The sequence below is a fragment of the Rhodococcus sp. BUPNP1 genome (assembly GCF_002215235.1).
Classification (GTDB): domain Bacteria; phylum Actinomycetota; class Actinomycetes; order Mycobacteriales; family Mycobacteriaceae; genus Rhodococcus.
Window position 1 is genome coordinate 1 of record NZ_NERM01000004.1, and the last position, 57,671, is coordinate 57,671.

At 69.0% G+C, this 57,671-nt stretch carries 51 protein-coding genes and 1 pseudogene (1 of these 52 running past the window's edge); 28 read left to right on the forward strand and 24 right to left on the reverse strand.

Annotated elements, in window-relative coordinates:
* Positions 1–227: 227 nt before the first annotated feature.
* Positions 228–428, forward strand: a pseudogene (locus B9C99_RS04955) (ISL3 family transposase); the annotation flags it as partial.
* A gap of 350 nt (positions 429–778) precedes the next feature.
* Here the strand turns inward: B9C99_RS04955 and B9C99_RS04960 are convergent.
* Positions 779–2,623: a siderophore-interacting protein gene (locus B9C99_RS04960; protein ID WP_088897133.1), complete on the reverse strand. Its 1,845-nt coding sequence runs from the start codon at positions 2,621–2,623 to the stop codon at positions 779–781.
* Positions 2,624–2,712: 89 nt separating this feature from the next.
* Positions 2,713–4,290 (reverse strand): long-chain fatty acid--CoA ligase, encoded by a 1,578-nt coding sequence (locus B9C99_RS04965; protein WP_088897284.1) that lies wholly within the window; start codon positions 4,288–4,290, stop codon positions 2,713–2,715.
* Positions 4,291–4,454: 164 nt separating this feature from the next.
* Between B9C99_RS04965 and B9C99_RS04970 the strand changes: the two genes are divergently transcribed.
* Positions 4,455–5,732: a LuxR C-terminal-related transcriptional regulator gene (locus B9C99_RS04970; protein ID WP_088897134.1), complete on the forward strand. Its 1,278-nt coding sequence runs from the start codon at positions 4,455–4,457 to the stop codon at positions 5,730–5,732.
* Between the two features lie 39 nt (positions 5,733–5,771).
* Here B9C99_RS04970 and B9C99_RS04975 read toward each other — a convergent pair whose 3' ends face one another.
* Positions 5,772–7,553: a cutinase family protein gene (locus B9C99_RS04975; protein WP_088897135.1), complete on the reverse strand. Its 1,782-nt coding sequence runs from the start codon at positions 7,551–7,553 to the stop codon at positions 5,772–5,774.
* A gap of 332 nt (positions 7,554–7,885) precedes the next feature.
* On the opposite strand from B9C99_RS04975, the gene B9C99_RS04980 reads away from it, so the two are divergent.
* The 3 genes from B9C99_RS04980 to B9C99_RS04990 all read left to right on the forward strand — a co-directional run bounded on the left by B9C99_RS04980 (position 7,886) and on the right by B9C99_RS04990 (position 10,698).
* On the forward strand, positions 7,886–8,971 hold the full coding sequence (locus B9C99_RS04980; RefSeq protein WP_088897136.1) for an S-(hydroxymethyl)mycothiol dehydrogenase: 1,086 nt from the start codon (positions 7,886–7,888) through the stop codon (positions 8,969–8,971).
* On the forward strand, positions 8,968–9,603 hold the full coding sequence (locus B9C99_RS04985) for an MBL fold metallo-hydrolase (protein WP_064060010.1): 636 nt from the start codon (positions 8,968–8,970) through the stop codon (positions 9,601–9,603). Before B9C99_RS04980 ends, B9C99_RS04985 begins: the two co-directional genes overlap by 4 nt.
* Before the next feature lie 72 nt (positions 9,604–9,675).
* Entirely contained in the window at positions 9,676–10,698 is a 1,023-nt protein-coding gene (locus B9C99_RS04990) for a GTP-binding protein (RefSeq protein WP_088897285.1), read from the forward strand.
* Positions 10,699–10,746: 48 nt separating this feature from the next.
* Here B9C99_RS04990 and B9C99_RS04995 read toward each other — a convergent pair whose 3' ends face one another.
* The 4 genes from B9C99_RS04995 to glp all read right to left on the reverse strand — a co-directional run bounded on the left by B9C99_RS04995 (position 10,747) and on the right by glp (position 14,994).
* Positions 10,747–12,162 (reverse strand): DEAD/DEAH box helicase, encoded by a 1,416-nt coding sequence (locus B9C99_RS04995; protein WP_088897137.1) that lies wholly within the window; start codon positions 12,160–12,162, stop codon positions 10,747–10,749.
* Between the two features lie 225 nt (positions 12,163–12,387).
* A complete protein-coding gene (locus tag B9C99_RS05000) occupies positions 12,388–12,801 on the reverse strand; it encodes a molybdenum cofactor biosynthesis protein MoaE (protein WP_006550376.1) in 414 nt (137 codons plus the stop codon).
* Positions 12,794–13,792 carry a bifunctional molybdenum cofactor biosynthesis protein MoaC/MoaB gene (moaCB, locus tag B9C99_RS05005; protein WP_088897138.1) on the reverse strand — a complete coding sequence of 333 codons (999 nt, stop codon included), beginning with the start codon at positions 13,790–13,792 and terminating at the stop codon, positions 12,794–12,796. The genes B9C99_RS05000 and moaCB overlap by 8 nt, the downstream gene beginning before the upstream one ends.
* Entirely contained in the window at positions 13,789–14,994 is a 1,206-nt protein-coding gene (gene glp / locus B9C99_RS05010) for a gephyrin-like molybdotransferase Glp (protein ID WP_088897139.1), read from the reverse strand. Before glp ends, moaCB begins: the two co-directional genes overlap by 4 nt.
* Before the next feature lie 129 nt (positions 14,995–15,123).
* Here glp and moaA point away from each other — a divergent pair, with 129 nt between their 5' ends.
* Together moaA and B9C99_RS05020 are read left to right on the forward strand one after the other, a co-directional pair.
* Positions 15,124–16,182, forward strand: coding sequence for a GTP 3',8-cyclase MoaA (gene moaA / locus B9C99_RS05015; protein ID WP_088897140.1), 1,059 nt, complete (start codon positions 15,124–15,126; stop codon positions 16,180–16,182).
* Positions 16,175–16,453, forward strand: coding sequence for a MoaD/ThiS family protein (locus B9C99_RS05020; protein ID WP_172414868.1), 279 nt, complete (start codon positions 16,175–16,177; stop codon positions 16,451–16,453). Before moaA ends, B9C99_RS05020 begins: the two co-directional genes overlap by 8 nt.
* Here B9C99_RS05020 and nadE read toward each other — a convergent pair.
* Positions 16,450–17,286 carry an ammonia-dependent NAD(+) synthetase gene (nadE, locus tag B9C99_RS05025; RefSeq protein ID WP_088897286.1) on the reverse strand — a complete coding sequence of 279 codons (837 nt, stop codon included), beginning with the start codon at positions 17,284–17,286 and terminating at the stop codon, positions 16,450–16,452. The genes B9C99_RS05020 and nadE overlap by 4 nt on opposite strands.
* Before the next feature lie 86 nt (positions 17,287–17,372).
* On the opposite strand from nadE, the gene B9C99_RS05030 reads away from it, so the two are divergent.
* Both B9C99_RS05030 and B9C99_RS05035 read left to right on the forward strand, forming a co-directional pair.
* The gene (locus tag B9C99_RS05030) at positions 17,373–18,149 is read left to right on the forward strand and encodes a fructosamine kinase family protein (RefSeq protein WP_172414869.1); all 777 of its coding nucleotides are present in this window, start codon (positions 17,373–17,375) and stop codon (positions 18,147–18,149) included.
* Complete coding sequence (locus tag B9C99_RS05035; RefSeq protein WP_016693165.1) at positions 18,146–18,694, forward strand: nucleosidase; 549 nt, start codon at positions 18,146–18,148, stop codon at positions 18,692–18,694. The genes B9C99_RS05030 and B9C99_RS05035 overlap by 4 nt, the downstream gene beginning before the upstream one ends.
* 21 nt (positions 18,695–18,715) lie before the next feature.
* On the opposite strand, the gene B9C99_RS05040 is transcribed toward B9C99_RS05035, so the two are convergent.
* The 3 genes from B9C99_RS05040 to B9C99_RS05050 are packed head-to-tail and all read right to left on the reverse strand — an operon-like array spanning position 18,716 to position 20,600.
* Positions 18,716–19,135, reverse strand: coding sequence for an META domain-containing protein (locus B9C99_RS05040; RefSeq protein WP_026061342.1), 420 nt, complete (start codon positions 19,133–19,135; stop codon positions 18,716–18,718).
* A 24-nt stretch (positions 19,136–19,159) separates the two neighbouring features.
* On the reverse strand, positions 19,160–19,951 hold the full coding sequence (locus tag B9C99_RS05045) for an META domain-containing protein (protein ID WP_088897143.1): 792 nt from the start codon (positions 19,949–19,951) through the stop codon (positions 19,160–19,162).
* A 4-nt stretch (positions 19,952–19,955) separates the two neighbouring features.
* A complete protein-coding gene (locus tag B9C99_RS05050) occupies positions 19,956–20,600 on the reverse strand; it encodes a TetR/AcrR family transcriptional regulator (protein ID WP_172414880.1) in 645 nt (214 codons plus the stop codon).
* A 128-nt stretch (positions 20,601–20,728) separates the two neighbouring features.
* Here B9C99_RS05050 and B9C99_RS05055 point away from each other — a divergent pair, with 128 nt between their 5' ends.
* The 4 genes from B9C99_RS05055 to B9C99_RS05070 all read left to right on the forward strand — a co-directional run bounded on the left by B9C99_RS05055 (position 20,729) and on the right by B9C99_RS05070 (position 25,214).
* Positions 20,729–21,286, forward strand: a complete 558-nt coding sequence (locus B9C99_RS05055; protein ID WP_016693161.1) for an NAD(P)H-dependent oxidoreductase — start codon at positions 20,729–20,731, stop codon at positions 21,284–21,286.
* Between the two features lie 216 nt (positions 21,287–21,502).
* The gene (locus B9C99_RS05060) at positions 21,503–22,096 is read left to right on the forward strand and encodes a 2Fe-2S iron-sulfur cluster-binding protein (protein WP_037190583.1); all 594 of its coding nucleotides are present in this window, start codon (positions 21,503–21,505) and stop codon (positions 22,094–22,096) included.
* Positions 22,093–23,094, forward strand: coding sequence for a xanthine dehydrogenase family protein subunit M (locus B9C99_RS05065; protein WP_088897145.1), 1,002 nt, complete (start codon positions 22,093–22,095; stop codon positions 23,092–23,094). Before B9C99_RS05060 ends, B9C99_RS05065 begins: the two co-directional genes overlap by 4 nt.
* A complete protein-coding gene (locus B9C99_RS05070; protein WP_088897146.1) occupies positions 23,091–25,214 on the forward strand; it encodes a xanthine dehydrogenase family protein molybdopterin-binding subunit in 2,124 nt (707 codons plus the stop codon). The genes B9C99_RS05065 and B9C99_RS05070 overlap by 4 nt, the downstream gene beginning before the upstream one ends.
* On the opposite strand, the gene B9C99_RS05075 is transcribed toward B9C99_RS05070, so the two are convergent.
* Genes B9C99_RS05075 through B9C99_RS05095 form a run of 5 tightly spaced genes read right to left on the reverse strand, consistent with a single transcriptional unit; the run spans position 25,194 to position 30,129 of the window.
* Positions 25,194–25,661 (reverse strand): ATP-binding protein, encoded by a 468-nt coding sequence (locus B9C99_RS05075; RefSeq protein WP_172414870.1) that lies wholly within the window; start codon positions 25,659–25,661, stop codon positions 25,194–25,196. The genes B9C99_RS05070 and B9C99_RS05075 overlap by 21 nt on opposite strands.
* Positions 25,651–25,986 carry an STAS domain-containing protein gene (locus B9C99_RS05080; protein WP_016693156.1) on the reverse strand — a complete coding sequence of 112 codons (336 nt, stop codon included), beginning with the start codon at positions 25,984–25,986 and terminating at the stop codon, positions 25,651–25,653. The genes B9C99_RS05075 and B9C99_RS05080 overlap by 11 nt, the downstream gene beginning before the upstream one ends.
* Entirely contained in the window at positions 25,983–27,938 is a 1,956-nt protein-coding gene (locus B9C99_RS05085) for a glycosyltransferase (protein ID WP_088897147.1), read from the reverse strand. The genes B9C99_RS05080 and B9C99_RS05085 overlap by 4 nt, the downstream gene beginning before the upstream one ends.
* The gene (locus tag B9C99_RS05090) at positions 27,935–29,173 is read right to left on the reverse strand and encodes a PP2C family protein-serine/threonine phosphatase (protein WP_088897148.1); all 1,239 of its coding nucleotides are present in this window, start codon (positions 29,171–29,173) and stop codon (positions 27,935–27,937) included. The genes B9C99_RS05085 and B9C99_RS05090 overlap by 4 nt, the downstream gene beginning before the upstream one ends.
* On the reverse strand, positions 29,170–30,129 hold the full coding sequence (locus B9C99_RS05095; RefSeq protein WP_088897149.1) for a glycoside hydrolase family 26 protein: 960 nt from the start codon (positions 30,127–30,129) through the stop codon (positions 29,170–29,172). Before B9C99_RS05095 ends, B9C99_RS05090 begins: the two co-directional genes overlap by 4 nt.
* A 394-nt stretch (positions 30,130–30,523) precedes the next feature.
* Here B9C99_RS05095 and B9C99_RS05100 point away from each other — a divergent pair, with 394 nt between their 5' ends.
* The 5 genes from B9C99_RS05100 to B9C99_RS05120 all read left to right on the forward strand — a co-directional run bounded on the left by B9C99_RS05100 (position 30,524) and on the right by B9C99_RS05120 (position 38,014).
* Positions 30,524–30,754, forward strand: coding sequence for a redoxin NrdH (locus tag B9C99_RS05100; protein WP_006550390.1), 231 nt, complete (start codon positions 30,524–30,526; stop codon positions 30,752–30,754).
* 109 nt (positions 30,755–30,863) lie between these two features.
* Positions 30,864–31,316, forward strand: coding sequence for a class Ib ribonucleoside-diphosphate reductase assembly flavoprotein NrdI (gene nrdI, locus B9C99_RS05105; protein ID WP_016693152.1), 453 nt, complete (start codon positions 30,864–30,866; stop codon positions 31,314–31,316).
* Positions 31,317–31,483: 167 nt separating this feature from the next.
* Positions 31,484–33,565, forward strand: a complete 2,082-nt coding sequence (gene nrdE, locus B9C99_RS05110; RefSeq protein WP_230824059.1) for a class 1b ribonucleoside-diphosphate reductase subunit alpha — start codon at positions 31,484–31,486, stop codon at positions 33,563–33,565.
* A gap of 51 nt (positions 33,566–33,616) precedes the next feature.
* A complete protein-coding gene (gene nrdF, locus B9C99_RS05115) occupies positions 33,617–34,618 on the forward strand; it encodes a class 1b ribonucleoside-diphosphate reductase subunit beta (protein ID WP_026061338.1) in 1,002 nt (333 codons plus the stop codon).
* Positions 34,619–34,777: 159 nt separating this feature from the next.
* The gene (locus tag B9C99_RS05120; protein WP_088897151.1) at positions 34,778–38,014 is read left to right on the forward strand and encodes an arabinosyltransferase domain-containing protein; all 3,237 of its coding nucleotides are present in this window, start codon (positions 34,778–34,780) and stop codon (positions 38,012–38,014) included.
* Here the strand turns inward: B9C99_RS05120 and B9C99_RS05125 are convergent.
* From B9C99_RS05125 to B9C99_RS05135, 3 genes are read right to left on the reverse strand one after another with little or no spacing between them, the layout of a single operon-like run.
* Entirely contained in the window at positions 38,008–38,481 is a 474-nt protein-coding gene (locus B9C99_RS05125) for an NUDIX domain-containing protein (protein WP_016693148.1), read from the reverse strand. The two genes, B9C99_RS05120 and B9C99_RS05125, sit on opposite strands and share 7 nt — an antisense overlap.
* Positions 38,482–38,530: 49 nt before the next feature.
* Entirely contained in the window at positions 38,531–39,580 is a 1,050-nt protein-coding gene (locus tag B9C99_RS05130; protein WP_088897152.1) for an iron-siderophore ABC transporter substrate-binding protein, read from the reverse strand.
* Positions 39,581–39,635: 55 nt separating this feature from the next.
* Complete coding sequence (locus tag B9C99_RS05135) at positions 39,636–40,643, reverse strand: ABC transporter substrate-binding protein (RefSeq protein WP_088897153.1); 1,008 nt, start codon at positions 40,641–40,643, stop codon at positions 39,636–39,638.
* Positions 40,644–40,913: 270 nt separating this feature from the next.
* Here B9C99_RS05135 and ctaD point away from each other — a divergent pair, with 270 nt between their 5' ends.
* From ctaD to B9C99_RS05150, 3 genes are all read left to right on the forward strand, one after another.
* Positions 40,914–42,674 (forward strand): cytochrome c oxidase subunit I, encoded by a 1,761-nt coding sequence (gene ctaD, locus B9C99_RS05140; RefSeq protein WP_088897154.1) that lies wholly within the window; start codon positions 40,914–40,916, stop codon positions 42,672–42,674.
* A gap of 172 nt (positions 42,675–42,846) precedes the next feature.
* Positions 42,847–44,076: a phosphoserine phosphatase SerB gene (gene serB / locus B9C99_RS05145; protein WP_016696268.1), complete on the forward strand. Its 1,230-nt coding sequence runs from the start codon at positions 42,847–42,849 to the stop codon at positions 44,074–44,076.
* Entirely contained in the window at positions 44,069–44,911 is an 843-nt protein-coding gene (locus tag B9C99_RS05150) for a peptidyl-tRNA hydrolase (RefSeq protein ID WP_088897155.1), read from the forward strand. The genes serB and B9C99_RS05150 overlap by 8 nt, the downstream gene beginning before the upstream one ends.
* On the opposite strand, the gene B9C99_RS05155 is transcribed toward B9C99_RS05150, so the two are convergent.
* Complete coding sequence (locus B9C99_RS05155) at positions 44,895–45,395, reverse strand: GNAT family N-acetyltransferase (RefSeq protein WP_016696270.1); 501 nt, start codon at positions 45,393–45,395, stop codon at positions 44,895–44,897. The two genes, B9C99_RS05150 and B9C99_RS05155, sit on opposite strands and share 17 nt — an antisense overlap.
* Complete coding sequence (glgX, locus tag B9C99_RS05160) at positions 45,392–47,554, reverse strand: glycogen debranching protein GlgX (RefSeq protein ID WP_253249996.1); 2,163 nt, start codon at positions 47,552–47,554, stop codon at positions 45,392–45,394. The genes B9C99_RS05155 and glgX overlap by 4 nt, the downstream gene beginning before the upstream one ends.
* 43 nt (positions 47,555–47,597) lie before the next feature.
* On the opposite strand from glgX, the gene B9C99_RS05165 reads away from it, so the two are divergent.
* The 5 genes from B9C99_RS05165 to B9C99_RS05185 are packed head-to-tail and all read left to right on the forward strand — an operon-like array spanning position 47,598 to position 52,285.
* Positions 47,598–48,428, forward strand: coding sequence for an ABC transporter ATP-binding protein (locus B9C99_RS05165; RefSeq protein WP_088897157.1), 831 nt, complete (start codon positions 47,598–47,600; stop codon positions 48,426–48,428).
* Between the two features lie 44 nt (positions 48,429–48,472).
* Entirely contained in the window at positions 48,473–49,306 is an 834-nt protein-coding gene (locus B9C99_RS05170) for an NUDIX domain-containing protein (RefSeq protein ID WP_088897158.1), read from the forward strand.
* Positions 49,307–49,316: 10 nt separating this feature from the next.
* Positions 49,317–50,096: an enoyl-CoA hydratase-related protein gene (locus B9C99_RS05175; protein WP_016696277.1), complete on the forward strand. Its 780-nt coding sequence runs from the start codon at positions 49,317–49,319 to the stop codon at positions 50,094–50,096.
* Between the two features lie 53 nt (positions 50,097–50,149).
* Entirely contained in the window at positions 50,150–51,127 is a 978-nt protein-coding gene (locus tag B9C99_RS05180) for a class I SAM-dependent methyltransferase (protein ID WP_088897159.1), read from the forward strand.
* Positions 51,128–52,285: an SAM-dependent methyltransferase gene (locus B9C99_RS05185; protein ID WP_088897160.1), complete on the forward strand. Its 1,158-nt coding sequence runs from the start codon at positions 51,128–51,130 to the stop codon at positions 52,283–52,285.
* A gap of 24 nt (positions 52,286–52,309) precedes the next feature.
* On the opposite strand, the gene B9C99_RS05190 is transcribed toward B9C99_RS05185, so the two are convergent.
* Positions 52,310–53,626 (reverse strand): PQQ-binding-like beta-propeller repeat protein, encoded by a 1,317-nt coding sequence (locus tag B9C99_RS05190; protein ID WP_088897161.1) that lies wholly within the window; start codon positions 53,624–53,626, stop codon positions 52,310–52,312.
* 93 nt (positions 53,627–53,719) lie between these two features.
* Here B9C99_RS05190 and B9C99_RS05195 point away from each other — a divergent pair, with 93 nt between their 5' ends.
* Both B9C99_RS05195 and B9C99_RS05200 read left to right on the forward strand, forming a co-directional pair.
* On the forward strand, positions 53,720–54,478 hold the full coding sequence (locus B9C99_RS05195) for an acyltransferase (RefSeq protein ID WP_059380749.1): 759 nt from the start codon (positions 53,720–53,722) through the stop codon (positions 54,476–54,478).
* A 34-nt stretch (positions 54,479–54,512) separates the two neighbouring features.
* Positions 54,513–56,015, forward strand: coding sequence for an amidase (locus tag B9C99_RS05200; RefSeq protein ID WP_088897162.1), 1,503 nt, complete (start codon positions 54,513–54,515; stop codon positions 56,013–56,015).
* 13 nt (positions 56,016–56,028) lie between these two features.
* On the opposite strand, the gene B9C99_RS05205 is transcribed toward B9C99_RS05200, so the two are convergent.
* Positions 56,029–56,571 (reverse strand): GNAT family N-acetyltransferase, encoded by a 543-nt coding sequence (locus B9C99_RS05205; RefSeq protein WP_088897163.1) that lies wholly within the window; start codon positions 56,569–56,571, stop codon positions 56,029–56,031.
* Positions 56,568–57,671 carry the 3' portion of a glycosyltransferase family 4 protein gene (locus tag B9C99_RS05210; RefSeq protein WP_088897164.1) on the reverse strand. 144 nt of this gene lie beyond the right edge of the window, so only the last 1,104 of its 1,248 coding nucleotides appear in the window; its start codon lies off the right edge, out of view; its stop codon occupies positions 56,568–56,570. The genes B9C99_RS05205 and B9C99_RS05210 overlap by 4 nt, the downstream gene beginning before the upstream one ends.

Genomic DNA, 57,671 nt, shown 5'->3' on the forward strand with positions numbered 1-57,671 from the left:
AAGATGGAAATCATCCGCTGCCTGAAACGGTATCTCGTTCGGCAGCTCTATCCACTCATCGTCCAGACGCTGCAGCCTCGACGCCAAACGACCGCCGCTTGACAGCAAGTCAATAGGAGTGTCGCAGTTGAGGGGGTGGGTGGCTGAGCGCGTCGGTCGCCGGATGAAAGTCGAGGCCTTCCGATGATGGAAGCTCTCACACTGACCATCCGCCGGAAGACCTCGACGTGCACCACGCTACCTTCGCGACCCCCGACCTGACCGTCTTCTTCCACCTCGACGAGCTCGGTCTTGTGGCCGTCGGTCAGCTGCTCGAGCCGGATCGCGCGGTGATCGAGTGCCGCGTCGCCGAGCCGGACCCGTGGTGCCGGGGATGCGGTAGCCGGGCGCTCTCGCGCGGGACGGACACGCGGCGTCTCGCCCACGAGACATCCTCGCGTTCTTCGACCGGACCGGCACGTGCAACGGCCCGACCGGGACCGTCAACGGGTGCCTGGAGCGCCTCCGCGGCTCGGCCCTGAACTTCCGGAACCTGACGAACCTCATCCGGTCGAGACAGCTGAGGAAGGCTCCGCCTCGGTGCGCCTGGTGGACACGCACGCTTCCGAATAGCCCTGTGGCTCGGGACCATCCGTCCAGCGCTGGGGCAAGTTTCGATAAGCCTCCCGCTAGGTCCACCGTTCGGAAGACATTCCTCGCGGGAGACTTCCTCGCAGCAGCTCTTCTCGTCGTTCTGCAGCGGCCCCGCGCGTCGCGAGGCCGCTGCATTCCCACGATCTCAGCCCGCCGAGCCGGTGGACGTGTACAGCGTCATGCCCCAGCCCACCGTCGTGCGCTCGGGTTCCGCGAGGCCGGCCGCCTCGAACAGTGCCAGGTGGTCCTCGTGCGTACGACCACCGCCGCCGCTGAGCGCGAAGTCGATGAGATCGTCCTCGTAGTCGTGCTCACCGGCGATGTCGTCGAGCACAGTGCCGAAGACGAGGACCCGGCCGCCCGGATTCAGTCCGGCCGCCGCCTGCTGCAGCACGTGCACGGCGTCGGCCTCGGGCAGTTCGTTCAACCGCCCGCTCAGCAGCACCGCGTCGACCGGCTCGGGCCGGGCTTCGAGCATGCTGCCCGGCGTATAGGCGACGCGCTCGTGCTCGCCGTGGACGCGACGCAGGACCTCGATCTCCGACGGCGCGGCCACCACGGTCGCCCGTGCCGACGGATTCGCCGTGACGAGGGCGTGGGCGTAGGAACCGGCGGCCTCACCGGAGACCACGATCGTCATGACGTCGGCGGGCACCTTCGCCGCGAGGGCACCGGCGAAGTAGACGGCCATCTCGGCTTCCTGCTCGTACCGGTCCGTCAGGAGGGCGGTGTCGTCCGCGATGCGCTGCGCGAAGCTCTTCCCGAACCGCTGTGCGTCGTCCCCGTGACCCGTGCGGACGGCGGCGAGGAGCGCGAGCATGCCCGCCAGTTCCCGCTGCGCGTGCACGCCGTCGAGTCGCAGTTCCTCGATGTGGTGGTCGTCCTCGAGTTCACGGCCGACGCCGGTGAGCTGGAACCGGCCCTCGCCGAGATCCTCGGCCACCCCCACGGCAGTGAGATAGCGGAGCAGTTTGCCCAGACCGGTGCGGTCGGTTCCGGTCTTGGCCAGGAGTTCGTCGAGGGTGCGCGGCGACGCGTCGAAGGCCGTCGCCAGTCCGATGGTCGCCGCGACCCGCAGCGCGAAACCCGGTGCGATCTCGGCCAGTTCGTCGAAGCGGTCGCGTTCGTCCTCGGTCGCCTCGAAATCGGGCAGGGAGGCGTCGGCCTCCGACACCGCGACCTCCTGACGACGCCAGTAACCGGTGACCTCCACCTGCTCCTTGGGCAGGCCCTTCTCGTTGCGCAGCCACCGCCGGATCGGGGTGAGCGTGAGGGCTTCACCGGCCACCCACGCGAAGACCGTGCCGTCCCACCACTCGGCGGCCCGGAGGGCATCGAACAACAGGGTCGTCGTGCCAGGCTCGGCGCCGTCGCGGCTCAGCCAGGTCAGCGCCACCCCGTCGGGAACGGGAAGATCCTGCTGATGCGAGTCGTCGGCGATCTCGACGAAGATCCGGCCGCGTGCACCCTCCGGCCAGTTCTCGAGCCAGCGCCCGATGGCCGGCAGAGCCGTCTCGTCGCCTGCCACGAGCGTCCAGTCCACGCCCTGCGGGTGTCCGGCCGACGACTTCGGTCCGGCGATCTGGATGGTCTCACCGGGTTCCGCGCGGTACGACCAGCTCGACGCGGGACCCACGCCGTGGCGCACGAAGTCCACGTCGATCTCGCCGGCGACCGGATCCCAGCGCCGGACGGTGTAGGTGCGCATGAGCAGCTTCGGATCGCGCGGCCAGTTCACCACGCCGTCGGCCTGGGTGGGGCCGAGGGCCTCGTCGAGTTCGGGATGCTTGAACATCAGCTTGAACTCGTCGTCCACACCGTCGGACCGGAACGCCTCCACCGGGAACCCGTTCGGCGCGACGTGCGCCTGCAACTGTTCGCCCCCGAGGGTCACCCGTCGCATCCCGGGGCTCACGTCCGTCACGCGGAGCACCTTCAGGTACCGCGTGGTGATCGGGAAGACCTCGATGGGGCGAAGACTACGGGCCATGGGTGCGTTCTCCTCGGCAGGGGATCGTGGACGGCGGAACGACCGGACTCTCCGGCCGCGCGGTGACCTGCGTTTAGGCGAACCTTACTTCAGACGGCATTCGGCTGCCGCGACCCGTCCTGGCCCGCGCGACGACCGTTCGCGTACATCTCGTCGACGAGACGGGCGTACCGGGCGAGCACGCGATCACGGATCGGACGCCCGGCCGGGTCGAGATCGTCGGCGTCCGGCGACGCGCTCACCGTGACGAATCGGCGGATGCGTTCCCACGGATCCGATCGGGCGTTGAGCTGCTCCAGCGCGGCCGCGACGACCGGCTCCGGCGCGGCGGTGAACACGAGGCCGACGCAGTAGGGGCGCAGCTCCCCGGCCACGACGAGTTCGCTGCCCGGGCACACCCTCCTCCAGCGGTCCGCGAGTGCGGTGGGGCCGACGTACTTTCCGGTGCTGGTCTTGAAGGTGTCCTTGCGGTGCCCTGTCACGACGACGAATCCGTCGGCGTCGATCTCGGCGAGATCGCCCGTGTGGAACCAGCCGTCGGCGTCGAGCGCGGCGGCACTCTCCGCGGGATCGTCGTGGTAACGGGTCATCACTCCGGGACTGCGGATGAGAAGTTCACCGGTATCGGCGATCCGGACCTCCGTGCCGCGCAGCGGCCGGCCGACCGTGCCGGGCCGGTGCGCGCCGAGCAGGTTCGCGCACGACGGTCCCGACGTCTCCGTGATCCCGTAACACTCGAGCACCGGCACACCGAGCTGCTCGAACCGCCGGGCGACGTCTTCGGACAATCGCGCCGATCCGGAGATGACGAAGCGGAGCCGACCCCCGAGCTCGTCCCGTTCCAGCCGGGCGATCTTCCCGAGCACGTGCGGGACCGATCCCAGGAAGGTCGGCCGGACCGTCCGCAGATTCGCGGTGACGCGGTCGGCGCGACCGTCGACGGCGGTGCTCACGCCCGTGTGCATGGCCATGATCAGCAACGACCGGCCGAAGACGTGCGCGAGCGGCAACCACAGCAACTGACGGTCGGACGACGAGATCATGCCGGTCTGCGCGACGGCACGGGCACCGTAGGTCGTGCCCCGATGGGTCAGGCACGCGCCCTTGGTGCGGCCGTCCTCGCACGCCGTGTAGATCAGCGCGGCCTCGTCGTCCGGGGACAGCGCCGCGATCCGTCGCTCCACGACGCCGGGGTCGGTGCGCAGCAGACGACGACCCTCGGCGGCGAGCTCGCCGAGTCCGTCGGTGCCCAGGAGATCGGTGGTGGCGATCGGCCGGTCGGCGACGGTGAGGACGGCGTGCGCACGCCGGATCTGCGACCGCACCTCGTCGTCGCGGGTCGCCGGGTAGATCGGGACGGTGGCGCCGCCCGCGCACGCGATCGCGAGGTCGGCGACGACGGTCCGGTAACAGGTCGTCGCGCAGATCGCGACCCGCGATCCGGCTTCCACACCCCGGCCGATCAGTCCCGCCGCGAGGTCGAAGACCTCCCGCCGAACGTCCGTCCACGTCGAGGGGCGCCACCGCTCGCCGTCGGGACGCAGGTAGGCGACGGAGTCGGGGGAGCGGGACACCCGGTCGAGCAGCAGACCGGGCACGGTCGCGGGGAACCCGTCGCGACCGTCGATCGCGGTCGCGGTGCCCGTCGTCGAGCGGGGGTCCGCCACGGTTCGCAGCACCTCCCACGGACGAGGAATCGAAGTCGCCCCAGTGGTCGGAATGTTACCGCCGGTCGGGGTGCGAGGGGCCGAAGTGCGCAGTACGCGATGCTCGCGTCGCCGAGGGATGGCTCGCCGGGAAGGGCGCCGGTGGACGCCGATATCGTGGGCACGTGAGTCCCGCTGCCCGTCGTCCCGAGGTCCTGATCGCCGAACTGCGCGACGTCCTGACCGGTCCGCTCGCGGAGATCGCGCAGCGCTTCTCCACCTATGTGGACGACCTCGCTCCGCACAGCGCCATGGTGATCTTCACGAGGGAATGCACCGGACGGCCGCGGAAGGTGGCCGGCGACCCGTCGATCGTCGACCGGGTGACCATCGCCGAGCTGGATCGGGTGCGGAACGAACTCGCCGCGGGGGAGATCCGGCGCGGCAGCTTCCGTCTCGCCGGTCGCGATCGTGAGGTGTGCGCGATCCTCGACAGCACCGACACGCTCCTGGTGCTCGTGCCGCGCGGGGCCCGGGCCACGTCCGCGGCCCTCGACCTCGTGCGGGCGGCGTTCGGCGTGGTCGCGACCGGCATCCGGTTGCAGGTGCACACCGCCAGCCCGGCCTACCTCGCGGAATCGCGGGCCGCCTCGGCGGAGCGGGCCCGCACCGTCGCCGAACTCACCGAATCCCATGCCGTGACCCTCGAGACCATCCTCGCGACCCTGCGGTCGAAGGATCTCGACGACACCCGTGCCCGGACCACGGCGCGGGAGACGGCGACCGAGGCCCTGATCGGCCTGCGATCGGCGGTGGACCTGCACCGCGAACTCGCGGAGGAGGCGCTGACCACCGCGTTCGCCCGACTCCACGGTGAACTGCGCGATCTGGTGCGGCACCGTCCGCTCGACCTGCAGATGGTCGCTCCGCCGGTGGGTGGGCGGGGACTGCCCGGCGAGGTCGCGCACGCGGCACGCGCGATTGCCCGGGGCGCGGTGCTGGCGATGTCCGGTCAGACCGACGTGACGCGGGTGCGCGTCGCGTGGACCTGCGACGACTCGACCCTGCTGGTGGACGTGCGCGACGACGGCAACGGCGAGATCGACGTCGTCGAACTCGGACGCCAGCTCCGCGACCGCGTCGAAACCCTCGGCGGTGGAATCGAATCCGAATCGACGCCCGGCTGGGGGACACGGGTCGCGGTGAGCTTCCCGCTCGACCTGCCGATCGCCGCGACGGACGGCCCCGCCCTCGATGCGCTCGCCGCCCTCGCGCCCCGGGAGATCGAGGTCCTCGAACATCTCGTGGCCGGACGGCGCAACCGCGTCATCGCCGAACGCCTCGGCGTGAGCGAGTCGACGGTGAAGTTCCACGTGGCCGGCGTACTACGAAAACTCGGCGTCAGCACTCGCGGTGAGGCCGCGGCTCTCGGTGCAGAGGCCGGGGTCCGCGCCGCGGGCTGACGCCGAGTTCTCGGTCGTCGGGTGGCCCGTCGAGGACGGTCAGGCAGCCGGTGCCGGCGACGTGGTCGTCGTCGGTGCGACGGTCGTCGTGGGCGTTCCGGAGGTGGTCGATCCGGCGTCGGTGGTGGTCTCGCCCGTGGCCGGAGTCGTGGTCTCCGACGGGGTGGGGACCGGGGCCGTGGTGGTCACCGGGGTGGACGTGGCCGCCGGCACGCCCGCCTCGGTCGCGAGCGGATCCACCGGTGCGGCGGGGTCGCCCGCGAGAGCCGGGGCGCCGTCGACGGCGGCGGGCACGCTGCTGTCGGCGACCGTCGCATCGTCGCTCACGGTCGAGGACGGCGAGGTCTCCGGCGTGGTGGACACCTCGGCGCTCTCGGCCTTCGCCGTCTCCTCGGCGATCATGAGCACCGCGGTCTGGTCGACCTTCTTCGGATCGACCTTCTTGCCCTCCCTGGCCTCGCGGGCCAGGTGCTCGAGCCAGGCGGCGGCGTACTCGACGGTGGACGTGCCCTTGCCGTCGATGTCGTCGTCCCAGTAGTCGAAGTGGTGACCGTAGTGGTCCCGAGTCTCCTCGTTGTAACCGAAGGTCTGGTCGTACGGGTCGGCGAGCACCACCGCGAGGGTGTTCTGGTTGCTCCGGATGAACCCGACGACCTCCTTGACGATCTTCTCCGGCAGGTACGCGAGGTTGGACAGACGCTCCGCGGGGATGGGCGCCTCCGCGCCGTCCTCTCCGGTCGCGTCCTCGTCGGCGTCGGCGGCCACAGGCGTGGTGGGGCGTGCGGTGGCGGGGTCGTAGCTCGGGTCGGAGACCTTGATCAGCACCTCGAGGAAGGTCTCGTCCGACCGCATCCAGTCCGGGTTCGCCGAGATGTCGGCGAGAGCGAGCAGTGCGACCCGGCCGACGACCTGGGCGAGATCTGCGCCGGTCGCGGGGGTCAGGCCCTCGCGCTCGAGAGCGTCGCCGTTGACCTGACGGCCCACGTTCGCGAGCAGTTCGATCAGCGCGATGTTCTCGGGTGCCGAGCAGGTGAAGTCGCCCTCGGAGCAGAACGAGGCGACCTTGCCGGCGAGATGACCGAAGCCGCCGTTCGTGTCGGGGAGGACGCCGCGTCCGGGGACGGCGTCGCCGCCGGGCTGGTAGGGGCGATCGAAACCGTCGGGGTTCGTGCCGTTCTCCGCACCGGGGAAGAAGCCTTCGCCCGCCTGGCGGCCGGCGTCGGAGAGGATGACCACGCCGCTGACGGAGTCGGGATCGATGATGTCCCAGGAACCGTCCTCGCCCTGCTCCTGCGCACCGATCTCCATTGCGGCGCGGCGCGCGACGTCGGCGCCCTCGCTGAAGCCGACGATGGCGAACTGGGTGTTCGGGCAGGACCTCCGGATGGCCTTCATGACCTCGATGGTGTTCTCGGCGCCCTTGTTCACGGCGTTCTCGTAGCTGGCGAGGTCGGCCGGGTACTCGATGTAGATGGCGGCGTATCCCTCGCCGTCCGCGTGCTCCCCCATCGGGGCATTGATCACCGGATCCACCCACATACTGCTGTAGGCGTCCTGCTGACCGGCGGGAAGTCTTTTGCCGTTCTCGTCGACGAGCATCTTCGACTCGTCGCGAGGGATGTCGCCGCGACCACCGATGCCCAGGCTGACCATGTCGTGACATTCGGTGGTCTTCGCCAGGCCGGCGAGATACGGGTCGGCAACGGTGGGGGTGTCCTGTTGCGGAAGCACGATCGCGGCCGCTGCCACGACTCCGAGCGCGGTGGGGGCGAAGACGCCGGCGAGAATCCGCCGACGCGACAGCGACTTTCGAAGTGCCATGGGCCTCTACCAATCCGTTTCTGACCGAGGAATTGCCGGCCCGCCGAAGTGCGGCGGGTCGTAACGGATTTCGTGAAGGTCGCTCGCGGCGTTACATCGACACGGGTTTTCCGAGGTGGCGACGGAAAATGCCGGCCCGAGCGTCGAGTCGCAAAATCCAAGGGAAATGCGCTAATCGGACAATTCGAGTTCGCCGCTCAGCGCCTGGCCGTTCGGCCGGGTCGGGCCCGCCGAACGATCAGGAGCAGAGCACCGCGGGAGTGGCTAGGGTCGGAATCACCGGAAGTCGGAAACACCGGACACTGCCGGTCTCATCACGAAACGGAGACACCATGTCGCAAACAGTCCGCGGAGTCGTCGCTCGCTCGAAGGGAGCGCCCGTCGAGGTCGTGCCCATCGTGATCCCCGATCCCGGACCCGGTGAGGTCGTCGTCGCGATCGCCGCGTGCGGCGTGTGCCACACCGATCTGCACTACCGCGAGGGCGGCATCAACGACGAGTTCCCGTTCCTGCTCGGCCACGAGGCCGCCGGTGTCGTCGAGTCCGTCGGTGAGGGTGTCGACTCGGTCGCCGTCGGCGACTTCGTCGTCCTGAACTGGCGCGCGGTGTGCGGCCAGTGTCGCGCCTGCAAGCGCGGTCAGCCGCAGTACTGCTTCGACACCTTCAACGCCACGCAGAAGATGACGCTCGAGGACGGCACCGAGCTCTCCCCGGCGCTGGGCATCGGCGCGTTCGCCGACAAGACCCTCGTCCACGCCGGCCAGTGCACCAAGGTCGACCCGAGCGCCGATCCGGCCGTCGTCGGCCTGCTCGGCTGCGGTGTCATGGCCGGTCTCGGTGCCGCCGTGAACACCGGCGGGGTCACCCGCGGCCAGTCCGTCGCCGTCATCGGCTGCGGCGGTGTCGGCGACGCCGCGATCATGGGTGCGCGCCTGGCGGGCGCCGGCACGATCATCGCCGTCGACCGCGACGACAAGAAGCTCGAGTGGGCCACCGACCTCGGCGCCACCCACACCGTCAACTCGACCTCGACCGACGCGGTCGAGGCCATCAAGGAATTGACCAACGGTTTCGGCGCCGACGTCGTCATCGAGGCCGTGGGCCGCCCGGAGACCTACAAGCAGGCCTTCTACGCGCGCGACCTCGCCGGCACCGTCGTCCTCGTCGGCGTGCCCACCCCGGACATGACCCTCGAGATGCCGCTCATCGACTTCTTCTCGCACGGCGGCTCGCTCAAGAGCTCATGGTACGGCGACTGCCTGCCCGAGCGCGACTTCCCGACCTACGTCGACCTGTACCAGCAGGGACGCCTGCCGCTCGAGAAGTTCGTCACCGAGCGCATCGGCATCGACGACGTCGAGAAGGCGTTCGAGACGATGCACCGCGGTGAGGTCCTCCGTTCGGTGGTGGTCTTGTGAGCACCTCGCCGATCCGCGTCGACCGGGTCGTCACGTCGGGCACCTTCGCGCTCGACGGCGGTGAATGGGAGGTCGACAACAACATCTGGCTCGTCGGCGACGACTCCGAGGTGGTCGTGATCGACGCCGCGCACACCGCGCAGCCGATCATCGACGCCGTGGGTGGGCGGAAGGTCGTGGCGATCGTGTGCACGCACGCGCACAACGACCACATCACCGTGGCGCCGGAACTGTCCGAGAAGCTCGACGCGCCGATCCTGCTCAACCCGGCCGACGACGTGCTGTGGGAGATGACCCACCCGGGCGTCGCGCACGGCACGCTCGAGGACGGCGAGCGGATCCGTGTGGCCGGCACCGACATCCAGGCGATCGCCACCCCGGGTCACTCGCCGGGCTCGACCTGCCTGTACCTGCCGGAAGCGGGTGAGCTGTTCACCGGCGACACCCTGTTCTCCGGCGGGCCGGGCGCGACGGGCCGCTCGTTCTCGGATTTCCCGACCATCATCGGGTCGATCCGCGAGAAGCTGTTCGTCCTGCCCGCGGAGACGAAGGTGCACACCGGGCACGGTGACGGGACCACGATCGGCACCGAGTCGCCGCATCTCGAGGAGTGGATCAAGCGCGGTAGCTGACGCCGCCGGTGCGCGGTTCCGGTGGCGATCGCCGCCGGAACCGCGCACGAGCGCACGACTAGTCTCACCATCATGGCGAAGAAGCAGATCCCGGTGATCGTGGTGGCCGGATTTCTCGGCGCGGGGAAGACGACGCTGCTCAACCATCTGCTGCGCAACACCCGGGGTGCGCGGATCGGCGTGATCGTCAACGACTTCGGTTCCGTCAACATCGATTCGATGATGGTGGCGGGGCAGGTCGACTCGATGGTCTCGCTGAGCAACGGATGCCTGTGCTGCGCAGTCGATGTCAGCGACATGGATGCGATGCTCGACAAGCTCGCCCACCGCTCGTCCGATCTCGACGTGATCGTCGTCGAGGCGAGCGGACTCGCCGAGCCCCGCAACATGATCCGGCTCGTCGCCGGCTCGGAGAACGAATACGTCTCCTACGGTGGCCTCGTCCTGGTCGTCGACGCGGTGGAGTTCGACGCGACCGCGGAGCAGCATCCCGAACTCGAACAGCACGTGGCGCTCGCCGATCTGGTGCTGCTCAACAAGACCGACCGGATCGACGGCGACGCCCACGACGATCTGCTGACCCGCCTGTGCCGGCTCAACTCCCGCGCCGCCGTCGTCTCGACCGATCACGGTCGCATCGACCCGGCGTTGCTGTTCGACATCCCGGAGCGGCCGGGGCCGCAGCCGGGGGAGCAGCTCACCCTCGACCAGTTGCTCTACGAGCAGGACGACCACGAGCACACCCATCTGCACGACGGCTACGACGCGATCACCTTCGAGTCCGCAGATGCACTGCACCCCCGCGTGCTGGTGGATTTTCTCGAGAACCAGCCCGCAGGGGTGTTCCGTATCAAGGGATACGTGCGAGTCGCTGCCGGACTGGATACCGGCGCCTATCTGTTGCACACCGTCGGCGACCACATCCGGTTCGAACCGGCGGGTCGCGGCGACGACGTGCCCGACGGGACGCAACTCGTCGTCATCGGTGCCGATCTGGACTCCGACGACGTACGCGAGCGCCTACGCCGCTGTGTGCCGACCGAACCGGTGTCCGCGGACGCGATGTACGCGATACACCGATTCACGCCCCGCTGAGGCGGAAGGCCGATTCACCCGGCTGACGCGGGAGGCCGGCCCGTCGGCTCAGCGTGCAGCGGAGGTACGGCGCTGGGGACGACGACGGCCACCGGTGGTAGCTGCGGCGCCCTGACCGGCCGAACGCTGACCGCCGGCTGCGCGCTGCCCACCCGAGGAGCGCTGTCCGCTCGACGAGGAACGCTGCCCCGAGCCGGAGCGCTGACCGGAGCCCTGACGGGGAGCCGACGAACGGCGGCTGCCACCGTTGCGCTGCGGACGCGACGGCGCGGCAGCCTGCTTCGGGGCCGGCGCGACGTACGGCGCGATCTCGCCGACGAGCTTCAGCACGTGCTCGGAATCCGCCGTCACCTTGATGGGGGTGACGTCGATGGCGGCCTTGCGCATGATGGCCGCGAGATCCCTGCGCTGGTCGGGCAGGACGACGGTGACGACGTCGCCGGTGCTGCCGGCGCGGGCCGTGCGACCGGAGCGGTGCAGGTACGCCTTGTGCTCGGCCGGGGGATCGACGTGCACGACGAGTTCGACGTCGTCGACGTGGACACCGCGTGCGGCGACGTCCGTCGCCACGAGCACCCGGGCCTCACCCGACGAGAACGCGGCGAGATTGCGGTCGCGGGCGTTCTGGGAGAGATTGCCGTGCAGGTCCACCGCCGGGATACCCGAGTCGGTGAGCTGCTTGGCGAGCTTGCGGGCCTGATGCTTGGTGCGCATGAACAGGATTCGGCGACCGGTACCCGATGCGAGGGTGCGGACGAGTTCCTTCTTCGCATCCATGCCCGCGACGTCGAAGACGTGGTGGGTCATCGCGGCGACGGGGGAGGTGGCCTCGTCGACCGAGTGCATGACCGGGTTCTTCAGGAACCGCTTGACGAGCTTGTCGACGCCGTTGTCCAGGGTGGCCGAGAACAGCAGGCGCTGGCCGTCTTTCGGTGTCGCCGTCAGGATGCGGGTGACGCCGGGCAGGAAGCCGAGATCGGCCATGTGGTCGGCCTCGTCGAGCACGGTGACCTCGATGTCGTCGAGCACGACGAACTTCTGGCGCATGAGGTCCTCGAGGCGGCCCGGGCAGGCGATGACGATGTCGACGCCGCGACGGAGGGCCTCGACCTGGCGCTTCTGTGACACGCCACCGAAGATCGTGGTGACCTTCAGGCCCGACGAATGCGCGAGCGGTTCGATGGCCGCGGCGATCTGGGTCGCCAGCTCGCGGGTGGGAGCCAGGATCAGGCCACGCGGACGGCCTGCTGCCCGGGTGCTCCGGCCGGCGAGGCGAGCGGCGAGCGGGATCGAGAAGGCCAGGGTCTTACCGCTACCCGTACGTCCGCGTCCGAGCACGTCGCGACCGGCAAGGGTGTCGGGGAGGGTGTCCACCTGGATGGGGAAGGGGCTGGTGATCCCGGCGTCGTTCAGCGTGGCGACGAGCGGGCGGGGCACCCCGAGATCGGAAAATGATGTGGTCATGGAACAGCGCTGCCTTTCGATGCGGCGTGTGTGCACTCGACGGGCCGTGTGCCCGTGGTGCTGTGCGATCGCCGCAAGGAAGGCCGGTGCATCTGTGCGTACTGCATCTGTGCGTGCGGGCCGGGCACGATCCCGGGCCGCCGGTATCCCACGACGGTGGGCGTCGTCGTGACGCCCGAACCATGTCACCCTACCGCACGGGGTACGTCCGACCCGTCGTCCCGGCTACAGACCCACCCATTCGGAGGCGCCCTCGGTGAAGTGCTGACGCTTCCAGATCGGCACCTCGGCCTTGATGCGTTCCACCAGTTCGGCGCAGGTGGCGAAGGCTTCCGCGCGGTGCGGGGCGGCGACCGCCGCGACGAGTGCGAGATCGCCGATGGTGAGATCGCCCACTCGGTGCACCGCCGCGACCGGCAGCCCGGACTTCGCCGCGACGTCCTCACAGCACCGCCGCAGGAACGCTTCGGCATCCGGATGGGCCTGGTACTGCAGCGCGGTCACCGACTGCCCGCCGTCGTGATTACGGACGACACCGGTGAAGAGCACCACCGCACCGTGTTCGGCGCCCGCCACCGCGGCGTCCACCGCTGCGGGATCGAGCGGTTCCGAGGAGATCCGGGCCAGTAGTTCACTCATGAGCGCCGCCTCCTGCGACTTGTGCCAACAGATGGTCGAGGATCGGGTCGAGGGCGGCGAGACCGTCCTTCACCCCGCCGGGCGAGCCGGGCAGGTTCACGACGACCGTGCGGCCGACGAGACCGGCGACGCCGCGCGAGAGCACGGCGTGCGGGGTGACCTCGAGTCCACGCTGCCGGATCGACTCCGCGATACCGGGCAGTTCGCGATCGAGCAGGGCGAGAGTCGCTTCGGGGGTCGCGTCGGTCGGCGACGCCCCGGTTCCGCCGGTCGTCACGACCAGGGCAGGGCCGGGACGGACCGCGTCGGCGAGACCGGCGGCGATGTCGGCGTCCGCGTGCACGAGAGGGCCGCGGACCGTGAATCCCTTGTCCTCGAGCCACGACCGGATGAGCGGGCCGGTGCGGTCCTCACGGGTGCCCGCGGCGACACCGGTCGACGCGACGACCACGGCGGCGGAGCGTCCGGTCTCCCCCACGGGCTGTTCGTCGGCCCCGGCGGTCTCGTCCCGGCCCGGTGCGTCGTCGCGGGTCCAGTGGCCGCGCTTGCCGCCCTCCTTGGAGATCAGCCGCACGCCGTCGAGGACGGCGGCCGGATCCACGGCCTTGACCATGTCGTGCAGGGTCAGGCCGGCGACGGCGACCGCGGTGAGCGCCTCCATCTCGACTCCGGTCGGGCCCTTGGTCTTCGCGGTGGCCTCGATCGTGATCGAGGTGTCGGTGAAGTCGAACATCACCTTCACCGACGACAGCGCCAGCTGGTGGCACAGGGGGATGAGCTCCCAGGTGCGTTTCGCCGCCGCGATGCCGGCGATGCGGGCCGTGGCCAGGACGTCGGCCTTGGGCATGTCGTCGGCGCGGATGAGCGCGACCACCTCGGGAGTGGTGACGAGTTCGCCTGCCGCCACGGCGATCCGTGTGGTGTCGGTCTTCGAGGAGACGTCCACCATGCGGGCGCGTCCCTGGTCGTCCAGGTGGCTGAGGTCGGTCACAGGATCCGTACTTTCACGAGGTCTCCGGCTTCGAGGGAGGTGGTGTCGGCGGGGATGTCGAGGAGCACGTCGGCGGCGGCGAGTCCGGCGACGAGATGCGACCCGTGCCCGCGGAAGGGGGTCACCCCGTTCTCGTCGAGTCGCCCGCGCAGGAACTGCCGGCGTCCCGGGATCGACGTGAGATCCTCGGTGAGCGGCAGGCTCTCGCACACGACGGGCGGATAGCCGGCGGCGGCCCGCAGTGCAGGTCGCGCGAACACCTCGAACGAGACGAGCGCGCTGACGGGATTGCCGGGGAAGGTCAGGATCGGCACGCCGTCGACCACGGCGGTGCCCTGAGGGCCGCCCGGCTGCATCGCCACCGAGACGAACTGCCCGCCCCGCGGCGCGAGCGTGTCCTTCACGACCTCGAAGTCGCCTTTCGACACTCCGCCCGAGGTGAACACGACGTCGGCGACGCCCACGGCGTGTTCGAGCATCGTCACGAACTCCTCCGGATCGTCGTGGCAGTGGTCGATGGTCACGACGTCGGCACCGTTGGCCGACGCGCTCGCGGCCAGCGCCGGTCCGTTCGAGTTGAAGATCTGGCCCGGCCCGAGTTCGCTCCCTGCGGTGACGAGTTCGCTGCCGGTCGAGATGATCGCGACCCGCGGTCGTGCGCGGACGGGGATCGAGGTCAGGCCGACGGCGGCGAGCGCGGCGATGTGACGGGCAGCGAGGACCGTGCCCGCGGGAAGCAGCAGATCGCCCTTGCGGACATCGGTTCCCGCCTCACGCACATAGGTGCCGGGCGTGACGCTGCGCTCCACGGTCACCGTGCCGACGCCGTCCGAGTCGGGAGGGGTCGCACGAGTGTCCTCGACCGGGACGACGGCGTCGGCGCCGTCCGGGACAGGAGCGCCGGTCATGATCTTCAGAGCGTGCCCCGGTTCGAGTGCCGCGACGGTGTCGCCCGCGGCCAGCACGCCCTGGACGGGCAGGTCGGCGGGGGTCGATGCGAGATCGCCGGCGCGGACCGCGTAGCCGTCCATCTGGGAGTTGCGGAAGGGCGGCAGGTCCAGCGGGGACTCGATGTCCTCCGCGAGGGTGCGGTGCAGCGCGTGCGCGAGCGGCACACGCAACGGGCTCTTCTTCCGCAACGGGTCGAGCAACGCCGCCACGTGCTGTTCGTGTTCCTCCACGGACCGCTTGCCGCTCGTCATGCCGCCATCCTAGGCACACGAGGGCCGTGTCCCGCCGTCGACGACGCGCCGCGTGTGCCCCGTCTGTCCGGATGCGGTGTCACGATCTGCGGTTGTGGGCATACTGGGCTGTATGAAAGCGATGGTCGTATGACAGCGGTGGACATGGGCATCCCGGTCGTGCGCGATCGCGCAGACGACGTGTCCGATCGGCCCGACGTGCCCGAACTCCTCGATCGTTTCGGTCGCATCGCCCGGGACCTGCGTGTATCCCTCACCGAGAAGTGCTCGTTGCGCTGCACCTACTGCATGCCGGCCGAGGGTCTTCCCGAGATTCCGCGCGACCAGCTGCTCACGAGCGCCGAGATCGTACGGCTGGTGGGGATCGCGACCGGCCGGCTCGGTGTCCACGAGGTGCGCTTCACCGGTGGGGAACCGCTCATGCGCCGCGATCTCGAGGAGATCGTCGCCGGGTGCGCGCAGGAGACCCCGGGGCTGCCGATCGCGCTGACCACCAATGCGGTCGGTCTCCGGCACCGTGCGCAGGCGCTCGCGGACGCCGGACTGACCCGCGTGAACATCTCCCTCGACACCATCGACCGCGAGCACTTCGCGCGGCTCACGCGCCGCGACCGGCTCGATTCGGTGCTCGACGGCATCCGTGCCGCGGTGGCGGCCGGACTGGGTCGGGTCAAGGTCAACGCCGTCCTGATGCCGGAAACCCTCGAGGGCGCGGCCGACCTGCTCGCGTGGTGCCTGGACGAGGGCGTGGAACTGCGGTTCATCGAGCAGATGCCCCTCGACGCCGATCAGAACTGGGCGCGCTCGCAGATGGTGCCGGCCCAGCAGTTGCTCGACGTCCTCGGGCGGCGGTTCACGCTCACGGAGACCGAACGCGAGGATCCGTCCGCGCCGGCCGAACGCTGGCTCGTTGACAGCGGACCGGCGACCGTCGGGATCATCGCGTCGGTGACGCGGTCGTTCTGCAGCGACTGCGACCGCACGCGGCTGACGGCCGAGGGAACGGTCCGCTCCTGCCTGTTCAGCGACCGGGAGACCGACCTGCGCGCTGCCCTGCGGGGCGGCGCCACCGACGAGGAACTCGCCGCGCTGTGGCGCGGAGCGATGTGGAACAAGTGGGCCGGACACGGCATGGACGCGGCGGACTTCGCGCCGCCGCAGCGGAGCATGGGAGCTATCGGTGGCTGAGGTGACGACCGGGATCGAGGTGCGGTACTTCGCGGCCGCAGCAGACGCGGCCGGACGCGAGAAGGACACGATCGACCTGCCGGAGGGCGCCGATCTCGGCGCGCTGCGTGCCGTCCTCGTCGACCGTTACGGGACCGGCATGGAGCGGGTGCTGTCGGTGGCAGCCTTCCTGCTCGAACCCGGCGACGGCGGCACGGGCGAACTCACCCGGGACCTCGGCCGACCGGCCGGGTCCCGAGTGGACGTCCTGCCGCCCTTCGCGGGTGGTTAATCCTCGCGCCACCAGGTGTCGAAGGGCGCAACGGGCATCACGCGCTTGTGCCGCGTGTCGAGGAACTTGGTCTCAAGGCGCTTGGCGAGGTCGTCGGTGACGTCCTTTCCCTCGAGATAGTCGTCGATCTCGCTGTAGGTCATGCCGAGCGCTTCCTCGTCGGGCAGCGCCGGACGGTCGTCCTCGAGATCGGCGGTGGGGATCTTGATCCAGGTGCTCTCGGGTGCGTCGAGTTCGCGCAGCAGCGCCGCGCCCTGCCGCTTCGTGAGACCGGCCAGCGGAGTGATGTCGACGCCGCCGTCGCCGTACTTGGTGTAGAAACCGGTCACCGCTTCGGCGGCGTGGTCGGTGCCGACCACGAGGTAGCCGAGTTCTCCGGCGATCGCGTACTGGATCATCATGCGTTCGCGGGCCTTGATGTTGCCGCGCACGAAGTCGCGTAGACGCGTCTCGGCGCCGTACAGCGCGCGAGCCGCTTCCGACGCCGTCGCGTCGGCACCGGGCTTCACGTCCACACCGAGAGTGCGGTCCGCTCCGATGAACTCCAGTGCGACGAGGGCGTCGTGCTCGTCGGCCTGCTTGCCGTAGGGCAGGCGGACCGCGACGAACTCCGCCGTGTGGCCTTCGGCGCGGAGCTTCTCCGCGGCGAGCTGGGCGAGCTTGCCGGCGAGAGTGCTGTCCTGCCCGCCGCTGATGCCGAGCACGAATCCCTTCGCGGGAGTGCTGCGCAGGTAGTCGGCGAGAAACTGCACCCGCGCGTCGATCTCGGCGCGTGGGTCGATGGAGGGTTTCACCCCGAGTTCTTCGATGATCCGATCGCGAAGGTTCGTCATCTTCACGACCCTAGCGTTCCCGTGTTACTGCTGCGATACAACGGAGAAGAGGGCGGGGCGAAGAGTGCGCGGGCAGACTCTTCGGGGTGAGCACCGGAGACGTCTTCCGCAAACACGACCCGCACGCGCATCCGGATTTCTTCCGGGCCGAGGCGGCCGGTCTGGCCTGGCTCGCCGAGGCCGGTATGCCGGTCGCGGCGGTGCGGTCGGTGAGCGGGCACCACATCGAACTCGAGCGGATCGCCGAAAGTTCCCCGGCCGCCGAGGCCGCACGGGAGTTCGGTGCGGCACTCGCCCGGATGCACGACGCGGGCGCCGCCGGTTTCGGTGCGGCACCCGACGATTACGACGGGCAGCTGTTCATCGGCCGCCGTCCCATGAGCCGCACCGTGCACGACACCTGGGGATCGTTCTACATCGCAGAGCGGGTGCTGCCCTTCCTGCGCAGCGCCGTCGAGGCGGGCAGCGTCACCGACCGGCAGTGCCGCGACATCGAGGCCGCCTGCGATCTCGTCGCCGCGGGAGCCTTCGACGACGAGGATCCGCCTTCGCGTCTGCACGGAGACCTGTGGAACGGCAACGTGCTGTGGTCGCCGCGCGGCGTCGTCCTCATCGACCCGGCCGCGCACGGCGGCCACCGCGAGACCGATCTGGCGATGCTCGCGCTCTTCGGTTGCCCGCACCTGGGCCGGGTCGTCGACGGCTACGAGTCGGCGCATCCGCTGCGCGCCGGGTGGGAGCAGCGGGTGCCCGTGCACCAGCTGCATCCCCTGGCGGTGCATGCCGCGGGATACGGTGCCGGGTACGGGCGGGAGCTGCACCGGGCGGCACTCGCGACTCTCGAACTCGGAGGCAGTACGTGAACGGGATCCTCGTCGTATCCGCAACCCGCGCCGAGGCGGCGCACGTCCCGGAACGCTACGAGACGGTGATCACCGGGATCGGGAAGGTCGACGCAGCGGTGGCCGTCACCGCGGCGCTCGCGGCGTATCCGGCCGACGCGCGACCGCTCGTCGTGAACATCGGCACCGCCGGCGCGTTGCACACCCACCACTCGGGACTGTTCCTGCCGTCCGCCGCGATCAACCACGACATCAGCAGCGAGATCCTGAAGAGCCTCGGTCACCCCGTGCAGGACGTCGTGCAGATCGACGAGGGTGACGGCAGCGTGCTCGCCACCGGCGATTCGTTCGTCTCGGACGCCGAGATCCGCGACGCGCTGTCCGCCCGCGCCGATCTCGTCGACATGGAGGGTTTCGCGGTCGCCTACGCCGCCCGCCGCATGGGCGCGCGGTGCCGGCTCGTCAAGCACGTGAGCGACCGGGCCGACGATTCGGCGCTCGACTGGCCGAAGCAGGTCGACCGCAGCGCACGGGAACTCGCGCGGTGGCTCGTCGAGCGTTACTGAACGATTCGCTCTCGGCCGGCCTCAGCGCCCGTCCGTACGTTCGGTGAGGGTGACGGTCACCGCGCCGGTGGTCAGGGTGAGCACCTCTCCGTCGAGAGTCCACCGGGGGGTGGCCGCGAACAGCGTCCGCACCCAGTCGTCGGCGCCGTCGCGCGGGGGAGGGCACGCCATCCTCGTGGACGCGAGCGTCCCGGCACGGATCCTGCCCCCGGACAGGTCGGCGGTGCCGGTGAACCGGTTGCATCCGGCGGATGCCGCGACCCGCTCCCGGGCGGGGAACGACAACTGGAGCGGGCCGCCGCCGGGGATGGGCCGCCCCTCGACCTCGGTCGAGACGTAACGGCGGCCGATCGGGTCGGACGGCGACGACCCGAACATGCCGCACCCGGACAGCAGCGCACCCAGTGCGAGGACGACGACCACGCGGACTGCTCCCGGCATGGGTCTCACGGTACCGAGGAGGGGTCAGCGGGCCGTGAACTCCAGTCCGTCGGTGCCGTTCGCCGCGGTGAGGGTCATCGACGAGCCCTGGACGGCGTAGGTGGTCTCACCTGCGAGCACGTTCAGGATGTGCGTCTCGATGTCGGCGACCTCGGGATCGGCGCACGCCGCGCGGGTCATGGTGAGCGGTTCGAACAGGATGACATCGTCGCCGACCTCGGCGCTGCCGCCGAACTCGTTGCACCCCGTGTTCCCGGTGAGGGTGCCGTCGTCGGACAGTGTGAGTGTCGGCGCGGCGTTCTCCAGGGCGACCGACCTGACGACGGCGTCGGCGGTGCGCAGCGAGGTCACCACCCACTCGGTGCCGGCGATCGGCAGATCGGGGTCGACCACCTTCTCGTCCTCGAGCGAGACCGTGATGTCGTCGCCGGTGAGCGTGAAGGTGTTCCCGTCGAGCGACCAGCGCGGCTCGGCGCCGAACAGCGTGGTGAGCCAGGCGTCGGCTCCCTCGCGTTCCGGCAGGCAGGCCATCATCGTGCTCGCCAGGTTCGATGTCTTCACTCGGCCGTCGGCCAGGTCCACACCGCCGACGAAGCGGTTGCAGCCGGCAGTCGCGGAGATGCGTCCGTCGTCCGGGAACTCGACGACCATCGGTCCGTCGCCCGGGATCTGCGTGCCGGTCACGCTCGTCGAGACGAAGGTGCGGCCGGTGAGGTCCTCCGCGGAGTGGGTGTCGGCCGAATCCGAATCGGTGCTGCACGCGGCGGCCACCGCTGCCAGGGAGACGACCGCGAGCACCCGGAATGTGCGAATCATGCCGTTACGGTACGGCGCTCGACCCGGTTTCATGGGTACCTCGGCCGGTCACGACGCGGTGTGCCAGTTCGGCCCAGTTGTCGGCGAGTCGGCGGAGCGGATGCCCGAGCTCGCGCCACTGGTGGAGCACGAGGGTGGCCTCGAGCGACGCGACCAGCGAGGTCGCCAGCAATCGGGTGTCGCCGGTGACGCCGGCGGCACGCAGCAGCGCGTCGACGTGGGCGAGCGAGACCAGATGGGCGGGAGCGGTGTAGCGGGAGTCGGTGGCGGATTCGGCCGCGCGGAGCAGTTCGCCCTGCACCTCGACGAGTTCGATGCGCGCACGACCGAAGGCGATGAGCCTGGCCAGGGGTTCGGCGTCCGGGCCGAGCGGCGGCGGGCCGAACAGGAAACCCTGCTGGAACTCGCGCTCGCTGTGGTCGAGTAGCGCCCGGACGAGCCCGGCGCGGGAGCCGAACCTGCGGAAGACGGTGCCCTTGCCGACCCCGGCCCGCGCAGCGACGGCGTCCATCGTCACGGCGTCGACGCCGCGTTCGGCGACGAGCAGGGCGGCGGCGTCGAGCAGACGGGAACGATTGCGCGCTGCGTCGCCCCGTTCGGAGAGTCGCTCGTCCGCCAGAGGGAGGGCCCGACTGTTCGCCGCAGGCAGCGCCCGACCGTCCGCGTGCGGGAGGGGGCGAGTGTTCACAAGGTCACACTCTAGCGGGGCGGGGAATAAAGCGGACCGCGGTCCGTTTAACATTGCGTAGTCAACCACTTCGACCCGAGGATGTTCCCATGACCCGAGTTCTCGCCCTCGTCGGCAGCCTGCGCGACGGCTCCATCTCCCGCCAGATCGCCGAGACCGCCGCGGCGGTCGCTGCCGAGAACGTCGAGGTGACCCTCTACGAGGGCCTCGCCGACGTTCCGTTCTACAACGAGGACCTCGACGGCGAGGCTGCCCCCGCTGCTGCCGTGGCCCTGCGCGACGCCGCTGCCGATGTCGATGCCGTGCTGGTCGTCACCCCCGAGTACAACGGCACCGTCTCCGCGGTGCTCAAGAACGCCGTCGACTGGCTGTCGCGCCCCTACGGTGCCGGTGCACTGAGCGGCAAGCCCGTCGCCATCGTCAGCCAGTCGCCCAGCCAGAATGCCGCGAAGTGGGCGCTCGAGGACGCGGTCAAGGTCGTCGGAATCGCCGGCGGCAAGGTCGTCGACGGCGGCTCGCTGTCCGTCGGCGAGACCTTCGGCAAGTTCGGCGGCGAGCACGCCAAGGAGCACGCCGAGACCGCGCAGCAGGTCGCAACGGTCGTGGCCGCACTGGCCGACGCCACCAAGGTGCTCGCCAACGCCTGATCGAGACGTCCGCCGCCCTTGCCGGTACCGCCGGCACCGAGAGCGGCCGGCGGACCGACCGACACCCCGGTGCCGGAGACCCCCGAGGTCTCCGGCACCGCGCGTATCCGCACGGTCCGGCCGAGCAGCGAACGCACCACTCGTCGCATCCCGACGGTTCGATGACGCCTGCAGCGGGAATGCCCCGAACACAGCCCACTGTTCGGAGGTTTGCCCATGACAAGCGGGGACACGAGGACCGATACCGGCCACCGACCCGATCTCGACATAGTTCTCCACGTCGACGGGGTGGAGCGCCGCGTCCCGATCGACGTCCGCACCACCGTGCTCGACGCGCTGCGCGACCGCCTCGGGATCACGTCCCCGAAGAAGGGATGCGATCTCGGTCAGTGCGGAGCATGCACCGTGCTGATCGACGGCCGGCGCTCCCTCTCGTGCCTGGCCCTCGCCGCCTCGCACGACGGCGCCGAGATCGTCACCGCCGCCGGACTCGGCGACGGGGAGATGCATCCGCTCCAGGCGCAGTTCATCGAGGACGACGCCTTCCAGTGCGGTTACTGCACCCCCGGCCAGATCTGTTCGGCCGTCGGCATGCTCGACGAGTTCGCCGACGGGTCACCGAGTCACGTCACGGCCGATCTCGACCAGGCACCCGAACTCGACGACGACGAGATCCGGGAACGCATGAGCGGCAATCTGTGCCGTTGCGCCGCCTATCCCAACATCGTCTCGGCGATCCGCACCGTCGCCGCCGGCGACAGCCGACTCGGTACCGGCGACAGTCGACTCGATACGGAGGCGTCGCGATGAGCTCCCTCCGCTACGAGCGACCGACAGATCCCGCCGCGGCCGTCGCCGTCGTGCACGAGACACCGGGCGCGGTCTTCCTCGCGGGCGGCACGAATCTCGTCGACCACCTCAAACTCGGCGTCGCGACCCCCGACGTTCTCGTCGACGTCTCGCATCTACCGCTCGACACCGTCGAGGAGACGACCGACGGAGGAATCCGGGTGGGCGCCAACGTCCGCAACAGCGACCTCGCGGCACACCCCTTCGTGCGGCGCAACTACCCGGTGCTGTCGCGTGCACTGCTCGCCGGTGCCTCGCCTCAGCTCCGGAACACCGCGACCACCGGTGGCAACCTGCTCCAGCGCACGCGGTGCTCGTACTTCCGGGACGTGAGCACCCCCTGCAACAAACGCGAACCCGGCAGCGGCTGCTCCGCCATCGGCGGATACACCCGCTACCACGCGATCCTCGGCGCCTCGGAGCACTGCGTGGCCACCCATCCCTCCGACATGGCGGTCGCCCTGCTCGCGCTCGACGCCGAAGTCCTCGTCCTCGGCCCGGACGGTGAACGCGCGATCGCGGTGGAGGACTTCTACCGCCTTCCCGGCGACACCCCCGAGCGCGACACCGTGCTCGAACGTGACGACCTGATCGTCGGCGTGCAGATCCCCGCAGCGCAGAGTTCGCTGTCCACCTACCGCAAGGTGCGCGACCGGGCGTCCTACGCCTTCGCGCTGGTCTCCGTAGCGGCCGAGATGACCGTCGCGGACGGGACGATCACCGGGTGCCGCATCGCATTCGGCGGGGTCGCGCACCGGCCCTGGCGGGCACACCGCGCGGAGGAAGCGCTCCTCGGGCAGCAACCCTCCGACGAGGTCTTCGCCGCTGCGGCCGAGGCCGAACTCGCCGACGCGAGCCCCCTCGACGGCAACGCCTACAAGATCCCGCTGCTGCGGCGCACCGTGGTGGCGACCCTGCGCGAACTCGACGAACGACGGGAACGAGGTGGATCCGCATGAGCCCCGAGCCGATCCGAACAGGTGGGCGCTCCACCGCGCGAATCGACGGACCGGCGAAGGTCGCCGGGACGGCGCCGTACGCCTACGAGCATCCGGTCGACGATCCCGCCTACCTCGTGCCGCTCACCTCCACCATCGCCCGCGGGCGCGTCGACCGGATCGACACCGCCGCTGCCGAAGCGGTGCCCGGGGTGCTGAAGGTCCTCACTCCCTGGAACGCCCCGCGTCTCACCGAGGAGGCCGAAGGTGAGTACTCCGTCCTGCAGACACCCGAGGTGCTGTACCGGGGGCAGATCATCGGTGCGGTCGTCGCCGAGAGCTTCGAGATCGCCCGGGAGGCATGCTCGCTCCTGGAGGTCGAATACAGCGAGGAACCGCACGACGCGCTCTTCCGCGCCGACCATCCCGATGCGTACACCCCCGAGACCGTCAACGGTGGCTACGAACCCGACACCGAGCGAGGGGATGTCGACGCGGCGTTCACCCGCGCCGAGACGGTGATCGATCAGTGGTACTCCACCCCCGAGGAACACAACAACCCGCTCGAACCGCACACCGTCGTCGCGATCTGGCGGATCGACGTCGTGCCGTCGAACGGTGAGGTCGACGCACACACTTTGACGCTGTACACCTCGACGCAGCATCCGCACGGTGTCGTCGAGACCCTCGCACCGGTCTTCGGCCTCGACACGGCCCGGATGCGGGTGGTCTGCCCGTACATCGGTGGGGGATTCGGTTCCAAGGGCGGTCCTCACGCGCACGACGTCCTCGGCGGACTCGCGGCGCGGGCCCTGCCGGGCAAGGCGATCAAGTTCGCGGTCTCCCGTCCCGACATGTTCGGTTACGTCGGCTACCGGGCTCCGACCGCCTCGCACATCCGGCTTGCGGCCGACAGTGACGGCAGGCTCACCGGTCTCGTGCACGAGGCGTTCGCCCAGTCGTCCCGGGTCACCGAATTCGTCGAACAGGCGGGGGTACCGCTGCGCAATCTGTACGACGTCGCCAACGCCCGCACGTCGCATCGCGCGATCACCCTCGATGTCCCGGCGCCGTTCTGGATGCGCGCGCCCGGTGAAGCCCCGGGCATGTTCGCCGGTGAGGTGGCGATGGACGAGCTCGCCGCCGAACTCGGGATCGACCCGATCGAACTGCGCATCCGCAACGAACCCGAGTCCGATCCGGAGACGGGGAAGCCGTGGTCGTCGCGCCGGCTCGTCGAATGCCTCCGCGAAGGCGCACAGCGGTTCGGATGGGATCCGTCCGACCGCGAACCCGGAACCCGGCGGCAGGGCCACACCCTGATCGGTACCGGCATGGCGGTCGCGACCTATCCCCACATGGTCAATCCCGGCTCGGAAGCCCATATCCGGCATCTGGGGGAGGGGCGCTACTCCGTCCGCATCGGAGCCACCGACCTCGGTACGGGCGCGTGGACGACCCTGACCCTCATCGCCGCCGACGCACTCGGATGCCGACCGGAGGACGTGGACCTCGAGATCGGCGACAGCGCACTGCCCAACGGCACGGTGGCCGGCGGGTCGTCGGGCACCTCGTCCTGGGGCACCGCGATCGTCACGGCCGCAGAGCAATTCGGCAAACGCTTCGGCGACGATCCGCCGGTGGGCGCCGAACTGTCCGCGTCGGCAGCCGAGAACCGCGAACTCGAGCACTACACCGCACAGTCCTTCGGTGTGCACTTCGCCGAGGTGCACGTCGACGCCGACACCGGCGAGATCCGGGTGCCCCGGATGTTCGGGCTGTTCTCCGTAGGACGGGTGATCAACCCGCGGACGGCGCGGTCGCAGTTCATCGGCGGGATGTCGTTCGGGATCTCGATGGCGCTGTTCGAGGAGAGCATCCGCGACGCGCGTTTCGGGCACGTCGTCAACCACGACCTGTCGGAATATCACGTGCCGACGCACGCCGACATCCGTGGCATCGAAGCCGATTGGCTCGACGACGAGGATCTGCATGCGACACCCATGGGGTCGCGGGGGATCGGTGAGATCGGGATCGTCGGCAGCGCCGCGGCGGTCGTCAACGCCCTGTGGCACGCGACCGGCGTACGGGTTCGGAACCTGCCGGCCCGGCTCGACGACCTACTGCCCGGACTGCCCTGACGCATCGGACCGGTGACAGATCAGCAGCCAGCGATTGGTGCCGGCCTGTCGCCGGTACCGCAGTTCGTCGAGCGCGGCGAGGGCGATGGCGAGTCCTCGACCGCGCTCGGCGAGGGCGTCCGGGAGTTCGACCGAACGCAGATCCACACGGGCCGGAGCGCCGTCGTCGACGAACACGGCCTCGAGACGATCCGGATGGAGTTCCAGGGTCAACGTCACCGAGACGGCTCGTCCCCGACCTGCGTGTTCGATGATGTTCGCGGCGATCTCGGCAACCGCGATCTCGAACTGCACGCGGTCGGACTCGTCGAGTTCGTCGGCGGCGAACATCTCCGCGACCAGATCCATGATCCGGTCGAGGGTGCCCTCGCTCGTCGGCGCGGACAACTCCCACCGGCCGGACGCGCCGTCGGCAGAACGGATGTCGGGTGATCCGTCAGTCGCCATCGAAGGCCGTGTCCGCGGAATCGTGGGTCGCCAGGACCCGATCGAGCCGGGTCAGCGCGAGCACGCTCTGCACCTGCGCCGTGGGCGAGGCGATCCGCAGGTCGCCGCCGGCCTGCCGGGCGGCCTTCAATCCGGACACGAGTGCGCCGAGCCCGGAGGAGTCGATGAACTCCGTCGTGCTGAGGTCGACGACGAGCCGATGGGATCCGCTCTCGACGAGATCGCGCAACTGCTCGCGAAGACGTGGTGCCGCAACCATGTTCAGGCGACCGGTGGGCTGCACGACGGTACTCGTTCCGACCGTACGCGTTTCGTAGTGGCTCATCGAACTCCTTCGTTCTCGGGTCCACGGTAGCGAGCCGCGCCGATCACCACCGACAGAATCAACAGGTCGAACACGACCCAGACGAGGTTCGCGGTCACGCCGAGAACCGAGATGTCGCCGAGGAACAACCGCACCGCGCCGACGACCGCCGCCACGACCAGCAGCACCATGACGAGCAGTTGCTGACGGAACAGATACCAGGGGACACCCTCGCCTCCCTGACGCGTCTTCGGGGTGACCGCGAAATCCAGCGGCTTGTCGAAGTACACGTTGAGGAAGGCCGTCCAGCACGCCCTGATCCACACCGGGAACAGTGCGAGGCTGTACTGCTGGCCACGCCAGGTCGGTGTGCCGCGGCCGACGACGAAGAACAGCAACTGACTGAGGACCAGGAACGGGACGAGCCGCGCGAAGAAGTCGAGACTGTAGGCCTCCACCGGCAGGACCCCGAAGACGAGATAGATCACCGGCGCCGCGAAATAGGCGAGGGCCGCGAACCCCGAGAGATAGCTCCACATCGTCGCCCAGTACATGAGGCGCTGCGCGAGGGTCATGCCCTTCTGGACGAGTGGGTTCTCCCGCAGCATCACCTGAATCGTGCCCTGCGCCCACCGGAGCCGCTGCGTGACCATCGTCTTCGGATCCTCCGGCGCCAGTCCGTACGCGAGGATCTCGTGGTGGTAGACGGACTTCCAGCCCGCGCCGTGCAGACGCATCGAGGTGGCCATGTCCTCGGTCACGGAGATCGTGGCCAACGCGAGCATCGGCTCGGCCTCCTCGGCGCGGTCGACGTCGACGGCCCGGATCATCGCGCGGATCGATTCGAGTGCACCGAGCGGTGACCATTCGCGGTCGGCGAGGCGTTCGAGCACGGTCTCGTCGATGGTGAGCGCATCGGTTCCGTGTGCGTCGAGCGCGGCGATCTCCTCGAGATCGGCTCGGATACCACCGAAGTCGGCATCGACGATGCTGCGCGCAGCGGCGTCGACCGCCTGCTGGAAGCGGAAGGTGACGTCGGCGAGTGCTGTTCCCGCCCGCAGTTCGCCCCGTGCCGAGCGAACGGCCTGTCGCACCGACTCCAGTGCCGCGGCCACGTCGGGCTGATCGGCGGGCACCTTCCGGCGTGCGCGGTCGACCACCTTGCCGGCGGTGCGCAGGGTGCGTTCGACGCCGTCCTCGACGGCCCGGACATAGCCGGAGATGCCGAGTTGCATGAGCGCTTCGCGTCGGAGGATCGCGTTGGACCCGCAGAAGAACGCTGCGTTCCAGCCGTCCTTGCCCTGCTGGATCGGGCCGTAGAACAACGGGGCCTGGCTGCCGAGCGGGTCGGACTCGGGAACGTTGGTGAAGTACTGCGGTGTCTGCACCAGGGCGGTGCGGTCGTCGGTGAAGTATCCGAGTGTGCGGTCGAGGATCTCGGGTTCGGGCACCTGGTCGGCGTCGAGGATGAGGAGGAACTCGCCGTCCGAATGCAGCAGCGCGTTGATCAGGTTGCCGGCCTTGGCATGGCGCGGCTTGTTCGTCCAGCTCGCCGCCCGCGTCATGTAGTCGACGCCGAGTTCGGCGGCCGCTGCGGCGAGTTCGGGCCGGGCTCCGTCGTCGAGGATCCACGTCCGGTGCGGATAGCGGATCCGCTTCGCTGCCGCGGCGGTGTGCAGCACCAGGTCGACGGGTTCGTTGTAGGTGGTGATGAACACGTCGACCGTCAACCCCTCCGGCGCTGCGGGTGGTTCGGGCCGTCTCTTCAGCCGCCACATCGTCAACGCGAAGAGCAGCGAGTCGATCAGGCTGTACGTCTCCGCCAGCACCAGCGGTATCGCGATCCACCAGGCATCCCAGTTCACGGAGAACAGCCAGCGCCAGACGATGTAGTTCAGACCGACGACGACCGTGAGGACGATGAGGACGCGCAGGAAGGGGGACGGGTAGCCCTCTTTCGTGACAGCCTTCACGACACCTCGTTCCGTCGTATCGCGACGACCGTGACGTCGTCGAGCGGAGGTTCGTTCTCCGTCAGGGCACGTGCAGCGGCCACCAGCGCCTTCGGGGTCGGATGGTCGGCGACGAAACGGCACAGTGCCGCCGGATCGCTGTTCTCGTCGAGCAGGTCGAGCAGTCCGTCCGAGCAGACCACCAGCATGTCGCCCGGGACGAGGTGCGCGGTCTCCGATGTCCATGTGGTGGCGGGGAACACCCCGAGCGGTGGGCCGTCGCCCTCGACGGGTTCGACCCTGCCGTCCGCGCGACGGATCGCCGCGAGTCCGTGCCCTGCATCGGCGTGGTCGACGTCTCCCGTGGAGAACTCGATCGCAGCGACGAAGGAGGTGGCGAACGTTCCCGTGTGCTCGAAGTCGTCGGCGAGATGCTCGGCGCCGAGGGTCAACGCCATCCCCGTGTCGAGCACGCCGACCGGACGGCGTCCGAAACGGTCGAGCACGCGGCCGGCACCGCGCAACGAGGAGCGCACGCCCGACGCCAGGATCGCCGCGCCGAGACCCTTTCCCATCACGTCGGCAACGGAGATCACGACGCCCTCGCGGAGCCGGTAGTGGTCGTAGAAGTCGCCACCCACCACGAAGGCGGGCAGGCAGACGGTGGCGATCTCGTAGCCCGGGAGGTCGGGTAGCGGCCGGGGGAGGAGTTGCTTCTGGATCTCGGCGGCGCGGTCGAGTTCGTCGGAACGGTCGAGTTCGCGTTGCGCCCATTCGGCCAGCTCCGCGAAGGTGTCGAGCTGATCCGGGTCGAGGTTCCTCTCCTCGGTGTCGTAGATGCAGAAGGTGCCCACGGGATGACCGGCCGGACCGAACAGTGGGTAACCCGCGTAGAACCGGATCCCACCGTCACCACCGATACCCGGGATGTCCATGAAGGCGGGATCGGTTGCGGCATCGGGGAGGACGAGTGCGAGGTCGTCCGGTCGCTCGTACGCGCGCGCGATGGTGGTGCGGCACACCGTCCTCTCGCGAGGAACCTCGGAGAGTTCCAATCCGAGGATCGACTTGAACCATTGCCGGTCGTGGTCCATCAGCGACAGCGACGCCATGGGGACGCCGAACACGCGGCACGCCATGCGGGTGATCTTGTCGAAGCGCTCCTCGCGAGGGGTGTCGAGCAGCTCGAGCCGCTCGACGTCGCGCATGCGCTCGTCCTCGAGATGGTCGGGGAGCAACGACGCCTCGGATGTCATCGTGCGGTGTGTCTCCTGTGCAGAGCGTCGCCCAGGGCCGCCGCGCACTCGGCCGTGCTGGTCAGGCGCCAGTCGGTTTCCTTGTTGTGATGGAACCACACGAACGTCGTTGCCGCGGGGTGACTGTCCAAGTAACCCACCAGACCCCGGATCCAGTCCGGTTTCGATCCACCGGCCTCCGCGCTCGCGACCTCGGTGACCGCGACGGGACGACCCGGGGCGATCCGGCCGAGTTCGTCGAAGGTCGGTCCGAACAGCTCCTCGGGGGACTGCCAGCGACTCCACGGCCGCGTGGTGCCCCAGTTGTAACCGTCGACCCCGACGACGTCGACGTGGTCGTCACCGGGATACAGGGGTGCGATGGGACTGCTGCCCTCGTGCGGGACGTTGACCGTCCAGATCCAGCGCACGTTCTCGGCCCCCTTGGAAGCGAACAGTTCGTGCACGTGTCGCCACGCCGCGACGTAGGTCTCCGGTGGGGTACCGCCGGCGGGACCCCACGGGTACCAGTCCCCGTTCGGCTCGTGCGCGAAGCGCAGGTACACCGTCCCGCCCCACGCGGTGAGTTCGTCCGCCCACCGGTAGAGATGGTCGTCGTGGACCCCGGCGGCGATGTCGGCCATCGTGATCGACGTCCGGTCGTACGTCCCGTCGCCGCGCTGCAGCCACGGCTCCCACGTGACGATCGGGTCGGCTCCCGAGGCACGCACGATGTCGAGGGCCCCGACGGGTGGAGGGGAGAGGAAGTCGACGAACCACAGCACCGCACCCGGCGCGGCGCCGACCGCCTCGGTGACCGCGCGGTACTCGTCGACGGCCACCGGGCCGCCCGGGGTGCTGATGCCGAAGCGGGGACACGCGGTGCTCGTCTCGTCGAGCGGGGCGGAGATCGGCTCGCACTGACGGCGCGAGTCGCAGGCGGCACACAGGGACAGTGCCAGCAGTGCGGCGACCATCGCGCGAACCGGGTGCACGAGGAGTCATTCTTCCCGGGCGGAGCTCCCCGCGCAGGCCCTCCGGAGGGTGTTCTCGCAGTGACCTCGGGAAGTTGTCGGTGGCACCCGCCACACTGTGCTCGAGGTCTCTCTCGGACGCGCTGCGGCGACACGCCGAGACACGCCCGAAACGCCGTGGAGGGAGGGTCGCGACCTGGGAATATCACCTTTGTAAGTCACAACATCCTGGGTTCTGTGTATCCGACGGACACAAGGTGTAGTGTCTAGACCGCTGGAGGGCCACAAGTGCCGACGATCTCTCGGGGAAGCGGGATCGGACGGATAAGTGGGCTTCCGGGTAACGCACAGCAGTCAGTCGTCAGGCCGCCCACGGCCGTCGGAAAAAGGGGCATTCATGAACATCACCGTCTACACCAAGCCTGCCTGCGTCCAGTGCACCGCCACCTACCGCGCCCTCGACAAGGCCGGCATCGAGTACGACGTCGTCGACATCAGTGAGAACCCCGAGGCCCGCGACTACGTCATGGCGCTGGGATACCTCCAGGCGCCCGTCGTCGTCGCCGGCGACGACCACTGGTCGGGCTTCCGCCCCGATCGCATCAAGGCGCTCACCGTCGCGGCCTGAGCCCGGGCCGCGTTCGCGGCGGCCCGATCGTCGTCGTCTCCGGGCGGACGTGTTCTTCCGTGTCCGCCCGGGCCGGTCTTCGCAATCGAATGAAGAGTGGTGACTACCGATGGCTTCGCTGGGGTCGATCCCGGGAACATCGCTGGTGTACTTCTCGAGTACATCCGAGAACACCCACCGATTCGTGCAGAAACTCGGGATTCCGGCCAGCCGGATCCCGCTGCACGATCGTGAGGGAAATTTCGAGGTCCACGATCCGTACGTGTTGATCGTGCCGACCTACGGTGGCGGGACGACCGCCACGGGTCGCGACACCCGCTACGTTCCCAGACAGGTCATCCGATTCCTCAACAACGAGCACAATCGGAGTCTGATCCGCGGTGTCATCGCGGCGGGTAACACCAACTTCGGCGACTCGTACTGTTTCGCGGGAGACATCGTCTCGCGCAAGTGCAAGGTGCCGTATCTGTACCGGTTCGAGTTGATGGGCACGACGGACGACGTCGAGCGTGTCCGCGACGGTCTCGCCCGATTCTGGGAGTCCGTTCTCCAGAACGCCTGAGCCACATCCGTATCCGTATTCGACGCGCGTCGCGGACGTGACTGCGCGGCCGTTTCCTAACTCCGACAAGTGGGGACAGCACTGTGACCATTACCGATCCCGCTCCCGCCACGAGCGCACACCTCGACGATTCGATCAAGGATCTCGACTACCACGCGCTCAACGCGATGTTGAATCTGTACGGCCCCAACGGCGAGATCCAGTTCGACAAGGATGTGGCCGCCGCCCGCCAGTACTTCCTGCAGCACGTCAACCAGAACACGGTCTTCTTCCACAACCTCGACGAGAAGCTCGACTATCTCGTCGAGGAGAACTACTACGAGCCCGAGGTGCTCGAGAAGTACTCGCGTGCGTTCGTCAAATCGCTGTTCGAGCACGCATATTCGAAGAAGTTCCGGTTCCCGACCTTCCTCGGTGCGTTCAAGTACTACACCTCGTACACGCTCAAGACGTTCGACGGCAAGCGTTACCTCGAGCGCTTCGAGGACCGCGTGTGCATGGTTGCGCTGACGCTCGCCGACGGCGACGAGATCCTCGCCCGGCACCTCGTCGACGAGATCATCTCCGGTCGTTTCCAGCCGGCCACCCCCACCTTCCTCAACTCGGGTAAGAAGCAGCGCGGCGAGCCCGTCTCGTGCTTCCTGCTCCGCATCGAGGACAACATGGAGTCGATCGGCCGCTCCATCAACTCCGCACTGCAGCTGTCCAAGCGCGGTGGCGGTGTCGCCTTGCTGCTCAGCAACATTCGTGAGCACGGCGCTCCGATCAAGAAGATCGAGAACCAGTCCTCCGGCGTCATCCCGATCATGAAGCTGCTCGAGGACTCCTTCTCCTACGCCAACCAGCTCGGTGCCCGTCAGGGTGCCGGTGCGGTCTACCTGCACGCGCACCACCCCGACATCTACCGCTTCCTCGACACCAAGCGTGAGAACGCCGACGAGAAGATCCGCATCAAGACCCTCTCGCTGGGTGTCGTCATCCCCGACATCACGTTCGAGCTGGCGAAGAAGAACGAGGACATGTACCTGTTCTCGCCGTACGACGTCGAGCGCGTCTACGGCAAGCCCTTCGCCGACATCGACGTCACCGAGAAGTACTACGAGATGGTCGACGACAAGCGCATCCGCAAGTCGAAGATCAAGGCGCGCGAGTTCTTCCAGACCGTCGCCGAGCTGCAGTTCGAGTCGGGCTACCCGTATGTCATGTTCGAGGACACGGTGAACCGGGCCAACCCGATCGCCGGCAAGATCACGCACTCGAACCTGTGCTCGGAGATCCTGCAGGTCTCGACCCCCTCGGAGTTCAACGACGACCTGTCCTACAGCCATGTGGGCAAGGACATCTCGTGCAACCTCGGTTCACTGAACATCGCGAAGACGATGGATTCGCCCGACTTCGCGCAGACCATCGAGGTCGCCATCCGCGGCCTGACGGCCGTCTCCGACCAGACGACGATCTCGTCGGTGCCGTCGATCGAGCGGGGCAACAACGAATCCCACGCCATCGGCCTCGGCCAGATGAACCTGCACGGCTTCCTCGCCCGCGAGCACATCTTCTACGGGTCCGAGGAAGGCGTCGACTTCACGAACATCTACTTCTACACGGTGCTGTTCCACGCCCTCCGTGCGTCGAACAAGATCGCGATCGAGCGCGGCTCGTACTTCAAGGGCTTCCCGGAGTCGAAGTACGCCTCGGGTGAGTTCTTCGACAAGTACACCGATCAGGTGTGGGAGCCGGCGACCGAGCGGGTCCGTCAGCTGTTCGCCGAGTCGAACATCACGATCCCCACGCAGCAGGACTGGCGCGAGCTGAAGGAGTCCGTGCAGAAGCACGGCATCTACAACCAGAACCTGCAGGCGGTTCCGCCCACCGGTTCGATCTCGTACATCAACCACTCGACGAGCTCGATCCACCCGGTCGCGTCGAAGATCGAGATCCGCAAGGAGGGCAAGATCGGGCGTGTCTACTACCCGGCGCCCTACATGACGAACGAGAATCTCGAGTACTTCCAGGACGCGTACGAGATCGGCTATGAGAAGATCATCGACACCTACGCTGCTGCGACGCAGCACGTCGACCAGGGTCTGTCGCTGACGCTGTTCTTCAAGGACACCGTCACCACCCGCGACGTGAACAAGGCGCAGATCTACGCGTGGCGCAAGGGAATCAAGACCCTGTACTACATCCGTCTGCGGCAGATGGCGCTCGAGGGCACCGAGGTGGAGGGTTGCGTCTCCTGCATGTTGTGACCCTGCTCCACGACAGTCCTTGCACCAGCACACAATTCAGGTAGGTAACCGATGACTGCAGCAGCACACTCGCCGGCCGACGGCGTGCGCGTCAAACTCATCGATCGCGTCTCCGCGATCAACTGGAACCGCGTCCCCGACGACAAGGACGCCGAGGTCTGGGATCGTCTCACCGGCAACTTCTGGCTCCCGGAGAAGGTGCCCGTCTCCAACGACATCCAGTCGTGGGGCACGCTCACCGAGTACGAACAGGAACTGACGATGCGGGTCTTCACGGGCCTGACGCTGCTCGACACCATCCAGGGCACGGTCGGCGCGGTCTCGCTCATCCCCGATGCGGTCACCCCGCACGAGGAAGCGGTGCTGACGAACATCGCGTTCATGGAGTCGGTGCACGCGAAGAGCTACTCGCAGATCTTCTCGACGCTGTGCTCGAGCCGTCAGATCGACGACGCCTTCCGTTGGTCGGAGGAGAACGAGCACCTGCAGCGCAAGGCGCAGATCATCCTCGACTACTACAAGGGCGACGACCCGCTCAAGCGCAAGGCCGCCTCGACGCTGCTCGAGTCGTTCCTGTTCTACTCGGGCTTCTACCTGCCGATGTACTGGTCGTCGCGGGCCAAGCTCACCAACACCGCGGACATGATCCGCCTGATCATCCGCGACGAGGCCGTCCACGGCTACTACATCGGCTACAAGTACCAGCGCGGACTCGAGACGATCACGCAGGCCGAGCGCGACGAGCTCAAGGACTGGGTCTTCGAACTGCTCTTCGAGCTGTACGACAACGAGACCCACTACACGGCCGACCTCTACGACCAGGTCGGGCTCACCGAGGACGTCAAGAAGTTCCTGCGCTACAACGCGAACAAGGCGCTGATGAACCTCGGTTACGAGGCGCTGTTCCCGAAGGACGAGACGGACGTCAACCCGGCCATCCTGTCGGCGCTGTCGCCGAACGCCGACGAGAACCACGACTTCTTCTCGGGCTCCGGCAGCTCCTACGTGATCGGCAAGGCCGTCGTCACCGAAGACGAGGACTGGGACTTCTGACGTAGACGTTCTCCGTCACCGGCCCGAACGCATCGATCCCGCACACCGGCGCAGCAGCGCCCCGTGTGCGGGGTCGCGTGCTTTTCGCGGCCCGGCCCGTCACCGATAGCATCGCTCCTCGTGACCGAGACAAGAGAAGCGTCGGACTCGCCTCGGCCGGTGACAACCGAACGCGCGCCGTCGGGCGGGCGAGCACTCGAGCAGCGGACCCGTCTGTGGGCGGTGCTCGCCGCCGTCGTGGGGATCGTCGCATCCATCGCGATGCCGTTCCTGCCCGTGACGCAGACCACTGCGACCATCGACTGGCCGCAGAACGAGAGCAACGCCGGCATCTCGGCGCCGCTGGTGTCCTACGCACCGGTCGACCTCGACGCCACGATCGAGTGCCGGTCCGTGCGCGACGCGCTGCCGGACGGCGGCACCGTCTTCTCCACACTTCCCGCAGGAGCCCCCGACCGCGAGCGCTACGGGCTGATCGCCCGTGTCCGGGCGGCCGGTGACGACGGGCCGGCGACGTTCGAGGTGATCTCCCGCAACACACTGCTCGCCTCCGCGCCGGTGGACGACCTGGCCGGGGACTGCTCGGTCACCCTGTCCTCGAATTCGGAACGTACCGTCGCCACGATCACCGGCTCGGCCGCGGCGTCGGGGGAGCGGACCTTCGACCGCGACCTGCGGCCCCAGCTCGTCGGCGTCTTCACCGACCTGCCCGGACCCGCACTCGACGGTGTCTCGGTCACCGCGACCGTCGACACCCGCTTCACGACGTCGCCGTCGGTGCTGAAGATCGTCGCGATGATCGTCGCGGTGGTGGCCACGGCACTGGCGTTGTGGACACTGGCCCGGCTCGACCGCGCCGACGGTCGTCGCCACCGCCGCCTGTTGCCGGCGTCGTGGTGGTCGTTCACCCGCATCGACGCGCTGGTCGTCGGAACGCTGCTCGTCTGGCACGTCATCGGGGCGAACACCGCCGACGACGGTTACCAGCTCGGGATGGCCCGCGCGGCGGGCGAGGCCGGGTACATGGCGAACTACTTCCGGTGGTTCGGTGTGCCCGAAGCACCCTTCGGCACGCCCTTCTACGACGTGCTCGCCCTGATGACCCAGGTCTCGACGGCGAGCATCTGGATGCGGCTACCGGCACTGACCGCCGGAATCCTGTGCTGGTGGGTGCTCAGCCGCGAGGTCGCTCCACGTCTCGGCGTCGCACTGCGTCGCAACCGGCTTCCGCTGTGGACCGGGGCGCTGGTGTTCCTGGCGTTCTGGCTGCCGCTCAACAACGGACTGCGCCCGGAACCGATCGTCGCGACGGGCGTCGTGCTCACCTGGTGCTCGGTCGAACGCGCGATCGCCACCCGGCGTCTGCTGCCCGCGGCGGCCGCGATCCTCGTCGCCGCGCTCACCGTCACCGCGGGACCGTCGGGCATCATCTGTTTCGCTGCGCTGATCGCCGGTGCCCGTCCGATCGCCCGCATCCTCCATCGACGGGCGCAGACCCTGGGATGGCTGCCGGTCCTCGCGCCGATGCTCGCGGCCGGGCTGGTGATCCTGGTGCCGGTCTTCGCCGATCAGACCCTCGCGGCGGTGCTGGAGATGCAGCACGTGCACGGCGTCGGTCCGAACGTGCCGTGGTTCCAGGAGTATCTGCGCTACCAGTACCTGCTGCAGATCACCGTGGACGGCTCGCTGGCCCGCAGGTTCGCGGTCTTCACGCTGGTGCTGTGCCTGGCGGTGGCGATCGTGGCGATGCTGCGCCGCGGTGGGCACATCCCCGGCACCGCACAGGGACCGTCCCGCCGCATCGTCGGTATCACCCTCGGCGCGCTGGTGCTGATGATGTTCGCGCCCACCAAGTGGACCCACCACTTCGGTATCTACGCCGGTCTGGCCGCCGCGGTGGCGATGCTGGCCGCCGTGGCCACCGGCCCCGCGGTGCTGCGGTCGCGCCGCAACCGCGCCCTGTTCGCCGCGGCGGTGTCGTTCGTGGTGACCATGTCGTTCATCGGCCCCAACGGCTGGTGGTACGTCTCGAGCTATGGGGTCCCGTGGTGGGACAAGCCGCCGTCGGTCGCCGGATTCGGCTTCTCCACCGTCTTCTTCGCCGTGACGGTCGTCGCCTTGCTGCTCGCCGCGTGGTGGCACATCCATCCCGTCGCGTCCACCCGCACCGACACCCCGTCCCGGTTGTGGGCGGTGCCGCCGTTGACCGTCGCCGCCGCAGCGATGGTGCTGTTCGAGGCGCTGTCACTGGCCAAGGGCGCGATCTCGCAGTACCCGGGTTATTCGGTGGCACGGTCCAACGTGGACACGCTCACCGGCAACTCGTGTGCACTCGCGAACGACGTGCTGCTCGAGACGGACCCGAACGCCTCGGTGCTCACCCCCATCGGCGCCGACACGGCCACCGCTCTCGATGCCGGGGGAGGGGACGGGTTCACGCCGGGTGGTGTCGCGCTCGATCTGACCCCGGACGACGACTCGGCGTCGGCCGGCACCGCCAACACCGTCGACACGAACGACGACCAGACCTCGACCGGCGGTACCGGTGGCACCGGCGGCGGTACCGGCCGAGCCGGAATCAACGGCAGCACGGTCGCATTGCCGTTCGGGCTCGATCCGGCGACCACACCGGTGCTGGGCAGCCACGGATCGTCCCTCGGCAACGTCACGAGCGCCTGGTTCCGGCTGCCCGAGCCCGACGCGACCGGATCGCGTGGGGATCTCGTCACCATCGCCGCGGCCGGCCGGATCTTCTCCGTCGACGCCGACGGCACCGAAACCTACGGTCAGCGACTCGAACTCGAATACGGAACCACCGCGGCCGACGGCAGCGTCACCGCGCTGGGACGGGCGCTGCCGATCGACATCGGTCCGTCGCCCTCGTGGAGGAATCTGCGTGTCCCGATGGACACGCTGCCGGGCGAGGTCGACGCGGTGCGGATCGTCGCCTCCGACAACGATCTCGCGCCCGAACAGTGGCTGGCGTTCACCCCGCCGCGCGTGCCGCAGACGCAGACCCTGCAGCAGGTCGTGGGGAGCGACACGCCGGTCCTGTTGGACTGGGCGGTCGGTCTCAACTTCCCGTGCCAGCGACAGATGCTGCACCGCAACGGGATTGCCGAGGTCCCCGAGTACCGGATCCTGCCGGACCGGATCGGTGCCATCTCCACGGATCTGTGGCAGGACCACAACGGTGGCGGTCCTCTCGGCTGGACCGACCAGTTGCTGCGGGCCCGCACGATCCCGTCGTATCTCGACCACGACTGGGACCGCGACTGGGGAGCGATCGAGCAGTACACACCGATCGATCCGTCGACGGGGACCGCGGAACTCGACACCGCCACGGTCACGCGCAGCGGTCTGTGGAGCCCGGCTCCGATCAACACCGCCTACTGACGGAACCAGGCCTCCGCACGGCCGGCGAGGGCCTTCCCGAGCCGCAGACGCGACGTCTCGGTGAGCGGCTCGGGAAGGTCGTCCGGCGCGAACCACGCCACCTCGAGGTTCTCGTCGTCGGCGACGCGTGCGTCCCCGCCGGTCGCGCGGAGCAGGAAGCACACGTCGAGGTACTGCGCGACGTCGCCGTTGGGATAGGTGATCGGTGCGGTGACGTCGACGCTCGTGAGCCGCACGATCTCGGCGGTGACACCCGTCTCCTCGAGCACCTCCCGGACTGCGGCGACGGCCGGTTCCTCTCCGGGTTCGAGGATTCCGGACACCACGGCCCACATGCCGTTGTCGGCGCGGCGGGTGAGCAGGACGCGGTCGTCGTCGTCCGTGACGATCGCGCTCACCCCCGGCAGCCACAGGGGAGCGGTTCCTACGTGTGAGCGGAGCTGGACGACGAAATCGGGTATCGGCACGCCCTCGTTTCTATACCGGCAGGCGTGCTGCCGCCGGTCGAGCCGGCGATCAGTTCGAATATCCGTTGAGGGTGTACGTCAGGTCGGTGAGGATCGCCCGCGCGGCGACCGGTCCGGGGGTCGACCACACGTCGTCGGTCACGGAGAACAGACGGTTGTCGCGCACCGCCCCGAGGTCGAGCCACTCGTCGGTCTGCATGTAGTCCTTGCCGGCCTCGAGCCCGTCCTCACCGGCGAAACGGACGAAGATCACATCACCGTCCGCCGGGGCCGGGTCCTCCGTGTCGACGGCCTGCCACGGCTGTCCGTCGACCACCGCGAACCGCTGGGCCGGGGGCCGGGCAGCGCCGACGTCGCCGAGCACCTGCCCCGCGAACGACGCGGTGCCCTCCACGGTCGGGCCGTCGGGCGTGAACCGGACGATCGACGCCTGCGTCTGGGACGACACGAGCTCGCGGCCCAGATCACGCGCGGCCGTCGCGTAGTCGTCGAGCACGCGACGTGCGGCCTCCGTGCGCCCGAGCGCCTCACCGACCCGGACGAACTGTTCCCTCCAGAAGACCGGATCGGACCCGACCAGCACGGTGGGTGCGATGCCGCTGAGGGAGGCATAGACGTCCGGGTCGGTGGAGGAGCCGAGGATCACATCCGGTTGCGCGCGCTCGATCGCAGCGACGTCCGGGTTGCCCGCGGCACCCACGGGCGGAAGTTCGCCGATTCCGTAGCCGAGATATTCCGGCCGGCCGGTGACCTCGGCGCTCGCTCCCACCACGCGCTCCCACAGCCCCAGGGCGCACACCGCGTCGAGCGCCGCGGGGTCGAGGACGACGATCCGCTGCGGGTCGGCGGGCACATCCGACCGGCCTGCGGTGTGCAGGACCGGTCGGGTGCCGGTGGTGGGCCGGCCCGGATCGAGCGGGGAGGGGAGTGCGCACGCGGTCGACGTGTCCCGGTCGATGCCCACGACCGACGCACCGGCGATGCGGGTCGTGGTGCGCACGATCTCCGATGCGTCGTCGTCGGGAGGTGTGGAGCATCCGGCCAGGGCTGTCGTCACCGCAGCGACGGCTGCGACGAGCACTGCTCGTGACCGGTGCACGGAAAACACGTCGGACCAACTCCTGTAGGACGCTGCTCGGATCGGACGGCTCAGGCTATCCGGTCGTGTGACGATCGACGCCGAAGGTGTCCGCGAGGTCGTCCAGGATGCGGTGCGCACCCTGGATGCTCACCGGCATCATCCACACGCTGTCGTCGACCTCGACCTTCCGTCCCTGCAGGTTCTCCCACAGCGGATTGGTGACGAAGGGTTCGGCCGCCGCCTGCGCCTTGCCGTCGCCGAGGTCGTAGGTGGTGACGAAGACGACGTCCGCCTCGGCCTCGGTGATCAGTTCGGGGCTGATGGCGTTCATGATGCTCGACGGATCCGACGGATCGGGACCCTGGCTCGCGGGGCGGGCGAGACCGGCGTCCTCGAGCACGATGCCGCTGAACGAGGTGGTGCGGTACAGCCGGGCCGTCGGTTCACCGGCGAAGCGGACGATCGAGATCGTCGGGTTGCCGGCCTTGGCGTTGATGTCCGCACCGATGGCCGCGGCGCGCTCCTCGTACTCGGAGATCTTCTGCTCGGCGAGGTCCTCCTTACCGATGGCCTGCGCGACGAGCCGGATGTTGTCCTTCCACGTCGGTCCGGTCGACTGGGAGAAGACGGTCGGGGCGATAGCGGACAGTTCCTCGTAGTTCTCCCCGTCGCGCACCTCCGCCGAGAGGATGAGGTCGGGTTCGAGCGCGGCCACCTGTTCGAGGCTCACGTCCGCGGTCTTGCCGACGGACACGGCGTCGGTCGCGTACTGCCGCGAGTCGCCGAGATAGTCGGGGAACTCGTCGGTGCGGTAGTCGACGTATCCGACGAGAGGTGCCTCGAGGAGGAGCACGGCGTCGGAGTAGCTCGTGTCGAGCGCGACGATGCGGGTCGGCTCGTTCTCGATCGTGGTGGAACCGCGGAAGTGTTCGACGGTCCGGGGGAAGCCGGCGGCCGAGTCGGACGCGGGGTCGGTGGACGAGGCGTCGGAGGTGTCGGCCGAACTGCAGCCGGCGACGAGGAGTCCGGCGGTCAGCAGTGCTGCCGTGAACCGGGCGGGTCGGGAGGAGAGAACAGGCACGGGTCGTCCTTCTGTGATTGTGGGGGGAAGTGCACCCTAACCCGGGCTGTTCGCGCGTGGTGAGGTCACCTGCTGTCGCCCCTGCATGTGAGGTGCAGCACAGGCTCGGATTGGGGTTCTCGGCTCCGCTCCAGGTAGCCTCGCGAGTCGAGTACGACAGTGAGTAGGACCCGGAGGGCGACCGTTTCGGGGAGGGTCTACGATTCGATGAGCGCAAGCCAGAGACCGTTCGCCTCCAGCCCGAGGTCGAGCGCGCATTCAGGAGGATTAGTGACTGCCGTAGCGCCCCAGCCAGTCCCAGAGATAGCTGCAGCAAGGCCGTACCCGCCGCGGCAGGGACCCAAGGGTTCGTTCATCTACAAGATGATCACGACCACAGATCCCAAGATGTTGGGGATCATGTACATGGTCACCTCGTTCGCCTTCTTCCTCATCGGCGGCCTGATGGCCCTGCTGATGCGCACCGAGCTCGCGGTCCCCGGCCTGCAGTTCCTGTCGAACGAGCAGTTCAACCAGCTGTTCACCATGCACGGCACGATCATGCTGCTGATGTACGCGACGCCGGTCGTGTTCGCCTTCGCGAACTACATCCTGCCGCTGCAGATCGGCGCCCCCGACGTCGCCTTCCCGCGCCTGAACGCCTTCAGCTACTGGCTGTACCTGTTCGGCGCGACGATCGTCATGCTCGGCTTCGTCACCCCCGGCGGTGCAGCGGACTTCGGCTGGACGGCGTACACGCCGCTCACCAGTGAGATCCACTCCCCGGGTGTCGGTGCCGACTTCTGGATCCTCGGCCTCGGCGTGATGGGTCTGGGCACCATCCTCGGTGGCGTCAACTTCATCACCACCGTGGTGTGCATGCGTGCACCGGGCATGACCATGTTCCGGATGCCGATCTTCACCTGGAACATCCTGATCACCAGCCTGCTGATCCTGCTCGTGTTCCCGCTGCTGACCGCCGCCTTCATGGGCCTGTTCGTCGATCGTCACCTCGGTGGCCACATCTACGATCCCGCCACCGGCGGTGTGCTCCTGTGGCAGCACCTGTTCTGGTTCTTCGGTCACCCCGAGGTGTACGTCATCGCGCTGCCGTTCTTCGGCATCGTCTCGGAGATCTTCCCGGTCTTCTCGCGCAAGCCGATCTTCGGTTACACCGGTCTGGTCTACGCCACGATGGCCATCGCGGCGCTGTCCATCGCCGTGTGGGCGCACCACATGTACGCCACCGGCGCGGTGCTGCTGCCGTACTTCTCGTTCATGACCTTCCTGATCGCCGTCCCGACCGGTGTGAAGTTCTTCAACTGGATCGGCACGATGTGGAAGGGCCAGATCACCTTCGAATCGCCGATGCTGTTCTCGGTCGGCTTCATCGTGACCTTCCTCTTCGGTGGTCTGACCGGTGTCATCCTCGCGAGCCCGCCGCTGGACTTCCACCTGCACGACTCGTACTTCGTGGTGGCGCACTTCCACTACGTGCTCTTCGGCACCATCGTGTTCGCGACCTACGCCGGCATCTACTTCTGGTTCCCGAAGATGACCGGACGCATGCTCGACGAGCAGCTCGGCCGCTGGCACTTCTGGCTGACCTTCGTCGGCTTCCACACCACCTTCCTGGTGCAGCACTGGCTCGGTAACGAGGGCATGCCGCGTCGCTACGCCGACTACCTGCCCTCGGACGGGTTCACCACCCTGAACACGATCTCCACCATCGGTGCGTTCGTGCTCGGTGCCTCGACGCTGCCGTTCCTGTGGAACGTCTTCAAGAGCTACCGCTACGGCCAGGTCGTCACGGTCGACGACCCGTGGGGCTACGGCAACTCGCTCGAGTGGGCCACCAGCTGCCCGCCGCCGCGGCACAACTTCACCGAGCTGCCGCGGATCCGCTCGGAGCGCCCTGCCTTCGAGCTGCACTACCCGCACATGGTCGAGAAGATGCGCGCCGAAGCGCATGTCGGCCCGGGCAGCGACAAGCACAACGTCAACGTCCTCGAGGGTGCCGACCGTACCCCCGGCGACCATCCGCGCGCCTGAGCGCAGATCGACGATCGACCGAAGCCCCACCCGTGCACCGGGTGGGGCTTCGGCCTTTCCGTGGGTCCGGACCCGCGAACGGGAGCGACGGTTCGACCTGCAACAATGGACGGGCGAGCCGGTACGCGCGTGCGTCCGCGTGTACCTCGACAGACAAGCGATCGGAGACGTAGTGGCGTCTGACAGCACGGTGCTGGTGACCGTGACCGGACCTGACCATCCCGGCGTGACCTCGGTGCTGTTCGCAGCGCTGACGCGGCACGACGTCGACCTCCTCGATGTGGAACAGGTCGTGATCCGCGGCCGGCTCACCCTCGGTGTCCTCCTCGTCTGCCCGACCGACGTCGAAGCGTTGCAGGACGAGGTCGAGTCCGCGATGGCCACCATCGGCATGCACGCCGACGTCCAGCTCGGTGCCGAGCGCGGCGCCCGTACCGTCTCGACCCACGCCGTCGTCGTGCTGGGCAGCCCGGTCAGCGCCAAGGCGTTGCGGTCGGTGGGCCGCACCCTCGCGGCCCAGGGCGCGAACATCGATTCGATCCGCGGTATCGCCGACTACCCGCTCACCGGCCTCGAGCTGATGATCACCGCGCCCGACACCAGCGTCGAGGCCGACGCCGCGCTGCGGCACGCCCTCGTCGAACTCGCCGCGGGGCTCGACGTCGACATCGCGGTGGAGCGCGGCGGTCTCGCCCGTCGTTCCAAGCGCCTGATCGTCTTCGACGTCGACTCCACGCTCATCCAGGGCGAGGTCATCGAGATGCTCGCCGCGCACGCCGGCGTCGAGGACAAGGTCCGCGAGGTCACCGAGGCTGCGATGCGCGGTGAGATCGACTTCGCACAGTCCCTCGAACAGCGCGTCGCGACCCTCGCGGGTCTGCCGGCGACCGTCATCGACGAGGTCGCCGAGCGGCTCGAGCTCACCCCCGGTGCCCGCACCACGATCCGGACGTTGCGCCGGCTCGGCTTCCGCTGCGGCGTCGTCTCGGGTGGTTTCCGTCAGGTGATCGACCCGCTCGCACACGAACTCGAACTCGACTTCGTCCGCGCCAACACGCTCGAGATCGTCGACGGCAAGCTCACCGGGCGAGTGGTCGGCGACATCGTCGACCGCGCCGCCAAGGCACGAGCCCTCCGCGAGTTCGCCGACGAGGCGGGCGTTCCGGTCGAGCAGACCGTCGCGGTGGGCGACGGCGCCAACGACATCGACATGCTGTCGGCCGCGGGACTGGGCGTGGCATTCAACGCCAAGCCGGCCCTGCGCGAGGTCGCCGACACCGCCCTGTCGTATCCCTATCTCGATGCGGTGCTCTTCGTCCTCGGTGTCACCCGCGAGGAGATCGAGGCGGCCGACCGCGTCGATGGAACCCTGCGGCGCGTCCCGATCGACGGCAGTGTCTGAGCTGCACCCCGACCTCGCGGACCCAGCAGCCGAGCCGGTCTTCGAGGCCGCACCCGATCGGGTCTTCGACCCGGCATCGGATCCTGGTTTCGCCGAGCGCCACGGCGTACTCACGCGTGGTTACGGGCACCGGCCCGACCCGGAGGATCCGGCGAAGGTGCAGGCGATGCCGATCGTGCTGCACATCCCGAAGGTCGATCCGCCTGCCCGCAGCGCGGTGCTCGAGGCGGCCGCGACGGCCACGGTGGCACTGTGTTTCGACCCGCGGGTCGGTCCCGGCCCGGACGGTGAACCCGGCCCGTGGCAGGAACCTTTCCTCGCGTGGAACGACGCGCGGATCCGGAAGGTCGCGCGTCGCGCCCGCGGAGCGCACTGGCGTGCCGCGCAGGACGTCGACGGAGTCACCGTCGACCACGCCGGCGCCCAGGCCCGGGCGTTCGTGCCCGGCCCGGTGGGGGAGCTGGATCCGCGCATCTCCCGATTGCAGATCGGTGGCACCGACCTGCCCCACGACGATCCGCCCTCACCGGCGGACGACGTTCCGATCCTCTGGGTGCAGAAGGACCTCGAGATGACCGTCGGCAAGGCGGCCGCGCAGGTCGGTCACGCCGCGATGCTGTTCGCCGGAGCGCTGGACGTCGACACCGCACGCGCCTGGGCGACCGACGGATTCCCGTGTGCCGTCCGCGACGCGGACGAGGACACCTGGCGCGAGCTGCTCGCCCGCGTGGAAGCGGGCACGGCCGTCGCGGTCCGCGATGCGGGCTTCACCGAGGTGGCCCCGGGTTCGATCACCGTGATCGCGGTGCCGGGCACGGTCAGCGGACGAGCCTGACCTCGACCAGAGTCGTGCCGGGAAGGACCATCTCGGCCCCGTCGGGCCGGAAGCCGTTGCGCCGGTAGAAGGTATGGGCGCGAGGGTTGTCCTCGGCCACCCACAGTTGCGCCGGTTCCGCGCCCACGACCGCGTCGAACAGTGCCTGTCCCGCACCGCATCCGTGGTGCTCGGGTAGCACGTACAGGGTGTGGAGCTGGAGCGCGCGAACGGGAGCATCGTCACCGATGGGGTCGCCCGCCGACGCGAATCCGACGATCCCGCCTTCGGTTTCCGCGACGCGCACGCGCAGGGTCTGCGGAGGGCGTCGGAGGATCGACCGCCACAGCGCCGCGTTCTGCTCGAATGCGTGGTGGTCGTAGAACGCCGCGGGAAGCAGGTGGCCGTAGGTGGCGCGCCACGTGATGTTCCGGACGCGCGCGATCGCCTCGGCCTCGTCGGGAGCGGGAACACGCACGCGGAATCCACCGACGGCGTCGATCATTCGCGCTCGATGGGGTCGTCGTCCGCGATCCGGAAGATCAGCACCGTCGGACCGTCGACCGGGTACGAACTGCCCACCCGCATCGGGGAGGTGTCCGCGGGCCTGCCGTCGGGGGCACTCGAATCGAAGACGCACACGATGTCGCCGCGATACCACTCCGGTCCGGCGAGGGTCACCGTGGCGGCATCGCCCGAATGCAGAACGAACAGGCCGCTGCTGTCCTCGAGAGTGACGCCGGTGCGGGTCACGGTGCCGAGTTGCGAGCCGTCGACCCAGCCCTGCAGCGTGCGGCGACTGTCGTCGTGCCACGCATCCTCGTCGAGTTCGATCCCTTCGATGCCGAACCACACCAGATCGGGATAACCCACGGAGCGAGCACGCCCCTCGAAGAAGCGTCGCTGCCGCAGCACCGGGACACGCGTGCGCAGGCGGAGCAGTTCGCGCACGTAATCCGTTCGCGCACGGTCGGAGTCCTCCCAGTCCAGCGGCCAGGCGTCGCGGACGGGGACGTCCTCGGGGACGCAGTAGGCGTTGTTGTTGCCGTTCTGGGTGTGCCCGAACTCGTCGCCGGCGAGCAGCATCGGTGTGCCCGTCGACAACAGCAGCGTCGCGAGCATTGCCCGGATGTGCCGGTCGCGGGCGGCAAGGATCTCCGGATCGTCGGTCGGCCCTTCCACCCCGTGGTTCACCGACTCGTTGTTGTTCGACCCGTCCCGGCCCTCCTCACCGTTCTCGTCGTTGTGCTTGCGCTCGTACGAGACCGCGTCGGCGAGGGTGAAACCGTCGTGGGCGGTGACGAAGTTGACCGACATCCACGGCTGCCGGATGTTCCTGTCGTAGAGGTCCTCCGAACCGGTGAGCCGCGACGCCATCTCGCGGATCCCGGAACGTCCCGCCCAGTAGCGGCGCACGGTGTCGCGGTAGCGGTCGTTCCATTCGGCCCACTGCGCTCCGAAGTTCCCGAGCTGGTAACCGTGCGCGGTCGCGTCCCATGGTTCGGCGACGAGCTTGACATCGCAGAGGACGGGATCGGTGACGATTGCGGTGAGCAGCGCCGCCCGCGGATCGAACGCCCCACCGCGCGGACGGGCCAGTGCACTGGCGAGATCGAAACGGAAACCGTCCACCCCCATCACGTCCGCCCAGTACCGCAGGCTGTCGCACACCATCCGCACGACGATCGGTGAGGACGCGTCGAGGGTGTTGCCGCAGCCGGTCAGGTCGACATCCCGTCCGTGCGTGTCGAGCAGGTAGTAACCGGGCGCGTCGAGACCGCGCCAGGACAGACTCGGGCCGTCGACCGATGCTTCGCACGTGTGGTTGTAGACGACGTCGAGCAGCACCTCGAGCCCGGCGCTGTGGAAGGCGTCGACCATCGTCCGGAACTCGGCGATCTCGTTGCCCGGCGTGACGGCGTAGGCGGGGTGCGGCGCGAAGTACGAGGCGGTCGAGTAGCCCCAGTGGTTGCGCATCCCCCGCGCACGCACCGACGGTTCGGTCACGAAGGCCTGCACGGGCAACAGCTCGACGGTCGTCACCCCCAGCCCGACCAGATGGTCGATCACCGACCGGTGGGCGAGTCCGAGATAGGTACCGCGCAGCTCCGGCGGCACGAGCGGGTGGCGGGCCGTGTACGAACCGACGTGCAGTTCGTAGACGACGGTGTTCTCCCACGGCACGCGGGGCTTGTCGTGCATGGGGGTCAGGACGGGCGTCACCACCGACAGGGGTGTGTGCCCGAGCGAGTCGACGGTCGACATCGCACCGAACGGGTCGCCCTGGTGGGGGATCAGCCGGTCCGGATCACCGACCTCGCCGACGATCCGCCGGGCCCACGGGTCGAGCAGGATCTTGTGCGGGTTGGTACGCAGCCCCCACTGCGGTTGCCACGGCCCGTACGCGCGATAGCCGTACCGTTGCCCGGCGCCGACGCCGGGGACCACCCCGTGCCAGACCCCGTAGGTGCGGTCGGGCAGGTCCACGCGGTGTTCGTTCCCGTCGTCGTCGACGAGGCAGACCTGGACGCGATCGCTGTGCGGGGCGTGGACGGCGAAGCGTGTCCCACCGTCGACCGGGGTGGGTCCGAGCGGGAAGGCGGCCCGGTCGGGGAGCGCGACCGAGCCGGACACGACAGCAGATTCGGATGCGGAGGACGACACGGGAACCGATCCTGCCGCGTTTCCGGCTCGGGCGTAAGAGAAGATGGTCCGCGTGGCACAACCTGATCCCGATTTGCTCATCGAATTCGACGACGTAGTGGTCCGACGCGGCGGGAACGTCCTCGTCGGTCCCGTGACCTGGAAGGTGGAACTCGACGAACGTTGGGTGGTTCTCGGACCCAATGGGGCAGGAAAGACCTCGCTGCTGCGGGTCGCGGCGGCCGAGACGTTCCCCACCTCCGGCACCGCGCACGTCCTCGCGGAGACGTTCGGAAAGACGGATCTGTCCGAACTGCGACCCCGGATCGGATTGTCCTCCGCGGCCCTGGCCAACCGGGTGCCGAACGACGAGAAGGTCACCGATCTCGTACTCTCCGCGGGCTACGGCGTGCTGGGCCGGTGGCGCGAGCAGTACGACGACATCGACACGAGCCGCGCGGTCGAGATGCTCGAGAGTCTCGGCGCGGAACATCTCGCCGACCGTCTGTACGGGACGCTGTCGGAGGGCGAACGCAAGCGTGCGCTCATCGCCCGGGCGCTCATGACCGATCCCGAACTGCTGCTGCTCGACGAGCCCGCTGCCGGTCTGGACCTCGGCGGTCGCGAGGAACTCGTGGCCCGGCTCGGCACGCTCGCGGCCGACCCGGATGCCCCCGCGATCGTGCTCGTCACCCATCACGTGGAGGAGATCCCGCCGGGCTTCACGCACGCTCTGCTCCTGAAGGAGGGCGGTGTGGTCGCCCAGGGCCTGCTCGACGACGTGATCACCGCCGAGAACCTCAGCACGGCGTTCAGCCAGTCCATCTCGCTCGACAAGGTCGACGACCGGTTCTTCGCCCGCCGCACCCGCCAGGCGGGACGGCACCGCCGGTAGCTCCGGGTCGGGTGGTGCCGGGACCGATCGGCTAGGTTGAGGCCATGTCCAACGATCGCTCGGCATCCACCTTCGATCCCACCGCGGTACCCATCCGCGACGCGTCCACCGTGATGCTCGTGCGGGACTCCGCGCGCGGCATCGAGGTGTTCCTGCAGCGTCGTGTCGTCGGCATGGACTTCGCCGGCGGCATGACCGTCTTCCCCGGAGGCGGCGTCGACCCCTCGGACACCGACGCCGAGGTGCGGTGGACCGGCCCGGAGGTGACCTGGTGGGCCGAGCGGTTCGGTATCGGCGAGGCGCAGGCCCGCGCGCTGGTGCTCGCGGCCGTGCGTGAGACCTTCGAGGAGTGCGGTGTGCTGCTCGCCGGCCCCACCGAGGATTCGGTGGTGGCCGACACCGGCGACTACGCCGAGGCGCGTCGTCTGCTCGAAGCGCGCGAGCTGTCCTTCGGGGACTTCCTGGAGAAGGAGCAGTTGGTGCTGCGCGCCGACCTGCTGCGTCCGCAGGCGAACTGGATCACCCCGCTGGGGGAACGGCGCCGCTACGACACGCGTTTCTTCGTCGCCGCGGTGCCGGAAGGACAGCGGGCCGACGGCAACACCAGCGAAACCGATCTGGTGCAGTGGCAGACCGCGGAGGAGGCCCTCGCCGACTGGCGATCGGGCCGGTGCATCCTGCTCCCGCCCACGTGGAGTCAGCTGTCGATCCTGTCGGGCTTCGCCACGGTCGCCGACCTCATGGCGGCGGATCCGGTCATCGAACCGATCCTGCCGATCATGAGCCGCCGCGACGGGGCGGTCCACATCGCGTTCGACGGGGACGAGGCCTACTACGAGGTCGGTACTCATCCGTGGGCCCAGCGCTCCGACATCTAGGCTGAGGACCATGGCTGAATTCGTGACCCTCGACGTCTCCGACGGGATCGGCACCATCCGTCTCGACCGCCCTCCGATGAACGCATTGAACCGGCAGCTCCAGGAGGAGATCCGGGCCGCTGCGCGCGAGGCGACCGTCCGGTCCGACGTGAAGTCGGTGATCGTCTACGGCGGCGAGAAGGTGTTCGCGGCCGGCGCCGACATCAAGGAGATGGCCGACCTGAGCTACGTGCAGATGAGCGAGATCGTCGGCGACCTGCAGTCGGCCCTCGGGTCGATCGCCGACATCCCCAAGCCCACCGTCGCCGCGATCACCGGTTACGCCCTCGGCGGTGGCCTCGAACTCGCCCTCGGCGCCGACCGGCGCATCGTCGGCGACAACGTCAAGCTCGGCACGCCCGAGATCCTGCTGGGCATCATCCCCGGTGGCGGCGGCACCCAGCGACTGGCTCGGCTCATCGGACCGGCGAAGGCGAAGGATCTCGTCTTCACCGGTCGTTTCGTCGGCGCCGACGAAGCCCTGTCGATCGGTCTGGTCGACGAGGTCGTCGCCCCCGACGACGTCTACGAGGCTGCCCGTCGCTGGGCCGGGCAGTTCACCGGCGCCGCCTCGCGTGCACTCGCCGCTGCGAAGGCCGCGATCGACCAGGGTCTCGACACCGATCTGGACACGGGGCTGAAGATCGAACAGCACGTCTTCGCTGCGCTGTTCGCCACGAAGGACCGCACCATCGGCCTCGAGTCGTTCATCGAGAACGGACCGGGCAAGGCGAAGTTCGTCGGCGAGTGATGCCGACCGGCACCCGCACTTGTCCGCAGCTTACCGATGAGTAGGATCACCGCATGACTGCCAGCAGGACCGACGGGGTCGACCCCGCGCCGAATCCGCACGCCACTGCCGAAGAGGTCGCAGCGGCCCTCGGGGACACCAAGCTCGCCCAGGTGCTCTACCACGACTGGGAAGCCGAGACGTACGACGAGAAATGGTCCATCTCGTACGACGAGCGGTGCATCGACTACGCCAAGGGCCGGTTCGTCGCCGCTGCCGGCGACCAGCCGCTGCCCTACGAACGCGCACTCGAACTCGGCTGCGGCACGGGCTTCTTCCTCCTCAACCTCATGCAGGGCGGGGTCGCGAAGACCGGTTCGGTGACCGACCTGTCGCCCGGCATGGTGAAGGTCGCGCTCCGCAACGCCGAGAACCTCGGTCTCGACGTCGACGGCCGCGTCGCCGACGCCGAGACCATCCCGTACGACGACGACACCTTCGACCTCGTGGTCGGGCATGCCGTGCTGCACCACATCCCGGATGTCGAGCAGTCGCTGCGCGAGGTGCTGCGCGTGCTCAAGCCCGGCGGTCGTTTCGTCTTCGCCGGCGAGCCCAGCACGATCGGCAACTTCTACGCCCGCATGCTCGGCCGGGTCACGTGGGAGGCCACCACCAACATCACCAAGCTGCCCTTCCTGCGCGACTGGCGTCGGCCGCAGACCGAACTCGACGAGTCCTCCCGGGCGGCCGCCCTCGAGGCCGTCGTCGATCTGCACACCTTCGATCCGTCCGATCTCGAGAAGCTGGCCTCGTCGGCCGGAGCCGTCGAGGTCAAGGCGTCGAGCGAGGAGTTCGCCGCAGCACTGCTCGGCTGGCCGGTGCGCACCTTCGAGGCCGCCGTCCCGCAGGAGAAGCTGGGCTGGAACTGGGCGAAGTTCGCCTTCGGCGGCTGGAAGACGTTGAGCTGGGTCGACGAGAACGTCCTCAAGCACGTCGTGCCCCGCAGCTTCTTCTACAACGTCATGATCACCGGTGTGAAGCCCGGCAAGTAGTTGGGTTACGACTTCACCCTCGCCGACGTCGCGTACCTGACGTCGGACGACGGCCGCGACGCTCTCGCGAGCGTCGCCGACCGAGAACTGTCGACGCGTACGCGCCTTGCCGACATCGGCTGGGCGCGTACGCGTTTCGGTGATCGTGCCGGAATGCTCGTCGAAACCGTCATCCTGCGGCGCAAAGCGGAGGCGAAGATCGCCGGTGGCGCCGGGTGGGTGCTCACCGACGACGCCCTGCAGCAGTCCACGCCCACGCGCGTCGCGGCCCACCGCGCCGAGCGGTTGCGCGGGCGCACAGTGCACGACGTGACGTGTTCGATCGGCGCCGAACTCACCGAACTCGTCGGGGTCGCCGAGACCGTGATCGGCAGCGATCTCGACGACGTGCGTCTGGCGATGGCCGCACACAACGTCCCCCGCGCGTACCTCCTGCGCGCCGACGCCTTGCGTCCGGTCACGCGGGGGACCACCGTCATCGCCGATCCCGCACGTCGTTCGGGCGGACGACGGACCCACGATCCGGCGGCGCTGCAACCACCGCTGCCCGATCTCCTCGACGCCTACGCGGGCCGGGATCTCGCCGTGAAGTGCGCACCGGGACTGGATTTCGACTCGCTCGACTGGTCCGGTGAGGTCGAGGTCGTCTCGCTCGACGGCGGGGTTCGCGAGGCGTGCCTGTACTCGCCGGGGCTGAGCACTCCCGGCGTGCGCCGACGGGCCGCGGTACTGCGTTCGGACGGAACCGGTTTCGAGATCACCGACGCCACGGACGACGACATCCCGGAACGGGAGCCGGGGGAGTGGATCGTCGACCCGGACGGCGCGATCGTGCGCGCCGGTCTCGTCCGCCACTACGCCGCAGCGCACGGACTGTGGCAACTCGACCCGCGGATCGCCTATCTCACCGGCGACAGCCTGCCCGACGGAGTACGGGGTTTCCGGATCGTCGAGCGACTCAAGTACAGCGAGAAGACGCTCCGTCAGGCACTCGCCCGCCACGACTGCGGCGCGGTCGAGATCCTCGTGCGCGGTGTCGACGTCGATCCGGCGGTGTTGCGTCCGCGCCTGAAGCTGCGCGGGTCGGCCTCGCTCAGCGTCGTGCTCACCCGCATCGGCCGGACGCCGGAAGCCTTCGTCTGCACGCCGTCACGCTGACCGTCCTCGCACGGACGGCTGTCCTCACACGGACTGTGGTTCGCGCAGCACCACCACGTCGCCGTCGACGGTCGTGATCACGAACTCCCCGCCCGGGCCGACACCGGTACCGACCGGCAGTCCGGTGGAGGGATCGAGCGGTTCCTCCTCGAGCGTCGCTCCGTCCGCGAGATCGAGCACCGCCGCTGCGAGACCCCGATCGCCGTCGACGACCACATAGGTCCGGCCGTCGGCGGTCACCGCCGGCGCACCGTACGGAGTCACGTCCGTCCGCTCCCACTCGACCTCGACGCTGTCGCCGGCGTCGCGCAGCGCCGTGAGCGGGGCGCTGCCGTCGGCCGACGCGAGGAGCAGCAGTCCGTCCTCGGTGACGGCGGGACCGAGCGCCGTGGGACGGCCGGTCTCGTGGGTCCATCGTGCCTCGCCCGTCTCCGCGTCGAGCGCCCACAGGGCACCCTCCCCGTCGTGGACGTAGACGGTCGAACCGTCCGCGGACAGAACCGGACTCGTCACCGCACCTCCGGGAAGGTCGGGTACCGACCACTCCTCGGACACCACGGCGTTGTCACCGGCCGTGTAGCGCAGCGCCACGAGCGCAGACCGGTCCGCACCCGGACGCCACACGGTGACGAACACGCGGTCGGTGGCGGTGTCGACGGCAGGCGTCGTGGCGACCGGGCAGTCCTCCGAACCACCGAAGCAGGCCGGCAGGCCGTGATCGCTCGCGAGTAGCGGCAGGTTCTGCCCGTCCTCCACGGTCGGCACCGGCACGAGATCGAACAGCGGTGCCTCGAGGTGCCCCGTCTGCGGGTCGACGACGTTGACCTGACCGAAATGCGTGACCACCAACAGGCTTCCGTCGGAGGTGAACTGTGCGCTGCGGGGGCTGCCGCTCACGGGAATACGCCAGCGACGCTGGCCGTGCTCGTTGAACGACAGCAGTCCGCCGTCCTCACCGACGTAGATGTTCGCGACCCCGTCGGAGACGGGCGTGATCGTCGTGACGGCCGGGGCGAGACGCGTGCACCAGCGCTTGCGGCCCGTGTCCATCTGGAAGGAGAACAGATTGCATCCGGCCTCCGTCGCGGCCGTCACGGAGACCTGGCCGTTGGCCGCGATGCCGGCGGGGGAGCCGACCGGGCCGCCCAGCGGACGCGTCCAGCCGGGCGCGAGGTCCTCGACACTCTCGGCGGTAGCGGTGTTGCTGTTGCGGGCATCGGAGTGCCGTCCCGGCCAGCCACCACTCGACAACACGTCGTCGGTGCCGGCCCCACCGCCGCACGCGCTCAGCGCGAAGACCACCGTCAGCGCCGGGACCGCGGTCCGCAGGACACCCCGCATCACTCAACTCCTCCACAGGCGAACGATTCGACGTGTCAGCGTATCGGGCCGGGGGTCGTGAGCCGCGAACGAGGCGGACCGTAGGCTGCCCCTATGACGAGCATGTGGGGTGCACCTCTGACGGCGAGGTGGCGCGGGTCCCGTCGAAGGGATCCCGAACAGGCACGATTCCTGACGCTGTCCTCTCTGAAGTGGGTGCTGGACAACAAGGCGTACACGCCGTGGTACCTGGTCCGGTACTACCGCCTGGCGAAGTTCCGGCTGGCCAATCCGCACGTGGTGCTGCGCGGCATGGTCTTCCTGGGCAAGAACGTCGAGATCCACGCGACGCCCGAACTGTCGCGCCTCGAGATCGGCCGCTGGGTCCACATCGGCGACGGCAACGCCATCCGCTGCCACGAGGGTTCGCTCCGGATCGGCGACAAGGTCGTCTTCGGCAAGGACAACGTCGTCAACACCTATCTCGACATCGAGATCGGCGCGTCGACGCTGGTCGCCGACTGGTGCTACATCTGCGACTTCGACCATCGCACCGAGGACGTCACCTACCCGATCAAGGACCAGGGCATCGTCAAGAGCCCCGTCCGGATCGGTCCGGACACCTGGATCGCTGCGAAGGTGACCGTGCTCCGCGGCACCCGGGTCGGCCGCGGTTCGGTGCTCGGAGCGCACGCGGTCGTCAAGGGTGACATCCCCGATTTCAGTATCGCGGTGGGTTCGCCCGCCAAGGTCGTGAAGAACCGTAAGGTGGCGTGGGAGAGCGCCGCTGCCGAGCGTGCCGCCCGGGAGGCGGCGCTCGCCGATATCGCACGGAAGAAGTCGGGAGACACGCCCGCGGACGTGCATCAGTAGCGACGCGGGCCGGGACACTGTCGGGGGACAGCAGATGGACTACTCGGAGTATCGGAGTCACGACGCGACCGGCCTGGCCGAACTCGTCGCGACGGGGCAGGTGTCGGCGAGCGAACTGCTCGAGACCGCGATCGCGCGGCTCGACACGGTCGAACCGACACTGAACACCGTCGTCCGCAGGCTCGACGACAAGGCCCGTGTCCGGGCACGCGAACCGCTCGAGGGCCCGTTCGCCGGTGTGCCGTTCCTGCTCAAGGATCTGGGGCAGGATCTGGCCGGTGAGCCGACCTCGTGCGGGTCCCGTGTCCTCGCGGACCTGCCGATGGACGAGAACTCGGTGATCGTCGACCGGTGGCTCGGGGCGGGCCTGGTCCCGTTCGCCAAGACCAACACCCCCGAGTTCGGGGCGAAGGGCATCACCGAGCCCGAGGCGTTCGGGGCCACCCGCAATCCGTGGGACCCGTCGGTGACGCCGGGCGGATCGTCGGGTGGTTCCGCCGCGGCGGTCGCGGCCGGCGTCGTTCCCGCTGCCGGAGCGAGCGACGGAGGCGGCTCCATCCGCATTCCCGCCGCCTGCTGCGGGCTCCTCGGGCTCAAGCCCGGTCGTGGACTCGTGCCCACCGGTATGCGCGGCGGCGAACCGCTGCACGGGGCGGCCACCAACGGGGTCATCTGCCGGACGGTGCGCGATGCCGCTGCCTTCCTCGACGTCATGGCCGGCCCGTACGCGGGCGGGCCGTATCTCGTCGAGCGTGCGCAGTCGTACGCGGAGGTCGCGCGCTCGGCGCCGAAGCGGTTGCGGATCGGATACGAGACCGCGTCACCGATCGGGACGCCGGTCGATCCGGAGGCGGAGGCCGCGGTGGACGCTGCCGTCGCGGTGCTCGAGGAACTCGGCCATCACGTCGAGCCCGCCTCGACGGGTATCGACGAACGACGTCTCGCAGAGGACTTCCTCACGATGTGGTTCGCCACGGCCGCCGCGGAGGTCGCCGAGGCCTGCCGCCTCACCGGGGCTCGACCGGAGGACTTCGAGTTCGACACCCGCATCATCGCCGCCGTGGGCAAGTCGACCTCGGCGTCGGACTACATTGCGGCCCACGCCCGCTGGGCCGAGTATGCGAGCGGTCTCGCGCAGTTCCACGAACGTTACGATCTGCTGCTCACGCCGACACTTGCCTTCCCGCCGTCGCGCATCGGCGAACTCGACACGCCCCGCTGGATGCGGCGTGCCGGTGAGGCGCTCCTGCGGACCCGTACCGCGTGGATCGCGACCCGGGCCGGTTTCATCGACCGGGTGGTGGACGACAATCTGGGCCGCACCCCCTACACGCAGTTGGCCAATATCACCGGGCGACCGGCGATCTCGGTGCCGTTGCGCTGGACGGCGTCCGGTCTGCCGCTCGGGGTGCAGTTCGTCGGCCCGCTCGGTGGGGAGGGCGTACTCCTCGCGCTCGCAGGGGAACTCGAACAGGCCCGGCCGTGGTTCGATCGGCAGCCGCCGCTCGCTCCCGTCGAGTTGCGCACCGCGTCCTGAACCGAAGGTCGGCTCAGGGGCGACGCAGAGGCTTCCGGTACACGACCGTCTCGCACGGAACTGCAAGCGCCGGAGCGAGTTCCGGATGGCGCGTATCGAGCGGCGCGGGATCCTCCGGCACGTACCCGAGCCGGGTGTAGAGCCGGTCGAGGAACACCTTCGACTCGTGCGAGGTGTCGCGTGGGCGGATCACCTCGAGCTGCATCGTCTCGAATCCTTGTTCGGCGAACTCCGTCTCGACGGTGTCGATCAGGAGGCGGCCGACGCCGGTGCCGCGGACCTTCGGGTCGGAGGCGAGCATCCCGAACTCGGCTGTCGTCGCGTCGATCCGGGTCACGCGGATACAGCCGACCACCCGGCCGTGCGAGCGGGCGATGCGCATGCTGCCCTCCCGCGCGTACCGGGTGATCTCGTCCGTGTCGGTCCGCGTGGTGCCCGGTACCCACATGCCGTCCTCGGCCACCGCGTAGACCGCGTTGAGCAGTTCGGTGACGGCCACGACGTCGGATTCGTGCGGTGCGAGGCGCTCGACCTCGACCGTGTGCTGCTCGTTCATCCGCGATCCGGGAGTGGGCGCTGCGGGATCGCGGGGCGTGCGAGGGGGTGCCGCACCCGCCGCTTCGCCGACGAGTAGACCTGCGCGGTCTCCTCGGCGACGCGGCGCCAGTCGAAGTCGTCGGTCAGTCGTGACCGGGCGGCCCGCGCACGCACCTGCGCGGCGTCGGGATCGTCGAGGGTCTCCCGGACGGCCGAGACGAGTCCGGCCACGTCGCCGGGCTGGAACGACAATCCGGTCACGCCGTCGACCACGGCTTCGCCCAGGCCACCGGCGGTGGACGCGATGAGCGGGATACCCGCCGCCGCGGCCTCGAGGGCGATGATGCCGAACGGCTCGTACCGGCTCGGCAGCACGATCGCGTCGGCGCCGTGCAACCAGCCGAGAAGCTCGGTGTGGTCGAGATTGCCGAGGAAACTCACCGAACGTGCGACGCGGTGCACGCGTGCCTGCTCGCGCAGCCACTCGAACTGGGTGCCCTCACCGGCGACCACGAGGGTCGTACCGGGATGCGAGCGGCGGATGCGGGGGAGCGCGGCGATCGCGTCCTGCACACCCTTCTCGTATTCGAGGCGACCGACGTAGAGCAGTCGTGCCGGCCCGGGACGCGGCTCACGTTCGCGGTACGACCAGGTGGTGATGTCGATGCCGTTGCGGATCACCGAGATCTCCGGCAGGTCCGGGCCGTACAGCTCGGTGACCTCGTCGTGCATCGATGCCGAACAGGTGATGAGACGGTCGGACTCGTTGGCGAGCCACCACTCGACGGAATGCACCTGCCGGTTGATCCGGCCCGACAGCCAACCGCTGTGGCGACCGGCCTCGGTCGCGTGCAGGGTCGACACGAGCGGCACGTCGAAGTACTCGGCCAGCGCGATCGCGGGGTGGGCGACGAGCCAGTCGTGGGCGTGGACGACGTCGGGATACCAGCCCTCGCCGATACCGCCGCGGCTCAGTCCGATCCCGGCGCGGACCATCGCGTGGCCCATCGCCAGGGTCCAGGCGATCATGTCCTCGCCGAAGTCGAAGTGGGGTGCGTCCTCCGCGACCGCCACCACGAGCACGCCGTCGGCGATGTGGCTGATCGTGGGGTGGGTCGA

Coding starts and splice junctions, on each gene's coding strand:
- B9C99_RS04960 (WP_088897133.1), bottom strand. CDS start 2,623: ATGGCCCGTAGTCTTCGCCCCATCGAGGTCTTCCCGATCACCACGCGG.
- B9C99_RS04975 (WP_088897135.1), bottom strand. CDS start 7,553: ATGGCACTTCGAAAGTCGCTGTCGCGTCGGCGGATTCTCGCCGGCGTC.
- B9C99_RS04980 (WP_088897136.1), top strand. CDS start 7,886: ATGTCGCAAACAGTCCGCGGAGTCGTCGCTCGCTCGAAGGGAGCGCCC.
- B9C99_RS04990 (WP_088897285.1), top strand. CDS start 9,676: ATGGCGAAGAAGCAGATCCCGGTGATCGTGGTGGCCGGATTTCTCGGC.
- B9C99_RS04995 (WP_088897137.1), bottom strand. CDS start 12,162: ATGACCACATCATTTTCCGATCTCGGGGTGCCCCGCCCGCTCGTCGCC.
- B9C99_RS05000 (WP_006550376.1), bottom strand. CDS start 12,801: ATGAGTGAACTACTGGCCCGGATCTCCTCGGAACCGCTCGATCCCGCA.
- glp (WP_088897139.1), bottom strand. CDS start 14,994: ATGACGAGCGGCAAGCGGTCCGTGGAGGAACACGAACAGCACGTGGCG.
- moaA (WP_088897140.1), top strand. CDS start 15,124: ATGACAGCGGTGGACATGGGCATCCCGGTCGTGCGCGATCGCGCAGAC.
- nadE (WP_088897286.1), bottom strand. CDS start 17,286: ATGACGAACCTTCGCGATCGGATCATCGAAGAACTCGGGGTGAAACCC.
- B9C99_RS05040 (WP_026061342.1), bottom strand. CDS start 19,135: ATGCCGGGAGCAGTCCGCGTGGTCGTCGTCCTCGCACTGGGTGCGCTG.
- B9C99_RS05045 (WP_088897143.1), bottom strand. CDS start 19,951: ATGATTCGCACATTCCGGGTGCTCGCGGTCGTCTCCCTGGCAGCGGTG.
- B9C99_RS05055 (WP_016693161.1), top strand. CDS start 20,729: ATGACCCGAGTTCTCGCCCTCGTCGGCAGCCTGCGCGACGGCTCCATC.
- B9C99_RS05060 (WP_037190583.1), top strand. CDS start 21,503: ATGACAAGCGGGGACACGAGGACCGATACCGGCCACCGACCCGATCTC.
- B9C99_RS05065 (WP_088897145.1), top strand. CDS start 22,093: ATGAGCTCCCTCCGCTACGAGCGACCGACAGATCCCGCCGCGGCCGTC.
- B9C99_RS05070 (WP_088897146.1), top strand. CDS start 23,091: ATGAGCCCCGAGCCGATCCGAACAGGTGGGCGCTCCACCGCGCGAATC.
- B9C99_RS05075 (WP_172414870.1), bottom strand. CDS start 25,661: ATGGCGACTGACGGATCACCCGACATCCGTTCTGCCGACGGCGCGTCC.
- B9C99_RS05080 (WP_016693156.1), bottom strand. CDS start 25,986: ATGAGCCACTACGAAACGCGTACGGTCGGAACGAGTACCGTCGTGCAG.
- B9C99_RS05090 (WP_088897148.1), bottom strand. CDS start 29,173: ATGACATCCGAGGCGTCGTTGCTCCCCGACCATCTCGAGGACGAGCGC.
- B9C99_RS05095 (WP_088897149.1), bottom strand. CDS start 30,129: ATGGTCGCCGCACTGCTGGCACTGTCCCTGTGTGCCGCCTGCGACTCG.
- B9C99_RS05100 (WP_006550390.1), top strand. CDS start 30,524: ATGAACATCACCGTCTACACCAAGCCTGCCTGCGTCCAGTGCACCGCC.
- nrdI (WP_016693152.1), top strand. CDS start 30,864: ATGGCTTCGCTGGGGTCGATCCCGGGAACATCGCTGGTGTACTTCTCG.
- nrdE (WP_230824059.1), top strand. CDS start 31,484: ATGTTGAATCTGTACGGCCCCAACGGCGAGATCCAGTTCGACAAGGAT.
- nrdF (WP_026061338.1), top strand. CDS start 33,617: ATGACTGCAGCAGCACACTCGCCGGCCGACGGCGTGCGCGTCAAACTC.
- B9C99_RS05155 (WP_016696270.1), bottom strand. CDS start 45,395: ATGATCGACGCCGTCGGTGGATTCCGCGTGCGTGTTCCCGCTCCCGAC.
- B9C99_RS05165 (WP_088897157.1), top strand. CDS start 47,598: ATGGTCCGCGTGGCACAACCTGATCCCGATTTGCTCATCGAATTCGAC.
- B9C99_RS05170 (WP_088897158.1), top strand. CDS start 48,473: ATGTCCAACGATCGCTCGGCATCCACCTTCGATCCCACCGCGGTACCC.
- B9C99_RS05175 (WP_016696277.1), top strand. CDS start 49,317: ATGGCTGAATTCGTGACCCTCGACGTCTCCGACGGGATCGGCACCATC.
- B9C99_RS05180 (WP_088897159.1), top strand. CDS start 50,150: ATGACTGCCAGCAGGACCGACGGGGTCGACCCCGCGCCGAATCCGCAC.
- B9C99_RS05190 (WP_088897161.1), bottom strand. CDS start 53,626: ATGCGGGGTGTCCTGCGGACCGCGGTCCCGGCGCTGACGGTGGTCTTC.
- B9C99_RS05195 (WP_059380749.1), top strand. CDS start 53,720: ATGACGAGCATGTGGGGTGCACCTCTGACGGCGAGGTGGCGCGGGTCC.
- B9C99_RS05200 (WP_088897162.1), top strand. CDS start 54,513: ATGGACTACTCGGAGTATCGGAGTCACGACGCGACCGGCCTGGCCGAA.
- B9C99_RS05205 (WP_088897163.1), bottom strand. CDS start 56,571: ATGAACGAGCAGCACACGGTCGAGGTCGAGCGCCTCGCACCGCACGAA.